The following is a 57,671-nucleotide window of genomic DNA, read 5'->3' as shown; positions in this document are numbered from 1 at the left end:
GTGGACCCCCGAGCGCCACTTCCACCAGTTCGGCGGGCTGTACCCGAACCCGTCGGTGACGGCGGCGGCCGTCGCCGCGGTCACCGAGCGGGTCCAGGTGCGCGCGGGCAGCGTGGTGCTGCCGTTGCACGACCCGCTGCGGGTGGCCGAGGAATGGTCCGTGGTGGACAACCTCTCGGCCGGCCGGACGGGCATTTCCCTCGCGTCGGGCTGGCACGCCAACGACTTCGCGCTGGCCCCGGACCGCTTCGCACAGCGCAAGCAGCTGATGATGGACGGTCTCGCGGAGGTCCGGCGGCTGTGGCGCGGCGAGAAGGTCCTGCGACGCAACGGTGCCGGTGCCGAGATCGAGGTCGGCGTGTTCCCCAAGCCGGTCCAGCCGGAGCTGCCGGTCTGGCTGACCAGTGCCCGCCACCCGGAGACCTTCCGGATGGCCGGCGAGGCCGGCACCGGGGTGCTCACCCACCTGCTCGGGCACAGCCTGGAAGAGCTGGCCGAGAAGATCGCCCTGTACCGCAAGGGCTGGCGCGAGGCGGGGCATCCCGGGGACGGCCACGTGGCGGTCATGGTCCACACCTTCGTCGGAACGGATCTCGACGAGGTGCGGGAGCTGGTCCGGGAGCCGATGAGCCGGTACCTGGAGACCTCCTTCGACCTGATCGCCTCGCTCGGCGCCACCACCGGGAGCGCCGAAGAGTTCAAGGCGTTGTCCGGCGGGGAACTGCGGGAGCTGGTGGACCGGGCGTTCGACCGGTTCTTCGCCACCGCCAGCCTGCTCGGTACCCCGCAGGTCTGCGCCGACATGATCGACCGGATGAAGGCCGCCGGCGTCGACGAGGTCGCCTGCCTGATCGACTTCGGCGTCGACGAAAACGCCGCTCTCGAGGCGCTGGCCCACCTGACAACCGTCCGGGAAATCACCGACGAGCGCCGGGAAGCCGCGCAGGCCAAGGCCGAAGAGCCGATCGCCGAACAGCTGCGGGAGCACGCGGTGACGCACCTGCAGTGCACGCCGTCGCTGGCCCGTGCCCTCCTGGCGGACCAGGACGCGCGGGCCGAACTGCCGCGGCTGGACCGGCTGCTGGTGGGCGGCGAGGCGCTGCCCACCGATCTGGCCCGCGAACTCTCCGGCGCCGTCGGCGGCACCGTGCACAACATGTACGGGCCGACCGAAGCCGCGGTCTGGGCGACGACGTCCCGGATCGGGCCCGGCGACGGCCCGGTGACCATCGGGCGGCCGCTGGCGAACGTCCGGGCCTACGTGGTCGACCGCGACACGCGGCCGTGCCCGGTGGGCGTGCCGGGAGAGCTGCTGCTCGGCGGGGACGGCGTGGTCCGGGGCTACCTCGGCCGCACCGACATCACGGCCGAACGGTTCCAGCCCGACCCGTTCACCGCGGAGCCGGGCGCGCGGGTCTACCGGACCGGTGACCTGGCCCGCTGGGCCCCCGGCGGCGAACTCGAGTTCCTCGGCCGGCTCGACGACCAGGTCAAGCTGCACGGCCACCGGATCGAGCTCGGCGAGATCGAGACCGCGCTCGCCGACCACGCCGGAGTGGACTCGGCGGTCGCCGTCATCCGGGGCGAAGGCGCCGAACAGCGGATCATCGGCTACTACGTCCCGGCGACCGGCCGGCCGACGACCGGTGCCGAGCTGCGGGCCTTCCTGGCCACGCGGTTGCCCGGCTACATGGTGCCCAGCGCGTTCCACGCCATCGACGCGGTGCCGTTGACCCCCAACAAGAAGGTCGACCGCCGGGCGCTGCCCGACCTGTCGGAGGCCCGCCCCGAAGGCACGACCGCGTACGCGCCGCCGACGAACGCGACCGAGCGGCTGGTCACCGAGGTGTGGCGCGAGGTGCTCGGCGTGGACCGGGTGGGCGTGGACGACAGCTTCTTCGAGCTCGGCGGGAACTCGCTGCTCGTGGTGGTGGCCCGGGCCCGGTTGCTCGAACACCGGGACAGCGCGCTGTCGCTGGTGGACATGTTCCGGTACCCGTCGGCGCGGGCACTGGCCGAGGCCATCGACCGCACGCCGGCCGACGGGTCCGACGAAGCGGTCGGGGCGGGTGCCGCGCGGGCCGCGGCCCGTCGTGCCGCCGGCCGGGCCGCCGCGCGGCGGACGGGCAGGGCGGGAGTGTGAGCGTGCCAGTGAACCGATCGACACGGCGTCGAGCCGTTGGGGGCCTGCGATGAGTACCGGAATGGAAGACGGGATGGAGCCCATCGCGGTCGTCGGGCTTGCCGGGCGGCTGCCCGGAGCGGCCACCATCGACGAGTTCTGGCGCAACCAGCGGGACGGCGTCGAGTCGGTCTCCCGGTTCAGCACCCGGCAGCTGGTCGACGCCGGCTGGCCGGCGGACATGGTGACGCACCCCGACTACGTGCCCGCCGCGGCGGTCGTCGAGGACGCCGACCAGTTCGACGCGGAGTTCTTCGGGTACACGGCGCAGCAGGCGGAGATCAGCGATCCGCAGCAGCGGCTCTTCGTCGAGTGCGTCTGGCACGCGCTCGAGGACACCGGGCACGACCCGGCCCGGTTCGACGGCGCCGTCGGCGTCTACGCCGGCTGCTTCGCCAACAAGTACCTGCCGCTGAACCTCCTGGCGAACGCGCGGTTCCGGCGGTCGCTGGCGGCGTTCTCCGCGCGTCCGTTCAACGACAAGGACTTCCTCGCGACCCGCGCGGCGTACCTGTGCAACCTGCGCGGTCCCGCGATGACCGTGCAGACGGCCTGCTCCACGTCGCTCGTGGCCATCCACCTCGCCTGCCAGGCGCTGCTCGGACACGAATGCGACATGGCGCTGGCGGGCGCGGTGGCGCTGCCGATCCCGCTGATCGGCGGCTATCCGCAGGTCGCCGGCGGGATCTTCGCCAGCGACGGCCACTGCCGTCCCTTCGACGCCGCCGCCGGCGGGACCATTCCCGGGTACGGCGTCACGGTCGTGGCGCTCCGCCGGCTGAGCGACGCGCTCGCGGACGGCGACCACATCCGCGCGGTCATCCGGGGCACGGCGGTCAACAACGACGGTTCGGCGAAGTTCGGGTTCAGCGCACCGAACATGCAGGCACAGGCCGAGGCGATCGCCACCGCGCAGGCGGTCGCCGGCGTGCCCTCGGAGACCATCGGCTACATCGAGGCGCACGGCACCGGCACCCCGCTCGGGGACCCGATCGAGGTCGCCGGGCTCACCAAGGCGTTCGGCACCCGCGAACGCGGGTTCTGCGCGCTCGGCTCGGCGAAGGCCAACGTCGGGCACCTCGACGCCGCCGCCGGGGCGGTGGGTTTCGCCCGGGCGGTGCTGGCGCTCGAACACGAGGAAATCCCGCCCAGCATCAACTTCACCACGCCCAACCCCGCACTGGCACTGGACCGCACGCCGTTCTACGTGCCGACCACCGCCCTTCCCTGGACGCGGGGCGCGACGCCGCGACGGGCCGGCGTCAGCGCCTTCGGGGTCGGCGGCACCAACGCGCACGTGGTGCTGGAAGAGGCACCGGTGCGGCGGGACACCGCGCCGCCGGCCCGCCCGGAGCAGGTGATCGTGCTGTCCGCGCGGACCGGGAAGGCGCTGGCGGACGCGGCCGCCAACCTCGCCGGCCACCTGGAGCGCCACGAGGACGCGGACCTCGCCGACGTCGCCTACACCCTGCAGGCCGGCCGGGCCGGGTTCCCGCACCGCCGGCACCTGGTGTGCCGCGACCGGACCGAGGCGGTCGCCGCCCTCCGGGCGCTGGCGCGGACGACGGACGCCGGTGCCGGGGTGAAGGCCCGGCAGGTGATCTTCATGTTCCCGGGCAGCGCCTCGTACCGGCCGGGTGCCGCGGCGGAGATCTACCGCGGTGAGCCGGTGTTCGCCGAGCAGGTGGACCGCTGCGCCGAACTGGTGCGGCCGCGGCTCGGGTTCGACGTTCGCCCGCTGCTCTTTTCGGCCGCGGAGGGCGGCGACGGGCGGGGTGTGCCGGCGGCGGTCTTCAGCCTGCAGTGGGCGCTCGCGCGGCTGTGGCGGTCGTGGGGTGTCGAACCCGCCGCGATGATCGGCGAGGGCGACGGCGAGTACGTGGCGGCCTGCCTGGCCGGCGTGATCGGCCTGGCGGACGCCCTCGACGTCACCACCGCCCGGGCGGACGCCGGCGCACGCACGGCCGGGTTCGCCGACCGGGTGGCGGGCTACGAGCTCAAACCGCCGGAGGTGCCCTACGTCTCCGGGGTGACCGGCACCTGGATCAGCCCGGAGGAGGCTGTGGAGCCGGCCCACTGGGCCCGCCACCTGAGCGAGCCGTCCCGGTTCGCCGACGGCCTGCGGGAGCTGGCCGGCGAGCCCGGCCGGATCCTGCTCGAAGTCGGCCCGGGCAGCACGCTGACCGAAGCCGTCGCGCGGCGGGAACCCGCGCTGACGGCGGTGTCCACGCTCCCGCCGCCGGACGCGGACCGAGCCGGTCCCGCCCACCTGCTCGGCACGGCGGGCAGGCTGTGGGAGTCCACTGTGGAGATTGATTGGGACGCCCTGCACGGCACGCCGCGACCGCGGCGAGTGTCACTGCCGGGCTATCCCTTCCAGCGGCGCCGGTACTGGATCGGGCCCGATTCCGGCAGCTACGAGCCCCTTGGCCTGGAGGAGGCGTCATGGACGAGCCGCTCGTTGCCATCGTAGGCGCGGGTGTCATGGGCACCGGCATCTCGACGCTCGTCGTCGGGCACGGCCTGCCGGTCGTGCTGGTGGACGTCGACGACGGCGTGCTGGAGCGCGCCCGCGCGGCGTCCGCCACCGGGCTGCGGCACGCCCAGCTGGCGGGCGCGCTGCCGGCCGGGCGCGCCCCGGGGAAGCTGCACACGACCGTTTCGCTGAGCGAGGTGGCGGACGCGACCGCGGTGATCGAGGCGGTCACCGAGCTGCCCGAGAAGAAGGCGGAAGTGCTCGCCGGCATCTCGGAACTGGTCCGGCCCGGCACTCCCCTGATCTCCAACACGTCCGGCATCCCCATCGACGAGATGGCGGCGTGGGTGCGCCACCCGGACGACCTGATCGGCACGCACTTCATGAACCCCGCGTACCTGATCGCGATGGTCGAGGTCATCCGCGGCCCGAAGACGGCCGACCAGACCGTCGACGCGGTGCTCTCGCTGCTGACCCGGCTCGGCCGGCGCGCGGTGGTGGTCAACGACGCACCCGGTTTCGTGACGAGCCGGCTCCTGCACCCGATGATCAACGACGCCGCGCGGGTCGTCGGGGACGGCACCGCGACCGTCGAGGAGGTGGACGCCCTGATGCAGGGCTGCCTCGGTCACCCGACGGGCCCGCTGCGCACCGCGGACCTGATCGGGATCGACAACCTCGTCGACGCCCTCGCGGCGCTGCACGCCCGGACCGGGGACGAGCGGTGCCGCCCCAGCGAGGTTCTCCTGGAGAAGGTCCGGCGAGGTGAACTCGGCCGGAAAAGCGGCCGTGGCTTCTACATCTACAAGTGAGGCGAAATCATGAACTCGGAACAGCAGACCGCCAAGGCGCCCCTCGACACCGACGTCGTCATCGACCAGATCAGCAGCTTCGTGGCCGAGCAGACCGGGACCAGGCCCGAGGTGGACCAGGACCTCTTCGCCACCGGGCTGGCCAACTCCATGTTCGCCATGCAGCTGGTCGTGTTCCTGGAACAGGCCTACTCCGTGACGGTCGCCGGCCCGGACCTGCAGCTGTCGAACTTCCTCACGGTCAAGAGCATGGCCGCGCTCGCCAGCCGGCTCCAGGCGGAGTCGGCCGCCGGCTGCGATGTCTGACGGGCTCCTCACCGGCCACGCCGACACCTGGCGCTTCGTCGGGGACAACGCCGGCGCCTGGGACGTCGCGGGCGAAATCCCGCGGACCGTCCTGAGCGAACTCGGTGCCGCCGGCGTCCTCTGCGCGGAAGTGGGGAAGGAACACGGCGGGCTCGGCCTGACCAGCTCGGCGAACGGGGAGCTCACCGCCCACGCCGGGAGCCTGTGCAGTTCCCTGCGGAGTGTGATGACGTCGCAGGGCATGGCGGCCTGGACGATCCAGCGCCTCGGCACCCGCGAACAGCGGGCCGCGTTCCTGCCGCAGCTGACCGGCGGCCGGCTCGCGGCCGTCGCCTTCAGCGAGCCCGAAGCCGGCAGCGACCTCGGGGCGATGACCACCCAGCTGCGGTTCGACGGGGACACGGTGGTCGTCGACGGCGGCAAGACGTGGATCACCGCGGCGGCCTACGCCGACTTCGTCGTCGTCATCGGCAAAGTCGGCGAGAACGCGGCGGCGGTCGTGGTGCCCGCGGACGCCGAGGGGGTGCGGATCGAGAAGATCCCGCACCCGCTCGGCTGCCGCGCGGCCGGGCACGCGCAGGTCCGGCTGGACGGCGTGCGGCTGCCGGCGGCGAACGTCCTCGGCGGCACGGGGCTCTCACTGCCGTTCCTGGTGACGACGTCGCTGTCCTACGGCCGGATGTCGGTGGCCTGGGGCTGTGCCGGCATCCTGCGCGGCTGTCTCGGCGCGGTGACCGCGCACGCCGGCTCGCGGCGGCAGTTCGGCAAGCCGATCGCCGAGCACCAGCTGGTTTCCCGCATGGTCGCCGACCTCTACGCCGCGGAGCAGGTCGCCACCGCGGTGTGCCGTCGCGCGAGCGAATGCTGGGAATCGGGATCGCCGGACCTGGTGATCGCCACCGTTCTCGCGAAACACGTGAGCGCGACCGAGGCCGTGCGCGGCAGCGCGTCGGCCGTGCAGATCATGGCCTCGGCGGGCGCGTCGGACGGCCACGTCGTCGCCCGCGCCTACCGGGACGCGAAGCTGATGGAAATCATCGAGGGCAGCAGCGAGATCTGCCGGCTCGAACTCGCCCGGCACGCCCTGGCGACCGGGCACGGCACCGTACGGCGGGAGACGCAGTGACCGAACCGATCACCACCGTCAAGTGTGTCGTCTGGGACCTGGACAACACGCTGTGGAACGGCACCCTGCTCGAGGGCGACGACGTGGCCATCGACGACCGGGTCCACGAGACCATCGTGGGTCTCGACTCCCGCGGCATCCTGCAGGCCGTCGCGAGCAAGAACGACCACGGGCCCGCCTGGCAGCGCCTCGAGGCCCTCGGCGTCGCCGAGTACTTCGTGCAGGCCAAGATCGGGTGGGGCCCGAAGTCGGCTTCGGTCCGCGAAATCGCCGACGAGCTGAAGTTCGCCCACCACACGATCGCCTTCGTCGACGACCAGCCCGCGGAACGGGCGGAGGTGGCCTACCACCTGCCGGAGGTGCGCTGCTACCCGGCCGAGTCGATCCCCGAGCTGCTCACCCTGCCCGAGTACACCCCGGCGGCGGTGACGGTCGACTCGCGCCGCCGCCGCCAGATGTACCAGGCCAACGTGCGGCGCCAGGCCGAGCAGGAGTCGTTCGACGGGCCGTCGGAGGAGTTCCTGCGCTCGCTGGAGCTCGTGATGGAGATCAGCAGGGCCACCCCGGGCGACCTGTCCCGGATGGAGGAGCTGACGCTGCGCACGAGCCAGATGAACGCGACCGGCGTCCACTACTCCGACGCCGACCTCCGCGCGCTCCTGGACGACCCCCGCCACGAGGTCCTCGCGGTGACGATGAGCGACCGCTTCGGCTCGCACGGCGCGGTCGGCGTGGCGCTGCTGGAGACCGGCCCGGCGGTGTGGCACCTGAAGCTGCTGGCCACCTCGTGCCGGGTGGTGTCGTTCGGCGCCGGCGCCACGGTGCTGAACTGGCTGATCACGGAGGCGGCCGCGGCGGGCGCCCACCTGGTCGCCGACTTCCGGCCGACCGCGCGGAACCGGATCATGGAAGTCGCCTACCGGTTCGCCGGGTTCGCGGACGAGCACTGCGCCTGCCTGGCCGGGCTGCCGGCACCGGAAAGCGCGGACACGCAACGGCTGCACATCACCCCGGCACCGCGGCCGGCACCGGCCACGCTGCGGCTGACCGCCGTCCGGCTGGCCACGGCCTGAGCCACCCGCGGTCCGGACCTGTCCCACCGAAACGGCCCTCCTGCTCGGCGTGCACCGAGCGGGAGGGCCGTTTCGTTGCGCTGTAAGGCGTCTCCTGGGTTGTCTGGTCACTGTGCGCGGTGGCTGGTCGCGGTGAACTGACGGACAAGGCGTGGGTGGTGATCGAGCCACTGCTGCCGCCGCGGCAAAGTGGTGGCCGGTGGTGACGGGATCACCGTCAGGTGATCAACGCGATCCTGTGGAAGTTGCGCACCGGTGCCCCGTGGCGTGACCTGCCCGAACGGTATGGGCCGTGGAAGACCGCGCATGAGCGGCTGCGGTTGGACCAAAGACGGCACCTGGAAGAAGGTCCTCGACCGGGCGATCGTCGAAGACGACGCCGTCGGCGACCTCGAATGGATCATCTCGGCCGACTCGAGCGTGGTCCGGGCACACCAGCACGCTGCAGGTGCCCGGAAAAAGGGGGATGCAGCGACGGAATCGAAGCCCTCGACGGAGAAGGACTCGGCCGGTCCCGCGGCGGGCTGAGCACTCAAATCCACCTCGCCGTCGAAGGTCGAGGCTGCCGGTCCGGATCCTGCTCACCCCAGGCCAAGCGGGAGATAACCCGCAACTGCTGCCGCTGCTGGACGGCATCAGCGTCGCCCGGATCGGACCAGGCCGGCCACGCTGCCGGCCGGAGACCGTGATCGCGGACGAGGCCTCCGAACGCTGCTTCAACCGGCTCGAACACTTCCGCGACCTGGCCACCCGCGACGCCGAACGCGCCGCCGACTACCAAGCCGAACTGACCATCGCCGCCATCATCCGCTGGCGCCGAAGACTTACAGGACGGCTCCCGGACCCGCGCACGACCGCGGCCGGCGCCCCGCGAGGGGCGCCGGCCGCGGCCACCGCACCAGCTATCGAGCGGGCTTCTTCCGGACCAGCGTGATCCCGTCCGCCATCGTGAGCATCGAGACGTCCACCCGCGGATCGTCGCGCAGGGACGCGTTGAGCGCCCGGACCGCGGTCGTGTCCGGGTCGCGGCTGGCCGGGTCGACCACGCGGCCGAAGAAGAGCGTGTTGTCGATGACGATCAGCCCTTCCGGCCGGACGAGACGGAGCGCGGCCTCGTAGTACGTTCCGTAGCCTGCCTTGTCCGCGTCGATGAACACGAGGCCGAAGCTCTCGGCGCCGCGCTCGTCGGTGACGTCGGCGAGCGTCTTCGCCGCGTCGCCGATGCGCACCTCGATGCGTTCGGCGACGCCCGCGCGCTGCCAGTAGCCGGCGCCGATCGCCGGCCAGCGGCCGTCCAGGTCGAGGGTGACGACCTCGCCGTCCGCGGGCAGCGCCCGGGCCATGCACAACGTGCTGTAGCCGGTGAACGTCCCGATCTCCAGCACCGTCCGGGCACCGGACAAGCCGACCAGCATGGCCAGCAGCTGGCCCTCCTCGGCCATCACCTGCATGGCCGTGCCGCCCGGCAACCCCGCGGTCACCGCCCGGAGTTCGGCCAGGATCGGGTCCTCGCGCAGGGACACCGCGCGGACGTACTCGTGGATTTCCGGCGTCGCCACGATCTGATCTGCCATGCCGCGGCTCACTTCCTCGCGACGCAGGCGAAGGACAGCGGGATCGGGTCGCCCGCGATCCGCCAGTTGTGGTCCCCGTCGGACTCCATCAGCGGGAGCCGCTGCCGCGCGTCGTAGGGCACCTCCCGCAGGCGCTCGATCGTCAGGCCGGCGGCGATCAGCGAGTTCACCACTTCCTCCACGGTCCACCGCCAGCCGTAGATCGAGTGCTTTTCCACCTCGACCTCGTCTTCGATCCGGTCCGCGTAGCTCTTGCTCATCTCGTGGTGCACCTGCCGGGACTGGAACAGCGAGCGGACCACGCGCAGTTCCCCGTCGACGGAGTCGAACAGGTTGAGGATCGGATGGATCTCCACGATGGTGAGGGTGCCGCCCGGCTTGACGAACTGCGCCGCCACCTCGGCCCAGCGGGGGATGTCGGGCAGGAACGAGAGGGTGCCGTACCCGGTGAACACCATGTCGAACTGGCCGTCGAGCACCTGGGGCAGGTCGTAGAGGTTGGCCTGGACGAACTTCGCGTCGAGGTCGAGCTCCCCGGCGAGGCCGCGGGCGATGTCGATCGCCTCGTCCGAGATGTCGGTGCCGGTCACCTGCGCGCCCATGCGGGCGAGCGAAAGCGAGTTGACGCCGATGTGGCACTGCAGTTCCAGCAGGGACCGGCCGCGGACGTCGCCCAGTTCCTCCCGTTCCAGCCGGCGCAGCATGTTGTGGCCCTGCTTGAACTTCTCGACGTCGTAGTACGACGATTGCAGGTGCGCCCGCGCTCGCAGGTTGAAGCCTTCTTGGTTGGCCGAGATCTTGTCGAGGTCGCTCATGGCGGTCATCGGTGGTTCCCTTCGGCGTGGATGGGTGGGTGGGGACGGTGGCCGGCGACCAGCGGGGCCAGTTCACGGCGGCTGGTCACCCCGAGCTTCTGGTAGGCCCGGCCCAGGTAGTTGTCGACGGTGCGGGCGGACAGGCCCAGCCGGTGCCCGATGGCGGGACTGGTGAATCCGCCGGCGGCCAGCAGCGCGACGTCCCGCTCGCGTCTGGTCAGCTCCGACAGCGGGGCGGTGAGCCGCAACAGCGGGGTGGCCGCGTCCGGCCGCGCGATCACCCTGGGGAGGGGGCCCGGGGGTCCCGGCGCGGCCGGGTGACTCGGTGGGGCCGGGTGACTCGGAGCGGCCGGGTGGCTCAGTGCGGCCGCGGCGGTGGCGGTCTCCGCGGCGAGCAGGTCCATCCCGAGTTCGGTGAACCGCGCCGTGGCGACGTCCAAGGCGCCGGGATCGGACCGGGCCATCGCGGCCGAGGCGCCGGCCATGGCCGGCACGACCGGCCCCTGCACCAGGTCCGCGAGTTCGGCGAGGCGATGCCGCACGGCGTTGGGGTTGCCGAACCGGGCGACGTCGTAGCGGGCCACGGCTTCGACGGCGTACTGCCCCGAAGCCATGGCGACGTCGGCCGCGGAGCGGGCCTGCCGGGCGGCGAGGGTGGTGTCCCCGCCGGCCGCCGTGGTCCACGCCTGGCTCAGCGTGAGCCACGGGAGGAACAGGCGGCTGCCGGGTGCCCGGCCGGCGAGCTGCCGGGCCTCGTGGGCGCCGGCCTGGTCACCGGACATGGCGCGGGCCACGGCGAGTTCGGCCAGGCACGGCGCCAGCAGGAGGCAAGTGTGGCCGCCGTCGAGCAGGTGCGACGCGGTTTCCAGGTCGGCGATGGCGGCGGCGAGGTCGCCCCGGGCCTTGGCGGCCTGGCCCCGCAGCGCCAGCCAGCCACCGGCCTCCGCGATGTTCCCGGTGCTCACGGCTCGCCGGTGCCCGTCCTCGGCCATCCGGAACGCGGGCCGCACCCGGCCGGCCATCAGCAACGCGAAGCAGTGCGCGTAGCCGATCTCGGCGAACCCGGTGCGGCCCGCGCCGGCCCGGTCGACGGCCGCCAGCGCCTGGTCGAACCGGCCGGCCAGGCCGGCCGCGACGACCACGGTGGGCACCGCGGGCCGGAGCGCCCCGTCGGGGACCGGCCGGTCGCGCAGCACCTCCTCGCCCGCGGCCAGCGCCGCGCGGGTCCGGCCGTCCAGCAGCAGCAAGCCGGCCCGGTGCGCCTCGGCCACCGGGCTGCCGACATCGCGCAGCACCCGCTGCGCGGCCTCGACGTCGCCCGCTCCCCAGTACTGGATGGCCGCCGCGGTCACGGCCCACCGGGTGCGGCGCGCCACCGGGGCGGTGCCCGGCGGCCGGTCGGGCAGGACCTCGCCCGCGTACTTGTACAGGCCCCGCCGCACCAGCACTTCGGCCGCGAGCAGGTCGGCCACGCCGGCTTCGCCGTGGCGGCTCTGCGCCGACGTCGCCACGGCCTCGGCCAGGTCGAGGTGCACATTGACCAGCACGCGCCGCGCCTCGGGGAGCAGCCTGCCCTGCCGCGGCACCGTGTCGAGGGCTCCGGCCGGGGAACCCGCGTCCGAGCCCGGCGACCGGACGTGGCCGAGCCCCGAACCGGCGATCACCGGACCCGTCCGGCCGGCGAGAGCGCGGTCGCCGTCATGCCCGGCGGCCCGGACAGCCACCGGGACGGGTTTCCACCGGCGTGCGTTTCCTTCGAATTGCGGAAAGCCAATCCGGAAATCCGCCATTCGGCCGATTCTTCAGCCGAGCACCCGCCGCCGACGCCGGCGCGAGTCGCTCGGGTTTTCGCTGAGAATTGACTGCACAACAAAGAACTCCCCCTGTGCGGTGAGGTGAGGAACGTTCGCACCGGACCGCCATTGCCCACCATGCGCAGCCAACCAGGCGCGCGCGAACAACGGGGTCCCGCATTGATCTTTCAGAGATTGATCAACGATCTGATCAACGAACCCCCCAAGGCTCCGTCAACTTCGAACCGTTTTCCATCGTAGACAGCAATTGTGTGCAATGTCAACCAATTGTGTCCACTTCTGTCATCCCTCCACGGCCGCCGACGAAATATTTCGGTCACCCGAGTGATTTTGGGGGCGGACGCCGGGCCGATCCGGCCGTTCGGCCGCAGGCCCGGCCACCGATTGCGCACAATAAAAGGCGATTCCACCCCGCACCTGTCGGCACGAGGCGGAATCGCCTTTTATCGGTTTGCGCGGCGCCGCGGGATCAGACGGCGGGATTCATGTCGACCTGCTTCTCGGGCTCGACGGCCGGAGCCGCCGGGGTCCGCCGGAAGTTCAGCGCGACCAGCACGATCAGCACGATGGCGGCCGCGGTGACCCACATGGTCGTGCGCAGGCCGTCGGCGGTGGCGACGCGCAGCGCCTCACCGCCCAGCCCCTCGTGACCGGAGTTGAAGACCGCCACCAGCACGGCGAGACCGACCGCGGCACCGACCTGCTGGCCGGTCGACGCGACACCCGAGGCGATCCCCTGGTCCTCGGCCGCGACCCCGGTGGTCGCCGCCGCGTACATCGCGGTGAACACGGTGCCCTGGCCGAGGCTGAGGACGAACACGCCCGGCACCAGCCCCAGGTACGAACCGGTCGCCGAGATGGTGACCGCGAAGGCCACGGTGCCGGCGGCACCGATGAGGAGCGCGACGATCAGCGTGGTGCGCACCCCGAACCGGGTGGCCAGCTTCCCCCCGGACAGGTTGCCGATGAGCACGCCCACACACGGCAGGAGGAACGCGATGCCGCTCTGCATCGCGGGGTAGCCGAGCACGGTCTGGAAGTAGACGGTGTAGAAGTAGGGCAGCGCGCCGAACGTCCCCATGAAGATGAAGACGACGACGGTACCCGTGCTCAGGTTGCGGTTGCGGAACAGGCGCAGCGGCAGCAGCGGGTCGCGGCCGCGGCTCTCGAGGGTGAAGAACGCGGCGAGCACCACCACGGCGATGGCCGCGGTGATCAGGATCGTCGGCGAAGTCCAGCCGGACACCGGGCCCTGAACGAGGGTGAACACCAGCAGTGTCGCGCCGACGGTCGCGGTCAGCGCGCCGAGCAGGTCGAACTTGCGCCCGGCGGTCCCGTGGTCGGTGTCCTTCGGGATGATCAGGAACGTCAGCAGCATGGCGCCACCGGCGAGCGGGACGTTGGCGAAGAAGATCGACGCCCAGCCGAAGGCGCCGGTCAGCACGCCACCGAGCAGCGAGCCGAGGATCATGCCGCTGCCGCCGGCGCCGCCCCAGATCGCCAGTGCGCGGTTGCGCTCACGGCCTTCGGCGAAGGTCGTGGTGACCAGGGAAAGCGTTGCGGGGGCGAGGAAAGCGCCGCCGATGCCCTGCACCGCCCGCGCGATGATCAGGACCACCGGGTCGTCCGCGAGCCCGCCGGCGAGCGAGGAAGCCGCGTACAGGAACAGGCCGAAGGCGAACATCCGCCGGCGGCCGAACAGGTCCGCCGCGCGGCCGCCGAGCAGCAGGAAGCCGCCGAAGGCGACGGCGTAGGCGCTGACGACCCACTGGAGGGTGTGCGCCGAGAAACCGACTCCGGTACCGATGTCGGGCAGGGCCACGAAAACGATGCTGTAGTCGATGGCGTAAATGCACTGGGCAAAAGCCAGCAGTGCCAGGATCAAGCCGAGGCGTCGGCGGGATGGCGTCTCGACGCCGGCGACTGCAGGAGGCATCTTCTGTGCCTATCCTTTCTGGGGTGAATTTTCCGGGTCCTGGCCGGTGATGCAGGGCGTAGGACAGGCAGGGCAGCACCGAACCGGCCCGGTGGTGCTCGTTCGGCAAGCCGAACCGGTCGGCGCACGTTCAGGCAGAGCGTTGTTTCAGCGATTCTGTCCCGAGTGGACAATGGTGCCGAGTGTAATCTTCTCACCTTCGACGGCGCTGGCGAAAGCTATTTTCCTCAATGCGTGATCCCCCTCCGTCGTTTCACTCTTTCGCGCGATGTTCACGCACCGCTCACCGGTGGCGCGAGGTGATCGCGGAACCACTGCACGACCGCGGCGTCGAGGTCGTCCCATTCCGCGCGGTCATCCGGGAGATGGCCGCGGGACAGCCGGATGAACCGCACGGTCTTGCCCAGCCCGGTCAGCGTCCGGACCAGCTGCTCGGTACCGCTGATGCCGACGGTGGTGTCGTTTTCCGCGTGCGCCAGCAACAAGGGCGCCTGGATGTCCGCCGCGTGGGTGAGCGGGCTCGCCGCCCGCAGCCTCGCCAGGTCCTCGGGATCGTCGACGTCCCCGATCCACTCCACGACCCGCCGTCGCCACGTCGGCGGCAGCGCCCGGACGTCCTCTTCGAGGTCGGCCGGCCCGCAGATCGCGACACCGGCCCGCCAGCAGGCCGGCAACCTCGTCAGGCAGCTGAGCGCCGCGAACCCGCCGTAGGACATCCCGTGGACACCGAGCCGATCGCCGTCGACCCAGTCCAGGCTCCGCAGGAAGCCGGCGGCCGCCGCGAAATCGGCCAGGTCGCCGCCACCCCAGTCGCGGTAGATCAGCCGCTGGTAGGCCAGCCCGCGCCCGGTCGACCCGCGCACGTTCGGCGCCAGCACGGCGATGCCGGCCCGCACCAGCCGCTGGATCAGCGGGTCGTGGACCGGCAGCGCGGCCCACTCCGGTCCACCGTGGACGGTCAGCACCGCGGGGACGGGACCGGCCGCCGCGCGCGGCCGGTACAGCAGCCCGGCGATCTCCAGCCCGTCGGCGCTGGTGAACCGGACCGTCTCCGGCACGACGAGGTCGTCCGGCAGCTCGTCGCCGAAGCGGGTGAGCCGGCGCAGTTCGCCGGAAGCCAGGTCCGCCAGGAAGAACTCGGTCGCCCGGTCGCTCGCGCCGACCTGGACGAGCAGCCGGTCCTCGGCGAACCGCGGCACGAAGCCGTCGTAGCCGAACGGTTGCGAGGCGAATCCCGGGAGTTCGAGGGAGGTCTCCGGCGTGCACAGCACCGTGCGCTGGTCCCGGGGCACGGCCCAGACGATCCGCGGCCCCACGATCACGTTCTCCACATCGGCGTCCGGCGTGGCGATCCACTCCAGCGGACGGCCCGGGACGAGCAGCGCGACACCGAGGAAGTCCCGGCCCTCGGTGGTGCACAGGTAGATCCCGTCCTCGGTCCAGCCGCCCGGCTGGTACTTCGCCGGACCCTCGTGCGGGGTGAGGTGCTCGACCCGGCCGGTGGTGAGATCGCAGGCGAACAGGTCCTGGTCGGTGTTCTGGTGGAACTTCAGGACGAGCAGGAACCTCGAGTCCGGCGAGAAGCACACCGGCACGTACCGGTCGTCGCCCTCCAGGACCATCCGGGACTCCCCGGTCGCGAGGTCCCGCACGTAGACGTCCAAACAGGTGATGTCACGCGCGCTGGTCGCGTACGCGAGCAGGCGGCCATCCGGGCTGTAGGGCCGGCTCGCGCTCGAGTACGGCACGCCGATCTCACGCCGGACACCCGGTTCGGCCGCCAGCCACTCCACCGCGCCCGTGGCCGGATCGAGTTCGGCCAGCCGGTAGTCCTGGCCGCCGGTCACATCCGCCACGACGAGCAGGCGGGTCTCGTCGGGCCGCCACGCCAGCCGGGTGACCGCGCCGTCGATCGGGAACATCCGCCGCTCCCCCGCCCAGGTCTGGAACCACGGCTGCGGCCGGCCGGATTCGTCGCTGACGTAGGCGAAACCTTCTTTCGCGGGCCACGCGCCCCAGACGGTCATGCGTGCGCCGCCAGTGCGAGCTGGATGGTCGCCGCGGCGACGATCCCCCGGTGGAACCAGTCGAGGTCGAGGTTCTCGTCGGGGGCGTGGTTGGCCTCGTCGACGTTGGCCAGCGGCACGCCGTAACAGGGACAGGCGAGCCCGTCGCTGAGCACGGCGATCGGCAGGCTTCCCCCGATCGACGGAACCAGCAGCGGCCGGTGCCCGAGCGCGTCCTCGACGGCCTGGAGAATCGTGGCGGTGTAGGGGGTTTCGGGCAGCGTGGTGGACGGCGCCACGGCCGCGTCCGGCACGAACTCGACGTCGGGAGCGTACTTCGCGACGTGCCGCCGGAGGGCCTCGGCGACCTGCGCCGGGGTCTGGCCGGCGACCAGCCGGGCCTCGCACCGGGCGATGGCGACGTCGGGGATCACCGCCCGGTGGTCGCCGGAATCCTCGCAGCTCAGCGAATTGACCGTGAGCGTCGGCACGACCAGGCGTTCGTGGAAGCCCAGCCCGGCCGGTGGTTCCATGCCGGTCGCCCCGATCGCGTCGAGTGTTCCCGCCACGTCCACCGGAAGATCGGCCAGCGCGGCGCGCTGGCCGTCGGTCAGCGGCGCGACGTCGTCGGCGAACCCGGGCACGGTCACGGTCCCGTCCGCCGTCCGCATCGTGGCCAGCAGCTGGACCAGCGCCCACGCCGGGTTCGGCGCGACGCCGCCCCAGTGTCCCGAGTGCAACGGCCGGTTCGCGCCCCGCGCCCGCAGTTCGAACATCAGGATCCCGCGCATGCCGAGGACCACGCACGCCCGGCCCGAGTCGTGCACCGGCCCGTCGCTCCAGACCACCAGGTCGGGCCGGCCGACCTCGCGGACGGCCGTGGCCAGGTTGGGGCTGCCGATCTCCTCCTCGCCGTCGAGCAACACCGTGACACGGCAGGGGAATCCGCCGGTCAGGTCCCGCAGGGCACGCAGCCCCAGCAGTTGCGCGAGGTTCTGCCCCTTGTTGTCGCCCGTGCCGCGCCCGTACATCCGGCCGTCGCGGATCGTCGGCTCGAACGGCGGCGTCGTCCACAGTTCCAGCGGACCGGCCGGTTGCACGTCGTAGTGGCCGTAGATGAGCACGTGCGGGCCGGGCCCGTCCGCCGTCCCGATCAGCGCGGGCCAGCCCCCGGTCTCGACGGCGCGCGCGTCCAGACCCGACGCGCGCAGCAGCCCGAGACCGTGGGCCGCGGCCTCGGTCATGCCCTCGCCGGTCCGGCTCACGCTCGGCAGGGAGATCCAGTCCGCGAGCTCACCGACCAGGTCCCGGCCGCGCACCCACTCCTGGAGCTGCTCGATCACGAGACCTCCAACCGATTGCACAGAATGATATCGATAGTAGTCAATCAAACCGGGCAGGGCTTGGCAAGGTACAGTGCCGTACGTGGAAGCGACTGTCGAAGAACTCAAGGCGCTCGGACACCCGGTCCGCTGGCGCATCCTGCGGCTGTGCCTGGACCGCGCGCTGACCAACAAGGAACTGTCGGTCGAGCTCGACCTCTCTCCCGCGACCACGCTGCGCCACGTCCGCGCCCTGGTGAAGACGAACTTCCTGGTCGCCGAGCCGGTGTGCACCGGGGAACACGGTGCCCTGCAACGGCCCTACCGCGCGACCGCCCGCACCTGGGGCCTGACGATCATGCCCGACGACTCCGGCCTGGCCCAGCAGGTCGACCTGGCGGTGCTCGGCGCCCACCGCGCCGAATTGATCGCCGCGGGCAAGGATTCCGGCCGCGGCGCCAAGCGGGGCGTGCTGCGGCTGCGGCCCGAATCCGTGGAATCACTCCACCGGCGGATCCAGGACCTGATCGCGGAGTACACCGACGAACCCGACGGCGAGCCGCTGAGCTACCTGTGGTCGCTCGGCGCGCGGGCCGAACCCGAGCACCGGGAGAACGGCAGCGGTTCCGATTGACCGATAAGCGCGGATGATGGTTGACTGATTTCGCCGCACCACCGGCCGAAGACGCATCCGGCCGTTTCCACAGCGCACGTCCGTCCGATTGACCGGCCGAGCCGCCACGACGGGCGGCGTGCCCAACAACGGTGCACAGCACCGGATCCGGCGTGGGGTTACCGATGATTTCCCTCGCGCCGGCATTCCGTGCTGGGCTCGGCAAATGTTTTTTGTCTCAAGATCGACGATATCGGGAGAATATCGAATGAAGATTGTCATCGCCGGCGGACACGGAAAGATCGCCTTGCGGTTGACGCGGCTGCTCGCCGGACGCGGTGACTCCGTCGTGGGTATCGTGCGCAACCCCCGCCACGTCGACGACGTCCGGCGCGCGGGCGGGGAGGCCGTCGTGCTCGACCTCGAGCGGGCCACGGTGGACGAAGTGGCCGCCGTTCTCGTCGGCGCGGACGCGGCCGTCTTTTCGGCGGGCTCGGGCAACGCCGCCACCGCCGAACGCCGGGACAGGATGGACCGGGCCGCGGTCGTGCTGGTCATGGACGCGGCGGAACAGGCCGGGGTGCGGCGGTTCGTGCACGTCAGCTCCATCAACGTCGGCTGCGCCGACGACCGCGGCATCGGCGCCGGCTACGGGGTCTACCTGCAGGCCAAGCGCGCCGCCGAACAGCACATCTTCGACCGCGACAAGCTCGACTGGACGATCCTGCGGCCCGGCGTCCTCACCGACGGCGACGGCGACGGCACCGTCGAACTGACCGCCGGGGAGCGGATCGGGCCGAAGCGCGCCCGCTTCGACCAGGTGGCCAGGCAGGACGTGGCCGCCGTGCTGGTGGCGCTCCTCGACCGGCCCGGCACCGCCGGGCGGATCTACGTGGTGGTGGGCGGCAACACCCCCATCGAAACGGCGATCGACGGCTGACCCGGCGCAGGTGCCGCCGGGAGTGTTGTGTGGCATCGGGAAAATCGGCCGGCCCTGGGGAGGCTACCGTGCTCATCGTCCAATCCATCGACGACCCGGCGACCGTTCTTCGTCAGGCCTTCGCGTGCTTTCCCAGTGGCGTGACGGCGCTGTGCGCGTTGTCCGGCGGCGAACCGGCCGGGATGGCCGTCAGCTCGTTCACCTCGGTGTCCCTGGATCCGGCGTTGCTGTCGGTGTGCGTGCGGAACGCCTCGGCGACCTGGTCACGGCTGCGCGCGTCCCCACGGCTGGGCCTCAGTGTCCTGGCCGAGCACCAGACCGCGGCGGGCCGCCGGCTGGCCGGGAAGGACGGCGACCGGTTCGCCGGGGTGGACTGGCAGCCGACCGAAGACGGCGCGGTCTTCGTTTCGGGGGCCTCCGCCTGGTTCGACTGTTCGATCCGGGCGGAGGTGCCGGCCGGTGATCACACCGTGGTGCTCCTCCAGGTCCACGGGCTGCACGCCGACCCCGACGTCCCGCCCCTGGTCTTCCACGGCAGCCGGTTCCGCCGGCTGGAGATCGACGAGCTCGCCGTGGGGGCGTCATGAGCCTGCGGCTCACGCCCGCCCCGGTGGCGAACCGGGCGCTCACCGCGCTGGCGGACGGCGATCCCGTCGTGCTCGTCGACGAGCAGGCGCGGGCCGGTTTCCTCGTGGCCGCCGCCGAAACGACCACCACCGCCGGGATCGCGTTCCTGGTCCGCCACTCGTCCGGGCTGCTGTGCGTGGCGCTGCCCGCCGCGGAGTGCGACCGCCTGCGCCTGCCGCCGATGTCCGCGGCCGGCCACCCGCCGGCGGAGTTCGCGGCGTGCGTCACGGTGGACGCGGCCACCGGCATCACCACGGGCATCTCGGCGCACGACCGCGCCCGCACGGTGGCGCTGCTCGCGGACCCGGCGGCGTCGGAAAGCGATTTCCACCGGCCCGGCCACGTGATCCCGGTCCGCCGCACGGCCGGCGGCGTGCTCCGGCACCGCGGCGCGGCGGAGGCGGCGGCCGACCTCACCGAGGCGGCCGGCCGGCGCCCGGCCGCGGTCTTCGCGGCGCTGGTCGGTCTCGGACGGCCCACCGACCTGGCCGGCCCGGCGGAGCTGGCCGCGTTCGCCGAGGCCCACAGCCTCGCGACGGTGTCGATCGGCGACGTGCTCGCCCACCGGCTGAGCCGCGACGCACTGGTCACCCGGCGCACGACGACCTGGTCGTCACCCCACGCGATCGAGTACGCCGGCGCGTTCGACGGGGCGGAACACCTGGCCCTGGTCACCGGCACCCCCGCCGGAGCCGACGACGTCCCGGTGTACGTCCACCACGAGTGCCGCACGGCGGACGTCTCCGGCCGGCTGCGGTGTGCGTGCCACCGGCGCCTGGACACGGCGCTGACGGCGATCACCGCCGAGGGGTGCGGCATCGTGGTGTACCTCAAGCGGGCTGCGCACCCGGCGGAGGACCAGCTGCTCTCCTCCATCGCGGCGAACATCGTCCAGGACCTGGGGGTGCGCTCGGTCCGCCTGCTGGCCGGCCAGGAACCCCACGGGACGGCGTTCCGGCTCCGGGGCGTGCCGACCCGCCCGGCGTGAGCCGGCGCCCGCCGGTCCGGTGCCACGGCGATTTCACGCCGGCGACCCGCTCACGAAAGCGGGCCGCCTCGGCGCGGTCATCGACTTCGGCGAGCCGGGTGGAACCTCACGCCCCGGCCGGGTACGGCCGGTTGAAGTGCGGCGGCACGTAGCTCAGGTAGCGTCCTTGCCCGCCGTCGGCGGCGGCCGCGAGCGCGTTCATCGTCCGGGGCGAGGTGTCCGGCCAGTGCCCGGTCCGCAGCCGCGTCAGCATGCGGTCGACGGCCGCCTGCTGTTCGCCGGTCGTGTACGTGCAGTGGCCCGCGGTCTGCACGTACGTCTGCCGGAGCAGGGCCCCGTTGCCCGCGCGACGGGCCAGCGAGCCGTAGGACTGCTGCTGGGCCACCGTGGAGATCTGGTCTCCGGTGCCGTTGACCGTGAGCACCGGGATGCGCAGGTCGCCGGTGAACACGATGCCGCGCTCCAGGTAGCGGACAGCGGCGGGATCGGCGGAGACGCGCGGCGCGGCGGCGAGCCGGCCGAGGTCGGCGCGCAGGTCGAGGCCCGCACGCTCGTACAGCTCGCGCACCGCGTTCCGCTGGCTCGGCGCCGCCGAAGCGAGCTGGCGCGCGTAGTCGACGCCGGTGTTCCACGACGGGTTGCCGCCGGCCAGCTGCTCGATCGTCCGCCGGCTGCTCATCGCCTGACCGAGGTACGGCAGCGGGCCGCCCGCGAGGGCGAGGTACATGCCCTGTTCGACGGCGTCGACGTCACGCTCGTCCGGGACCGGGGTCGCCGAGCCGTCCGGGGCCAGGCCCCAGGACGGCAGCTGCCCGATCGCCGCCGCGAGGGCGATGCGGGCCCGGCCCGCCGGCGTCGGCTGAGCCGACGCCGCTGCCGAGAGCCACTGCTGCTGGGCCGCCGGGACGTCGGCCGGGATACCGGTGACCGGCAGAGCGGTGTCGTGGAACAGCAGCGTCTTGAGCGTGAAGACGGTGTCGAGCTTCTGGTTCCACTGCCCCACCGCGCCGCCGAGGCCGCCGCACATCGGGATCGCCGCGGCGAACCGGCCGGGGTGCACCTGCGCCACGCCGGCGGCGACCATCCCGCCCATCGACCGGCCTTCGGCGATCGCGTACCGCGCCCGCCCGAACGCGGCTTCGAACCGGCCGAGCGCCTCGGCCTGGTTGTCGATCGCCCGCGCGATGTTCCAGCTGCTGATCGCGCGCGTGGTGCCGCCCACCGCGTAGCCCCGCTCCAGCAGGGACGCGGTGAGCGCGCTCGCCAGTCCGCCCGCGGCGAAGTCGAGGTCCACGAGCACGGTCCCGTTCCACCGGGACGGTTTGGCGAAGGTGTACGGCGTGCCGTCGGCCAGCTGCCCGCCGGTGCACCGGGCGGCCGCGACCGGGTCCGGACACGGCTGCCCGGGCTCCGCCGCGTGGGCGGTGGCGGGCAGCCCGGCGACGAGCACCGCGGCCGCGACCAGAGAGGCGATTCTCCGCATGATCTGCTCCTGTCAGAAGTTCTTGCCGGTGACGGTCCAGCCCGGCGTGGCGCACAACCCGCAGCCGGCGCCGAGGAAGAAGGCACGCGCCGCGCGGTTGCCGTTGAGGGTGAAGTCGAACCAGGAGACGAGCACCCGGACGGCTTCCTCGCGGACGCTCGGGTCGGGGTTGCCGTCGCGCTGGCCGTAGACGAACCCGGTGTGTCCCGCGGCCGGGTTGGTCGCCCGGACGGCGGGGACGGTGACGAGGTCGTAGTTGGCGCCGCTGTTGGCGTAGGCGACGTCGCTCGGGCCGCCGTCGACGAACAGGACCGGCGTGTGCAGCTTCGCCAGGTTCTCGCGCCCGTAGCCGAGGGTGCCGTCGGCGAAGAACCCGCTGTCCAGCGACAGCACCGACTTCACCCGCGGGTCCGCGCCCGCCACGAGTGCTTCGATGCCGCCGCACGAGTGGCCGGTGACGCCGACGCGCCGGGTGTCGAGCCGGTCCCGCAGCTCGCTCCCCCGGCGGCCGTTCTCCCGTTCGGCCCAGGTGATCGCGTCCGTGATCACCCGCGGTTGCGGGCTGCCGTTTTCGGTCAGCGCGGGCTCGTCGAACCCGCCGACCGCCACCACGACGAACCCGTGCGCGGCGAGCAGCGTTTCGAGGGTCAGCAGCTCGTCGTTGCTGGTGTGCCGGCACGCACCGTTGCCGAAGACCACCACGGGCAGGCGGCCCCGCACCCGGTCGAGGTCGGCGGGCCGGTAGACGGTGTACTCGGCGGCGTAGTCCCCCGTCCCGGCCGCGGCTTCGCGGACCACCGGGTGGAACACGGTGGACGCGGGCGGGGCGGGCGGGGCCGCGACCTCCGCGTCGGAGGAACCGGGCACGACCGCCGCCGTGAGCGCGACGAGCGCCGTCGCGGCGGCCACGAGCGCGGGCTTCAGCCAGGCGTTTCCCATCGAGAGTCCTTTCTGGACAGTTGGTTGCTACGACGAGCTGGTTCGCGCGGTCTGGGTGACGTACTTGTTGCCGCCCTGCCGCTGCGTGACCTCGATCGCCGCCGCCTCGGTCATCCCGGCGGCGTCCGCCCGGCCCGAGCGGGTGGCCAGCAGGGTGGCGACGGTCCGCGTTGCCTTCCGCTTGGTGTCCGCGCGGAACCAGGACAGCTTGTTCAGCTGCCCGCGACGACGATGGTCCGCGTCTTGACGCCGAGCACCTGCCCGGGCGCGGCCTGGAAAGTCGGCGTCGATCCCGGTGACCGTCCCGTCCGGCGCGACCGTGCGGTAGCGCGAGTGGGAGTCCCGCCGGCGAAGTGGAGACCGCACAAAAGGTCCTTTCCGGACGGTCGGGTCCCATCAGGTCAGCTCGTCGAGCCACTCGGTCATCCGGGCGGTCAGCCCGTCGCCCGTGCGGGCGTCGACGTTGTCCGCGTGCAGCTCCAGCACCGGGATGCCGGCGGCACGCAGGGCGCGGGTGGTGAAGTAGCTGCCGCGCGCGTCGTCGGAGACGAGGTGCACGACGCCGTCGACGCCGTGGTGGCGGGCTTCCTTGACGTACCACTCCGCCGACCACGGCGGGGTGTAGAGCTGGTCGCCGAACGCGGCGAAGCGGGCGGCCAGGGTGCGCAGCGGGTCGGTTCCGTAGCGCAGGTAGCCGTCGGCGGCGATGGCCAGGTACATCGACCAGACGAACACCGCGCCGTGCGACTCCTGGAACCGCTGGTAGAAGCCGAGGTCGAACCACAGGCCGCGGCCGATCCACATCAGCCGCAGCCGCTCGTCCCGGCACACCGCGACGCGCGCGTCGATCCGGTCGCGCACCTCGTCGTGGAAGGCCCGCGCGGCGTCGCGGGCCCACTCGGTGCCGCGGTGCCACTGGGGCACCATGACGCTCGGGATGCCGTCGGTGACGGCGATCGGGCACGGCCGCGCGGCCGCGATCAGGTCCCGGGTGCGGCGGTTCCACTCCTGCTGCTCGTTGACCAGGTCCAGGACCTCGCGGAACCGCGTCTCGGAGAACACCCGGCCGGTGGTCTGCTCCAGGAACCGGATGAGCCCGGTCAGCTCGCCGGTGAGCAGGTCGAGCCGGTCGCGGCCGATCGCCTCCTCCCAGCGGTGCGGCATCAGCTCCCACCACCGCTCCGGGACTTCGTTCTCCGCCGCGCTTTCCAACGGGTAATAGGTGACGCCGGGCCGGGCGCCCCAGACGTCGAAGATCTTCCGGGCCGCGTCGCCGGTCGTCTCGCCGAGCACGATCGACGGCGTCGGCAGGCCACCCCACGGCGCCTGTCCGGGATCGTCTTCGAACGCCGACGCCAGGGAAGTCGCGCTGTACTGCTCGACGTAGTCCGGGTAGCCGCGGTCGCGCAGCAGGCCGAGGTACCGCTGGGTCTGGCGTTTCGCCGCGACGATCGACGCCCACCACTGGTTGACGACGTACGGGATGCCCATCGCGCGGAAGATCTCCTGGGGCGCGTCCGCGTTCACCAGCGCCAGCGGGACCCCGCCGCCGACTTCCTCGCGCATCCGGGCGAACCAGTCGCGCTGGTAGGCGGTCGCCGTCGTCGCGGACGCCAGCCGCGCGGTCACGCCGCCGCTCCCGCCGGGACCAGCGCCGCCAGCGCCTCGGGCGTCAGCTCGCCGTAGGGCTGCCGTTCCGCCAGCACCGCCGGCAGCCCGGTCGCGGCCCGCTGCTCCGGGAAGTCCCACGGCGGGGCGTCGTCGTGGATGCGCGCGTAGGAGAACAGCACCTCGGCACCGCAGGCGCGGGCGGCCGCGGCCGTGTGCCCCGCGCGCTGCCGGATCGACGCGCGCGGTGCGGCCGGGCCGTTGTGCTGGTACCGCTCGGCCAGCGCGAGCTGCGTCGGCGCGGCGCAGGTGCGGGCGAAGAGCAGCTCACCCCAGTCGTGGTCCTCCCCCACGACGAGGAAGCCGTGGCGCTCCAGCGTCTCGTACACCGCCGGGTGGTCGTGGGAGCTCCCGGTGAGGAACAGCCGGACCCCGTCGGCCACGGGCGGGCCGGCCGCCACGCCTTCGACGAGCGCGGTGGCGTCGGTGACCGGCAGCCGGGTGGTCGCGGCGACGACCTCGAGGAACCGGGTGCCGCTCAGCCGGTTCGCCCGCCGCAGGGCGGCGACGCGGGCGAGGGACCGCCGCAGGGTGTCGTGGGCGGTGATGGCCGCGGCGAGGTCGTCGTCGCCGATGGGCCGCCACTGCCCCAGCCACGCGCGCAGCTGGGCGATCTTCGCGTGGACGTACCGGGTGGTCGTGTGGTGCGGCAGGTGCAGGACGTCCACCAGCCGCACCGGCGGCAGCCCCAGCTCCGGCTCGACGCGGCGCAGCTCGCGCAGTGCGTAGAACAGCCGCAGGGACGCTTCGCAGTCGCGGGAGACGATGACGGCTTCCAGCGGCCCGTAGTCGCCGGCGAGCAGCCGCGTCAGGATCGACCGGGCGACCGGGTCCACGCCGCGGCCGAGGTAGCGGTCGCCCGGGGTGCTGTCCTCGCCCGGCTTCCCGGTCAGCCGCAGCGGCCGCAGCCCGGCCGCGGTGATCAGCTCGACCGGGACGTCCGCGCCGACGTACCCGACGGTGTTCAAATCACCGCCTCCGCGGCGAGGTCCGCGAGCTGCTGTTCGGTGTAGCCGAGCAGTTCGCGGTAGACGTGCTCGTTGTGCTCCCCCAGCGCGGGCGCCGGCCGGTCGAGGGCGACGCGGGCGGCGGAGAAGCGGATCGGCACGCCGGTCCCGGCCAGGTCGGCGACCGCGCCGTGCCGCGGGTGCCGCAGCGGCACGACCTCCTCGCGCGCGAGGACCAGCGGGTCGCGGACGGCTTCCCGCGGCTCGCGGACCTCGGCCGCGGGCACCCCCTCGGCGGTGAACGCGGCGAGGATCTCGGCCAGTGGCCGCACCCGGCACCACTCGCGGATGAGGGCGTGCAGCTCGTCGGCCGCACGGACCCGCTGGTCGCGGGTCCGGTAGCGGTCGTCCTCGGCCAGTTCCGGGCGGCCGATGGCCCGCAGCACGCCGTGGGCGAAGGCGTCGGTCGGCGCGCAGAGGGCGAGGTGGCCGTCGGCGGCGGGCAGGATGCCGAACGGCGCCAGCCGCGGCACCATCGACCCGGTGCGCTGCGGCAGGCCGACCGCGTCGAAGGCGTCGAACGGCTCGCACGCGACCAGCGACGTCAGCGCGCCGAGCATCGAGACGTCGACGTGCTGGCCCTCGCCGGTGTGCTCGGCCTGCAACAGCGCCGACACCGTGCCGACCACGGCGAACAGCGGCGCGAGGAGGTCGCCGATCGGCAGGCCGAACCGGACCGGGCCCTCGTCGGGCTCGCCCGCGGTCATCATCACCCCGCTCAGCGCCTGGATGATCGAGTCCATGGCCTTGCCCGAGCCCGGCCCGCCCTGGGCGCCGAAGCCGCTGATCGAGGTGTAGACGAGCCGCGGGTTGATCTCCCGGACCCGTTCGTAGGAGATGCCGAGCCGGTCGGTGACGCCCGGGCTGTAGTTCTCGACCAGCACGTCGGCGTCGCGGACGAGGTCGGTGAACACCGCGCGGGACCGCGGGTTCTTGAGGTCGAGGGTGACGCTGAGCTTGTTGCGGCCGCGCAGCAGCATCGACACCGAGAGGTCGTCGTCGTGCCGGCGGGCGAGGTTCAGCCCGTCACGGCCGACGTAGGGCGCGTTGTTGCGGGACGAGTCCCCGCCGGTGGCGGGGTTTTCGACCTTGATCACGGTCGCGCCGAGCCCGGCGAGCAGCAGGGTCGCGTACGGCCCGGCGAGCGCGGTGGTCAGGTCGATGACGGTGCGGCCGGCCAGTGGCTGGTCGGTCATGCGGGAACCCCCTCTTCGGCGTCGACGAGCACTTCGGCGCCGCGGGTGGTGAACCGGCCGTTGAGCCGGGCCCCGCGGGTGATGTCCTCGACGTACTTCGTGACTGCTTGGCCTTCCGGCGTGCCGCCGACCGGGACCGGACGGCCGTGGTCGTCGATCCGGCAGGGGACGAAGCCCGCTTCGCGCAGGCCGGTCCCGTCGAAGCGGCAGAAGGCGATGGCGGTGTTGCGGCTTTCGGGGTGGAACGGGAAGAACGGCATGTCCGGGTCCGGCGCGAAGCCGTAGAGCTGCGTGCGCCGCTCGGCCCACGCGCGCAGTTCGTCCGCGCCCACCCCGGCGCCGGGTGTCAAGGCGTGGGTGACGGTGGCGAAGTTGCCGAGGCCGTGGAAGATCGGCCGTCCCCGGTGGACTTCGATGCCGCGCATGATGTGCGGGTGGTGGGCGAACACCGCGTCGGCGCCCGCGTCGACCGCCGCGCGGGCGACCGGGCTCTCGTACATCGCGACGGTCACCGGCGTGTGCCCGACGCCCTTGTGCAGGGACACCACCACGACGTCGACCTCGGCCCGCAGGCGGCGCACGTCGTCGGCCATCGCGTCCAGGCTGTCGGGATCGGCGAAGGTGTAGATCTTCGGCGGACCGCCCGGGCTCGCGTGGTCCAGCTCGTAGTGGGTGAGGACATGGACGTACGCGCAGCCGGGCTTGCGGGAGGTGGCCCAGGACTCGCGCGGGCCGACGCAGTTGTAGGACAGCACGCCGATCCGCAGGCCACCGCGCTCGACGATCGCCGGGCGCCGGGCCTCGGCGAGGTTCACCCCGGCGCCGGCCGTCACCATGCCGGCCTCGCGCGAGTAGGCGATGGTGTCGGCCAGCCCGCCGGCACCGGCGTCGAGGACGTGGTTGCCCGCCAGGGTGACCACCGCGAACCCGGCCTCGGCCACCGCCTTCAGCGCCGCGGGATCCGCGGGCGGCGCCGGGACGTCGGTGCTCTGCTGCACCGCCGTGGTCGAGTGCGGCACCTCGACGTGGCCGATCGCCAGGTCCATCCCGCGCAGCACCGGCGCAGCCGGGGCGAGGAAGAACCCGGGGTCCGGCTCGTCCAGGATGAGGTCGCCGACAGCGCCGACAGTGATCACGACGCACCCTCCGTTTCGGACAGATGGCGGGACAGGAAGGCGCGCAGCCGGTCGGTCCGCGGGCGGGCGAACAGCTCGGCCGGCGGGCCTTCCTCGACGATCCGGCCCGCTTCCATGAACACGCACCGGTCGGCCACCTCGCGCGCGAAGGCCATCTCGTGGGTGACGACGACCATCGTGGTGCCCGCCTCGGCGAGGCCGCGCAGCACGGCCAGTACCTCGTCGACCAGCTCCGGGTCCAGTGCGCTGGTGGGCTCGTCGAACAGCATCACCCGCGGCCGGACCAGCACGGCCCGCGCGATGGCGACGCGCTGCTGCTGCCCGCCCGAGAGCTGGCGCGGGTAGTGGTCCTCGCGCCCGGCCAGGCCGATCCGCGCCAGCAGCTCCCGGGCCTCCTGTTCCACTGTGGACCGGTCACGCCCGTGGACGCGGATCGCCGCGTCGGTCACGTTGCGCAGCACGGTGAACTGCGGGAACAGGTTGAACTGCTGGAAGACCATGCTCATCCGGCGGCGCTGGACGGCGATCCGCCGCTCGCTCAGCGGCCGCAGGCCGCCGGGTGCGCGCCGGTGGCCCAGCAGCTCGCCGTCGAGGTACATCGCCCCGCCGTCGATGGGCTCCAGCTGGTGGGCGCACCGGACGAGGGTCGACTTGCCCGAGCCCGACGGCCCGATGACGACGACCGTCTCCCCTTCGCGCACGTCGAGGCTGACGCCCGCCAACGCGGTCACCGTGCCGAATTCCTTGCGGATGGCGCTGATCCGCAGCACCGGCGCGCTCACCGGGCACTCCGGTGGCCGCGGGAGAACCGGCGCTCCAGCCGGCGTTGCCCGGCGGTCAGCAGGGTGACGACGACCAGGTACCAGAAGCAGGCGACCAGCAGCATCGGCACGATTTCGTAGGTGCGGTTGTAGATGACCTGCACCGAGTGCAGCAGGTCCGACATCGCGATGACCGACACGAGCGCGGTGCCCTTGAGCACGTTGATGAACTGGCTGCCCGCGGGCGGGATGATCACGCGCATCGCCTGCGGCAGCACGATCCGCAGCAGCGTCTGGCCCGGCGGGTAGCCCATCGCGCGGGCGGCGTCGCGCTGCCCGGGGTCGACCGACGACACGCCGGCGCGGAAGATCTCCGCCAGGTAGGCCGATTCGACCAGCGACAGGCCGATCACCGCGGCCGTCAGCGGCGTGATGACCGTGTTGGCGTCCCAGGTGCCGAAGACCGGGCCGAACGGGATGCCGATCGACAACGCGGGGAGCAGGTAGGCGAGGTTGAACCAGAAGATCAGCTGCACCAGCGGCGGGATGCCGCGGAACAGCCCGACCCACAGCGTCGCCACCCACCGGGCGGGCGCGAACCCGCTCAGCTGCATCGCCGCGACGACGCCGCCGGCCACCGAGCCGAGCACCATGGCGGCGACCGCGAGCAGCACGGTGGTGCCCAGTCCCGCCATGACGCTCTTCTCGAAGAGGTACTTCGCCACGACGTCCCACTGGAAGCGGTCGTTGCCGGCCAGGAAGACCACCAGCTGCGCGGCCAGCACCGCCAGCACGAGGACGAACAGCCAGCGCAGCGGCCGGAACCGGCCGCGGGCGCCGGCGACGTCGTCGCGGGCCGTCGACTCCTCCACTGTGGACACGGCGGTCATTTCGCGGAGGCCGCGTCGAACAGGGGTTGCGGGACCTTGACGTCGTCCAGGCCCCACTGACGCATGATCCGCGTGTACGTGCCGTTGCGGAACAGTTCTTCGAAGGCCTTCTGCAGCACCGGCCCGAGCTTCGCGGCCTTCGGCGTGTACAGCGCGAGGTTGTCCTTGGTGGCGCCCTGCTCCTCGGTCTGCGTCACGTACTCGTACTGCCCCTTCTGCTGGGTGGTCACGTCGATCGCGGCGGCCTGGGTCATCCCGGCGGCCTCGGCCCGGCCGGACTTCGCGGCCAGCAGCGTCGCGTTCGTGTCGTCGAGCCCGACCACATGCACGGCCGCCTTCTGTGAGCGCTCACAGTAGGCCGACAGCTTGGCGAGCTGGTCTTCCACGACGCTCGCGGTGACCACCGCGACGCGCTTGCCGCAGAGGTCGGCGGCCTGCTTGACGCCCGCGGCGGAACCGGTGGGGACCACATAGGACGTCCGCGTGGTCATCCACGTGACGGTGTCGAACTGCTTCTCGCGCTCGGCGGTCGCCTTGACCGGCCCGTTGAACGCGTCGTACCGGCCGCTGAGCATGCCCTGCAGCGCGGCCGGCAGCCCGCTGACGATGGTGGTTTCGGTGCGCACGCCCAGGAGCTGGCCGAGCGCCTGCTGGAAGTCGTGGTCGATGCCGGTGACGGTCCTGCCGTCCGGGCCGACGGTGCGGTACGGCGGGTGGGAGTCGCCGGCGAACCGGAGGACGCCCGCGTCCTTGACCGCCTGCGGCAGCTGGTCGTGCAGCGCCGCGTCGGTGGTGAGGGCGGCCGCGGTGGGCGCGGAGGCGGCCCCGTCGTCGACCGTGCACCCGGCCAGCGCGAGTCCCGCGGCGACCGCGGCGAGCGTGCTTCGACGCCATTGACGAAGTGAGGAACCCATGTCGAATTCTTCCTGCGGAAGGCCGTCCGGACGGGGCGGCGCGGGGACCTGGGGAATGATTGGTTGCTATCTGGGCGCCGATCGTCGCATGATGTGTCGCGTGTTTCAACCCCTGGATCCACCGGCCCGGCCGGAGCTGCCACCATGGACCCCCGCGGCGGACCGGCCGCCGGGAGAGGCAGGAGCGCGATGACGACGGGCCCGCTGCCCCGCGCCCAGCAGGGAGCCGAGCCACAGCTGCTCCTGACGTCCCTGCTCGGCGATTTCTGGTACTGGCGCGACGAACACATCCCGTCGGCCGCGCTGGTGGAGCTGCTCGGCGAGTTCGACATCAGCCCGGCGAGCGCGCGGGCGGCGATCCGCCGCCTCGCCGCCCGCGGCCTGCTCACGGTGTCCCGCAGCGGCCGGACGACGGCGTACGGCATCCCGGCCCGCACGTCCGAGGTGATCATCGAGCGCACGCACCGGATGCTGACCTTCGGGACGACCCCGCCGGAGTGGGACGGCCAGTGGACGGTGGTCACCTTTTCGGTGCCGGAGCAGGACCGCGGGCTGCGCACGGCCCTGCGGTCACGGCTGCGGGTGCTGCGGTTCGCCGCCCTCTACGACGGGGTCTGGGTCAGCCCCCACGACCTGGCCGGACCGGCGCTGACCGCCCTGCGCGAGCTGGGCCTCCGCAGCGCGACGGTGTTCCGCGCGACCGAGGTCCCGGGTTCGGCCGCGGCGGCCGCGGCCTTCGACCTCGAACCGCTGGCTCGCGAGTACGAGCAGTTCGCCGACCGGTACGAAGAGGTGCTCACCGGCCTGGAGGCGGGCCTGATCAGCCCGGCGCAGGCGTTGCGCACCCGCACCGAGCTGCGCGTGGACTGGCGCCGCTTCCCGGAGACCGACCCCGACCTGCCGGCCGAGCTGCTGCCCGCGAACTGGGCCCGCGACCGGGCGGGCAAGGTCTTCCTGCAGATCTACGACCGGCTCGGCCCGCTCGCCGAGCGCCGGTTCCGCGAGGTACTGGCGGCCACGGACCCGGCACTGGCGGACCTGGCCACGCACCACGACTCGCTGAAGGTCGCCGCCCTGTTCACCGCACTGGGCGACCGCCACCCGGCCGGCGACACCCCGTTCGAGCAGGCCGCGGAGGCCCGGCGCCTGGACGAAGCCCGCCGGCGGTAGAGCGGCGCTCAGCCCGCGGGCCGGCCGCACGCCCGCGACCGGCCCACAGGCGACACGCGGCCACACACCGGTCACCGGCGCGCGCGGCCGCCCGCCTGCTCGCCGCGGCCGGCCCGGCCGCATCAGCTCTGCGGCACCCGCTGCTCGCCCACCGCCGCGGCGATCGCCCGCAGGTCCCCGATCGGGTCCGCGCCCATCGCGTGCAGGCCGACCTGGCTGGCCCCCGCCGCCAGCTCCGCGCGGATGCCCGCCGCGACCGCCGCTTCGTCGCCGTGGAACACCAAGCCGTCGATCAGCCGGTCGCTGAACGGCTCCGTCAGGTCCTCCTCGGTGTACCCGATCCGCCGGAGGTTGGCGGCGTAGCTGCTGATGCCCAGCATCGGGCGCACCCCGGCCCGGGCGGTCTCGCGCGCCCGCCCGGCGTCGCCGTCCAGGAGGACGCCGTGGCCGGGTACCACCAGCTTGTCCGGGCCGAGCGCCTCGCGGGCACGCCGGGTGTGCTCGGGCGTCACCTGCAGCGTCAGCGTGCCCGCGGCGCGCTCGGCCGCCAGCCGGAGCATCCGCGGCCCGAGGGCGGCCAGCAGCACCCGGTCCGCGGGCACCCCCGCCGCGGTCAGGGCGTCCAGGTAGCTCTCGACCTTCGCCACCGGCGACGCGTACCCCGCGTCGAGCTCCCGGTGGCCGGCGCCGATGCCGAGGAAGAACCGGCCGGCGTGCTTCGCCGCGATCCGGTGGTAAGACTCCGCGACCTCTTCCGCGTCGGCGTGCCACACGTTGAGCACGCTGGTGCCCACCACGATCCGGCCGGTCGCGTCGAGCAGCCGCTCCACCGGCCGCAGGTCAGCGGGCGGTGACGCGGCCAGCCACACCGTGCCGTAGCCGGCCTCCTCCAGGGCGACGGCGTCCGACGCGGTCGCGTCGGCCGCGGTCAGGTACGCGGCGAGGGATTCCCGTTCGATGGTCATGATCACGACCTCAGCACCCGCCGCCCACCCGAACCAGCCCCAGTCGGCACGTGCTGCGATAAGCTGGCCTTATCGTCCAGCCAGGCGGGAACCATGGAACTACGGGCCCTGCGTTACTTCGTCGCCGTCGCCGAAGAACTGCACTTCGGCCGCGCCGCCGAGCGGCTGCACATCGCCCAGCCCGCCGTCAGCCAGCAGATCGCCCGGCTGGAGCGGGAACTCGGCGTCCGGCTCCTCGACCGGTCGCCCCGGCGGGTCCGGCTCACCGCGGCCGGGCACCGCGTGCTCGACGCGGCCCGCACCACGCTCGCCGCGGCCGGCCAGGTCGAGATTGCGGCGAAGCAGGTCATGACGACCGTGCGCATCGGCACCGCCGCCGGCCTGACCGCCCGATTGGAGCGCGGGATCGACGCCCTCCGCGAGCGGGCGCCGGAGTTCGACGTGGTGCTGGTCGACCTGCCGGTCGAGGCCCGCCTCAACGCCCTGCGGCAGGGCGAACTCGACCTGGCGCTGACGCGGGGCGTGCGGTCCGTGCCCGGCCTCACCGTGCTGCCGACCTGGACCGAGCGCCTGTACGCGGTGGTGTCCCGGCACCACCCGGCCGCGGACCGCCGGGCCGCGGGCCTCGCCGAGCTGGCCGCCGGCACGCTGCGCGTGCCCGCCCGCGAGCACGACCCGCCCCTGCACGACGCCGTGGTCCGGGCACTGTGCGACACCGGGTTGCCCGCACGGGCGGGCCGCCCGACCGGCACGCTCCAGGACACGATCGTCGAAGTCGGCTCGGAGCCCTCCAGCTGGACCGTGCTCCCCGCCGACCAGGTCGCCGAGATCCGGTCGGCCCGGGTCCGGGCGATCCCCCTGGAACCGGCCATCACGATCACCGGCAGCATCGTCGTCGCCGCGGAAAACGCGAGCAGCGCCGCCGAGTGCGCGGTGGCGGCCTTCCGCGACGAGGCGCCCGCACACCGTCCATAGTGGAGGATGCGGTCCGGTGCCCGGCCGGTCCGGCCGGGCACCGGCGGTTCACACCAGCGACGCGGTCAGCCCGCCATCGAGCACGTAGTGGCTGCCGGTGATCCAGCTCGCCCGGTCGGACGCCAGGAACGCCGCCACCTCGGCGATGTCCTGCGGGGTGCCCAGCCGGCCCTGCTTGGCCGCGACGAGGTCGCCGAACGGGACCTGGGTCGCCGCCTCGAAGTCCGGGACCAGGCGCTCCACCATGGCCGTGTCCGCGAAACCCGGGCAGACCGCGTTGACCCGGACGCCCGCCGGGCGCATCTCGACCGCCGCCACGCGGGTCAGCTGGATGACCGCGGCCTTCGTCGCGCAGTACGACCCGAGCAGCGGGCTGCCGCCGAGGCCCGCGATCGACGCGATGTTGACGATGTTGCCCTTCGACTCCACCAGGTGCGGGGTCGCCGCCTTCATCGTCACGAACGTGCCGCGCACGTTCACCGCGAAGATCTTGTCGAAACTCTCCGTCGACTGCTGCAGCAGCGGTGACGACACCTCGATCCCGGCGTTGTTGACCAGGACGTCGAGGCCGCCGAGGAGGTCGACCGCCTGCTGGATCGCCGACTGCACCTGGATTTCGTCGGTGACGTCGCAGTTGGCGACGCCGGCCGCCCCGATCTCGTTTGCCGCCTGCTTGGCCGCGAGGGAGTCGAGGTCGCTGACGACGACCCGGGCGCCGCGTTCGGTGAACAGCGCCGCGATCGCCTTGCCGATGCCGGCGCCGGATCCGGTGACGAAGACGCGCTTTCCTTCGAGTTCGGACATGCTGGTCCCTTTCACATCGCTTCGATCTTGGGGAGGATTTCTTCTTTGAGCCGCTTCATGTCGTCGAGCGTCTTCGCCACCGGGACGTCCTGGAAGGGCGGCCACAGGAACGGCATGGTCAGCCCGGCTTCCCGGTACCGCTTGAGCTGGTCGGTGATCTGCGCCTGGGAACCCACAAGCAGGTTGGTGCCCTTGCCCAGCGGGCTCTGGTCGGAGTCCTGGTCGGTGATGACGAACCAGATCATGCTGGAGATCTCGAGGTCGTCGACCGACCGCGGGGTGTCGAGGGCCTCGAGCTCGCGCTGGATCTCGGTGCGCCAGCGCCGGATGTCCTCGGGTGAGTCCTGGATGCCGATCCAGCCGGACAGCCCGTACTTCGCGATGCGGGCGGCCGAGCGCTTCGCGTCCTTCAGGCCGCTGAAGAAGATCGGCGGGTGCGGTTTCTGCACCGGCTTGGCGCCGAACCCGCTGCGCTGGAAGTCGGCGAACTCGCCGTGGTACTCGAACACGTCGTTGGTCCAGATGCCCTGCATGATCTCCAGGGTTTCGCGGACGTGCTTGTGCCGCTTGGGAAAGATGTGCGACGCGCTCGCGGCGGCGAACTCCTCCGGCATCCAGCCCGAGCCGACGGCGACGTTGAGCCGGCCACCCGAGAGGTGGTCGATGGTGGCGAGCTCGGCGGCGAGGACGCCGGGCGCGCGGTAGGGCGTGTCGATGATGCTCATCCCGATCCGCACCTTCGACGTCTTCGCCGCGAGCCACGGGATGAGCGGCATGCCCTGCAGGAACTCGCCTCGCGAGCTGACCGGCAGGCCCTTCGGGAACCCTTCGATCATGCCGAAGGAGTACTGCATCTCCTCGGTGTCCGAGGTCTCCGGGACGATGACGCGGTCGAGCGTCCAGACGGAGTCGAAGTCGAGTTCCTCGGCGAGGGCGGCGAGGTCCCCGAGTTCCCGCACGGTGACCTTGTCCCGGAAGTTCGGCAGGTACAGCGCGAGTTTCATGTGTTTCCTCTCAGCGGGCGGTGAGGGTCGTGCGGATTTCGGCCTTGAGCACCTTGCCGACGGTCGAGCGGGGCAGGTCCGGCCAGACTTCGACCTGCTTGGGGGCCTTGACGCTGCCGATGCGGTCCTTGACGAACGCGATCAGCTCGCCGGGGTCCAGCCGCGCCCCGGGCCGGAGCTGGACGACGGCGGTGACGCGCTCGCCCCACTTGTCGTCGGGCAGGCCGATCACGGCGCAGTCGCGGACCGCGTCGTGGGCCAGCACGGCCTGCTCGACCTCGGCGGAGTAGACGTTGAACCCGCCGGTGATGACCATGTCCTTGGCGCGGTCGACGATGTGGAGGAAGCCTTCGTCGTCGAGGAACCCGATGTCGCCGGTGTGGTGCCAGCCGTGGGCCGACGCCGCCGCGGTGGCTTCGGGGTCGCGGTAGTAGCCGGCCATCACCAGGGAGCCGCGCACGCAGATCTCGCCGCGCTCCCCGCGCGGCAGCGGCCGCCCGGTCTCGTCGAGGATCGCCACCGTGACCAGCGGCGAAGGCCGTCCGGCGGCGGACAACCGTCCGGTGTGGACACTGCCGTCGGGCCGGCGGTGGTCGGCGGGCGCCATCGTCGAAATCATCATCGGGGCTTCGGACTGGCCGAACAGCTGCGCCATCGGCCCGATCCGGTCGAGGGCTTCGGCCAGCCGCGCGGTCGACATCGGGGCGGCGCCGTACCAGAAGCACTGCAGCGACGACAGATCCGTGCCGTCCAGGGCTTCGTGGCCGAGGACCAGGTAGATCAGCGTCGGCGGCAGGAACGTGTGGGTGACCCGGTGCCGTTCGACGAGCTCCAGGAACCGGCCGACGTCGGGCTTGGCCATGATGACGACCTCGCCGCCGCGGGCCAGGACCGGGAAGCACAGCACCCCGGCCGCGTGGGTCAGCGGCGCGAGGGCCAGGTAGACCGGGCGGCCGTCGAAGGGGTAGCTCATCAGCGTGATCGCCGACATCACCTCGAGGTTGCGGCCGGTGAGCATGACACCTTTGGGCCGCCCGGTGGTCCCGCCCGTCCCGACCAGGGCGACGACGTCGTCCGGCGGGGCGGCCGCGGCGGCGGGGTCGTCCCGGGCGGCGTCGAGCCAGGCGTCGAAGCCGGGCGCGAAATCGTCACCGTCGCCGAGCCGGACGAGCGTGGTCAGCTTGGGCAGCCGCGGGGCGATCCGGCGGACCAGGTCCTCGAAGGCGGACTGGAAAACCAGGGTGGTGCAGTCGAAGAGGTCCAGGAGCTCGGCGTTCTCGCCGGCGGCGTTGCGCGGGTTGATCGGGCACCACACCGCACCGGCGCGGGAGATGCCGAAGACGCAGGTGAACGCGGTCGGGTCGTTGGCCGAGAGGATGCCGACCTTGTCCCCGGGTGCGACGCCCGAGCGGCGCAAGGCCCGGGCGACCGCCTCGGCGAGCTCGACGACCTCGCCGTAGGAACGCGACACCCCGTCGAGGGTCAAGCAGGGCGCCCCGGGGTCCAGGGACGCGCCTTTCTCCAGGTAGAAGAACAGAGACATCGTCGTCCCTCCGGCTTCGGCGGCGGCTGGTGAAGACCATGACCGCCGTTTGGACGAATGTCAAGATTTTCTTGGACGATTGGTCAGAAAGCTGCCGGATGGTATCTTCGGCCTCGTGACCAGCGCAGCCGCCGTGAGGCGCCGGACCCCAGCCGACAAGTTCGAGGACCGCCGCCGGGAACTGGCCGACGCGGCGCTCCTGGCGCTGGCCGACCTCGGCTACGCCCGCACCAGCCTGCGCACCATCGCGGAGCACACGAAGTTCTCCCACGGGCTGCTGCACTACTACTTCGCCGACAAGGTCGAGCTGATCACCTACTGCGTGCGCCGCTACAAGGCGGCGTGCGTGCAGCGCTACGAGGGCGGCGTCGGCGAGGCGGCCACCGCCGGCGAGCTGGCGGCGGCCTGCGCGGACGGCCTCGCGGCGGCGCTCGGCGAAGCACCCCTCATGCACCGCATGTGGTACGACCTGCGCACGCAGTCCTTGTTCGAGCCCGCCTTCCGCGAGGACGTGGCGGAAATCGACGAGAGCCTGCGGGACATGATCTGGCGCAACGTGAGTGCCTACGCGAGCCTCGCGGGCACCGAGCCGACCTGTTCCCCGTCCGACGCGTACGCGTTGTTCGACGGGCTGTTCCAGCAGGCGCTGCTGCGGCACCTCGCGGGCGAGGAGACGGCCCTCGACGATCTCCGGCGCGGCGTCCGGGAGCTGTTCCCCCGCCTGGCCGGCTGAGGGCTGTCCTCGATTCCCGGCCAGGCCGGATTCACCGTCCTTGACCCCGTCGCACCGCCGGGCAATCCTGGGACTCTTGCCTGTTTTCCGGAGGGGACCCATGCGACGACTTCCCGTGCTGCTCTGCGCCCTTTTCCTGGTCGCCACCGCGACTCCCGCGTCCGCCGATCCGCCTCCCGATCCGGTGCCGGGCGAAAGACCTCCGCTGGGGATCACCTGGGCGACCGGGGATCACTACTGCCTCTACAACTCCGGCGAAGACGTCGTGAAGGCCGCCGCGGACCAGCTCGTCAGCTCCGGGCTGCGGGACGCCGGGTACGAGTACGTCATGCTCGGCGACTGCTGGCAGGCGGCCCAGCGCGACGCCGAGGGCAGGCTGGCCGCCCGGACCGCGTTCTCGCCGAGCATCCCGGCGCTGGTGGACTACGTGCACTCGCGCGGGCTGAAGATCGGGTTCTTCAGCGGCACCGGCGCGAAGACCTGCAGCGGCCAGGCGGCGGGCTCGCTCGACCACGAGGACCTCGACGCGCAGACCTTCGCGGGCTGGGGCGCGGACTACCTGCGTTACGACACCTGCTACAGCGTCAACGGCGACGCGCCCGCGCGCGTCAAGAAGATGGCGGACGCGCTGAAGCGCACCGGCCGGCCGATCACCCTCGAGGTCGACGACTACGACCGCGACCAGAGCCCGTGGCTGTGGGCCCGGGCGGCCGGCGCCCACGTCTGGCGCACGTACCGGAACGCGACCTTCGACTTCGGGTACTCGACCGGCAGTCTCGACCAGCAGTACGGCCTCGGCGGCTACCAGGGCCCGGGCGGCTGGAACATGCCGGGCTCGTTCACCTTCAGCTACCTCGACACCGCCGAGCGCCAGGCCAAGCTCGGGTTGTGGGCGGTGCTCAACGCCCCGCTGGTGGCCGACATGGCCCTCGCGGCCGACACCACCCTCCCGGCCGCCGAGCTGACCAACCCCGACATCATCGCCGTCGACCAGGACTGGGCGGGCGTCGCCGGGCACAAGGTCCGCGACACCGGCTGGACCGAGGTGTGGACGAAACCGATGTCCGACGGCTCGGCCGTGCTGGTGCTGTTCAACCGCGGCGAGCTGGCCGCGCCGATCACCACCTCCGTGGCCGACGCCGGGCTCCCGGCGGCGTCCGGGTACCGCGTGCGCGACCTGTGGACCGGCGCGGAGACCGAAACGACCGGCGCGCTCGGCGGGACCGTCGGCCGGCACGCCGCCACCGTGCTGCGGGTGTGGCCGGGGGGCGCGACCGCCGCGCCGCGCACGTCGCTGACCGTCGAACTGCCCGACTCGGTGCCGCCGTCCCAGCCGGTGACCGCCACGGTCCGGTTCACCAACGCCGGTTCGACGCCGGTCACGGGGGCGCACCTGCAGCTGACCGCGCCCGCGCCATGGCAGTTCGACACCCCGGCCCAGGCGGACGCGGCGATCGTCGAACCCGGTGCCACCTGGGAGACGGCGGTGACGCTGCACCCGGTCCCGACCGCGACCCAGGCGGTCAAGATGCCGGCCACCGTCACGTACACGACCACGCAGGGCGCGCGAACGGCGACCGCGTCGGCCGAAGCGCCGCTGATGCTCGCGCCGAACCCGCCTTACACCAACGGGTTGCTCAGCACGCAGCCGTGGATCTCCAGCGAGAACGGCCTCGGCCCGGTGGAGCGCGACAGCACCGACAACGGCCACCCGCTGACGATCAACGGCAAGACCGACGCGCACGGCGGCCTGGGTGCGCACGCGCCCTCGGTCGTGCGCTACTACCTGGGCGGCAGGTGCAGGCAGTTCACCGCGACGGTCGGCATCGACGACCGCGGGCCGAACGGAACGGCCGGGTTCCGCGTCCTCGGCGACGGCGTCGAACTGGAGGCGACCGGGGACATGCGGCACGGGGACGCCGCGCAGCACCTGGCCGTCCCGGTGACCGGCGTGCAGGTGCTCGCGCTCGCCGTCGACGACGCGAGTGACGGCCCGGCCGGGGACTGGGGAGGCTGGCTGGCCCCGTACCTCAGCTGCTGAGCGCCGTCCCGGCCCCGCCGCCCGCCGGCGGTGGGGCCGGTCACGGCTGTTCGCTTCGGGCTCTGCCGGCCGGGGTACCGGCCACCCTATCGGCCGGATCGGCCTCACCGAGAGTGACCCGATTCCGCGTTCAGCGGTCCGTCCGTGCCGATGCACGCCCATTCGCAGAGCCGTCGGGATGGCCACAACCGTTGAGGGGCAACAAAAGTTCGTTCATCCGTCAGGTGACGGATGTCTGCGGTGCGCGTTCCGCGAAGCATTGCTCTACGGAGTATGACGCTCCGGCCTCGACGCCGAGGAGGAGCGATGTCGCGTGCCACCACCACCGTCTCCACTCTGGTCATCTTCGTTCTCGCCCTGAACCTGCGGCCGGCCGTGACGAGCCTGGGCGCGGCGCTGCCGGACATCTCCATCGCCGGCGGCCTGGTCGCCGCGGTGCTCGTCGCCCTGCCGCTGTGGGCGATCGGGCTCGGCGGCTGGGCGACGCCGTGGCTGTGCAGCCGGGTGGGGACCCACCGGACGGTCACCGTGGCCCTCATCGGGCTGGGGCTGTCGCTGGCCGGCCGGGTCCTCGGCGGCCCGGTGGAACTGCTGATCGGGACCGCGCTGGCGTGCCTGTCCATCGCCGTGCTCGGCACGATGCTGCCGTTGCTGGCCCAGGGGTCCGCCGCCTTCACGTTCGGGCTCGGGGTGGGCAGCACGGCCGGTGCGCTGGTCACGCCCACGGCGGTGATGTCGTCGTCGTGGCGGGTCGCCCTCGGCGTGTGGGCGACCACGGCGCTGCTGGCCCAGCAGGTCTGGCAGCGCACGCCGGGCGAGTTCGTCTCACCACAGGCGGCGCCCGGAACGGTACGGGCCTCGGCGCTGACCATCCACTTCGGACTCATTTCCACGGTGACGTTCCTGGTCATGGGGTGGCTGCCCGGCATCCTCCGCAGTGCGGGCGTCCCTTCGACGACGGCGGGCGCGTGCCTGGCGGTGTCGATGGCCATGGGACTGCCGATGATGTGGCTGGTGCCGGGCTGGACCCGCCGCTGGCGCAACCAGACGCTGCTCGTCGTCGTCCTGGCCACGCCGAACGTGATCGGGGTGACGGGCCTGCTCTTCGCCCCCGCCGCGGCCCCCTGGCTGTGGGCGGCGGCGACCGGCATGGGCATGGGCGCGCTGGCGTTCGTCCTGACGACCATTTCGCTGCGCAGCAAGGACAGTTCGGTGGCGTTGTCGGCGGTGGTCCAGGGGGTGGGGTACGTGATAGCCGGGTTCGGCGTACTGCTGTGCGGCTGGCTGCACACGGGCACGGGGACCTGGCGGACACCCCTGCTGCTGGTGCTGGCGGTGCTGGCCGGCCAAATCTTCAGCGGGCACGTGGCGGTGTCACGCCGGCCGTCGACGTCGACGGCCACGCGGCCGCTGGCCATACGTCCGCGGGGAGACGCGCCGGAACTCGGGGTGTGATCCGGCGGGCTCGCTCCGGGGGGGGGGCGGGTGGCGTGCCGGGAGGGTCGTTCAGCCCGACGCGGACTGGTGGCGGGCCGCCTCCCGGGCGATGTCGATGCGGGAGTGCACGCCCAGCTTGGTCAGGATGTGCGAGACGTGCGTGCCCACCGTGCGCGGTGACAGGTAGAGGCGGGCCGCGATCTGCGGGTTCGACAGGCCTTCGACCACCAGCGCGGCGATCCGGCCCTCGGTCGGGGTGAGGCTGTCCCAGCCGTGCGTGGCCTGGCGGTGCTTCACCTTCGGGCCGCGGCGGATGCCCAGGGCCCGGAACAACGCGCGCAGCCTGGCCACGTCCCACTGGGCGTCCAGCTCCGCGTAGAGGTCGATGGCGTGGGTGAAGGCCGCCCGCGCCGAACCGCGGTCTTCGGTGCGGGCTTCGGCGAAGGCGAGCGCGGCCGCCTCCAGGGCCTTGGCCTGCGACAGCGGGCGGCCCGCGTCGGCGTAGCCGTCGGCGGCTCGCAGCAGCATCGTCCCGTCGCGCTCCAGCAGGCCGCGGCAGTACAGAGCCAGCGCGCGGCGGTGCGGGACCGCGGACTCGGCGGCGATCGCCCGCGCCCGGGCCTCGATCTCCGCCGCCGTGCGGACGTCGCCGATCGTCATCGCCAGCCGGACCGCGTCGCCCAGGCGCTCCTCCCCCGCGTCTTCACCCGCCGGCACCGCCGTCAGCACCGCGAGCGCCCGCTCCGGCGCGCCCGCGTGCTCGAACGCCAGGCTGCGGGCCCGGACCAGGGATTCCACCACCTCGTCGCCGGCCCGCTCGGAATGCAGGGCGGCGACGTCGAGGTGGCGGCGGGCCGCGGCCGTTTCGTCGCGGTGGAAGTGGATGATCGCCGCGACGCCGTGGTCGCAGCACACCACGCCCGGGTCCTTGTGGTCGTCCGGGACGACGTCCACCTCCGCCAGTGCGTCGTCCCACCGGCCGGCGCCCAGCAGCAGCTGCCCGATCGCGCTCTGGACCTGGGTCAGCCGCGCGACGCTGCCGGTGCGGTCGGCCAGTTCGCGGGCCTGGCCGGCGGCGGTCAGCGCGTCGGCGTAACGGTCGAGCGCGCCGAAGGTGACCGACTGGTTGATGCGCAGTAGCAACGTGAGCTCGATCAGCGTGGGGTCGCCCCGCACGACGGCCATCGCGCGCTCGAACAGCGGCAGCGCGGCGGCCCACTCGCCCCGCGTCATCGCGCACTGGCTCAGCACGTGCAGCGCCCAGCCCGTCGCCCAGCGGTCTTCGGCCGCGCCGAGCTCCGCCAGCGCCGCGGAAGCGGCCCGGCCCGCGGAGTCGACCTCGCCGAGGACGCGCCGGATCCGCGCGATGAGCACCAGGAGCCGGGCCCGGTGCCGGGCCTGCAGCCCCGGCTGGTTCAGCGCCTCGTTGAGGGCGGGGAGCGACTCGGCGGCCCGGCCGGCCGTCCCGCGGCTCTGGACGACGGTCGTGTGCAGGTCGACGCGCACGTCGGGGTCGCGGACGCGATCCAAAGCGCGGCAGGCGATCCGCTCGGCCTGGGCCACGTTGCCCACCCGGTAGTACGCGTCGGCCAGCCGGCAGGCCAGCGCCCCGGTCACCGCGTCGTCGAGCGGCGCGTCCCGCACCGCCCGTCTCAGCAGCGCGACGGCGACCACCGGCGCCTGACCGATCAACGGCATGGCCACCTTCAGCAGCCACTTCACCGCCCAGTCCGGGACCGGCACCCGGGTGTCCGTTGTGGACACCATGGGCAGCAGCTGCCGCGCCACCCGCTCGACCGGGGCGCTCGCTTCGGCCAGCGCCCACGCGGCCGACTGGTGCCAGGCGACCCGGACCGCCGTCGGCATCTCGTCGTACAACGCCGTGCGGATCAGGGGATGCCGGAACTGCAGGTCGTCGCCGGCCGCCACCAGCACGCCGGCCGCGCGGGCCTCGTCGAGGGCGGGCAGCAGCTCGGCGAGCGAAGAGTTCGTCACCGTCACCAGGTCCGCGACCGAGAAGCCGACGCCGAGCAGCGCCGCCGTCCGCAGCACGGCCCGCGCCGGCTCGGTGAGGAAGCCCAGCCGGTCCGCGATCGCCTCGGGCAGGGAGTCCGGCGTGGCCGCGCCGGTCAGCTCCGCGATGCCCGCGGGATCGACCTCCAGGCACGAGCTGCGGGTCAGCGCGTCGACCAGTTCGGTGAGGTACAGGGGATTTCCGGCGGCCCCGGCGGCCAGCTCCTCCAGCCGGGCGCCCGGTTTGCCGCCGGCCAGGGCGGCCACCAGCTCGAGCACCGCCGGTTCCGCGAGCCGGCCCAGCCGCAGCCGCTCGGCCGGCCGGACGATCCGGAAGAGCGAGCGCAGGTCGTCGCGGCGCGGCACCGGCCGCAGCACGCCGATCAGCAGCAGCGGGAGCTGCCGGACCAGGCGGGCGAGCCGGCTCCACACCGCGACCGTGGTGCTGTCGGCCCACTGCAGCTCGTCGACGACCAGCACGGCCGGGCCGTCCTGGCAGAGCTGGTCCACCAACGCGATCAGCTGTTCGGCGGCCGCGGCGGCGAGGTCGGCGCCCTTGCCCGCGACGGCACCGCCGCCCAGCAGCTGGTAAACGGCGTCACGACGGGGATCCCGCGTGGCGGGCGTGATCTCCAGGGCGTCCAGGAGCGGCAGCAGGGGCAGCGCCTGCCCGAGCTCGTCGCCCGCTCCCCAGAACACCTGGCAACCCGCGTCGGTGGCGGCCGCGCAGGCCGACCGGACCAGCGCCGACTTGCCGATCCCTGGCTCGCCGTCCACCAGCACGGCACGGCCCCGGCCCGCGGCGACCTCACGGATCCACCCGACCAGCCGGGACAGCTCGCTGTCCCGGCCGACCAGCAGCTCGGTACCGTCCGTAAGCGGTCGCACACGGAGGATTTTAGAAGTAAAACCGGTTCCCCAACAAGAGGGCCACCCGGTCACCGCGTAACACCGGCTGCCAGTCCGGTGTTCCCGGATGGGAAACCTCCCATTCGGGAAATGCGCCGATTCGTGATCAGGATGTGATTCACCAGGCCACCGCGGGTGGATCACCGCCCGCCCGACCGGCGGCCGCCGCCGGTCCGGCCGCCCCGGACAAGGAACGACCCGGACGCCCGAGTTCCCCGAAACTCGTTGCTCCTCACGGGCCCTCGGCGTCACATCCACGGACAGGCGGCCCTCCTCGCTCACGACTACCGTCCGTGATCATCGACGATTTCCCCTTTGCCTGCCTGCGCAGATAATCGCACGCACCCCCTGACCGGACCGATTTTCCGGGGGACGGCCACGCCGGGTCGCCGGCTGCCGAATACGCCTGGCGATCCGTTGTTTTCCGCTTTGCGGGTTGGTGCGGGGCCACGTTTTCCGCACTCGACCCCCACCTCCGGCGACCCGCGCGCCGCGCCGCTCGGTGACCGCCGGCCGCGCAAGATCGTCGATCTAGTATTCGTGCCGCCATTGTGGTGAATTCCCGCATCCGGTGCCATCACGCATTGTCAAGGACAGCCGGGGGTCCCTACAGTGACCCGCCTGACACCGGGGAGTGAATCACCCACCTTCCTTGGAGCCGGTACATCAACTGTCATCTCCTTCGAGGAGCAGACCTTGTTCGGAATAGTCAGGAACCGTGGCCGTGTTCGTGCTGCGCTCGCCCTCGCGGTCGTCACGGTCGTAACCGGTTGCGGTGCGCTCGGCGCGACCGGCCCGGGCGCCTCGCCGGGCGGCAACGGGCTCGAAAAGACGACGCTGAAGGTGTCGATCCTGCCCACCACGGACCTCGCCCCGTTCTGGTTGGCCCAGGACGAAGGCTACTTCCAGGCCGAAGGCCTCACCGTGGAGTCCGTCATCGCCGCCAGCGGCCAGGCCTCGTTGACGAAGTCGATCTCCGGTGACGCCGACATCGCCTTCTCGACCTACCCGCCGTTCTTCACCGCCCGCAGCACCGGTGCCGCCGACATGCAGCTGGTCGCCGACGCGACGTCGGTCAACGCGAAGTCCAATGCGATCGTCACGGTCCCGAATTCGCCGGTGAAAACAATCGCCGACCTGGCGGGCGCGAAGATCGCCATCACGGCCAAAAACACCGCTTCGGATCTTCTCACCCGGTCGGTCATGCAAGATCACAACGTCGATTTCGGCAAAGTGAAATGGGTGCTGATCCCGCTGCCCGGCATCGCCGCGGCGCTGCAGCAGGGCCAGGCCGACGCGGCGTACCTGCCGGAGCCGTACATCACGCAGGCCGCCCAGACGGCCGGCGCGATCCCGGTGATCGACATCAACACCGGCGCCACCCAGGACTTCCCGCTCACCGGCTACGGCGCGACGCGCAAGTGGGTGCAGGAGAACCCGAAGACCCTGGCCGCGTTCCAGCGGGCCATGCAGAAGGCCACCCACGACGCCCTGTTCGACCGCGCCAAGGTCGAGCCGCTGCTGGTGCGCTTCGCCAAGATCGACGAGGACACGGCCAAGCTGCTCACCCTGCCGGGCTACGGCTCGATCCTCGATTCCCGGCGCCTGCAACGGGTCCCGGACCTGCTGCTGCAGCTCGGCGCCATCCCATCGCCGATCGACGTGAACTCGATGATCGGCCCGCAGGCGGGGAGGTAGCCGACGGAGGGGGTGCCGCTAGCCGAGACTCTCGTAGGGATCGGCCGGCGGCGCCACGGGCCGGGCCAGGCCGACGTCGATGAACGGGATCGTGCCGCCGTTGACCGGGTCCTCGGTCTTCTCCGCGGAGTACGCGCCGGTGATCTCGAGCCACGAATCGGGTTGCAGGACCGGCGGGACCCGGCCGGTGAGGCCGACCTTCACCGGCTGGGCGTCCGCCGCGCAGCAGTTGAGGAGCATGCGGACCAGGTACGGCGTGCCGCCGGGGTCGAAGGCCACGAAACCGGTGATCGTGACCGTGCGGCCGGCCAGCGAGCGGCCGTGGTCGTAGGCCGCTCGGTCCGCGTAGTCGATCGTCGTCAGGCGGACGGGGTTGCCCTCCGGGAGCGGGGTGAGGATGCGTGGTGCCGTCACCGCCGTGCCGGCCCGCATCGCGCTGTAGGAACCCAGCGCCGGTGGCGCGGCGAGGATCAGCGCGAACACCGGCAGCACCAGCAGCCACGAGACCCGGGGCGCCGCGTGCCCGCCCGGGCGGCGGCGCGCGTACCAGACCGTCGCCAGGGCCGCGAGCACCAGGACCACGCCGGCCGCCAGCACCAGCGGGCGCAGGCCGGCCTTGACGTACCGCAGGTACAGCCCGGTCACGCCGGCGTGGAGCAGGACGCCGCCGACGAGGAACAGCAGGATCGCCTGCACGGTCCGGTTCACAGCAGCACCGCCCCGGTCAGCGCCGCGGCCACCACGGCCACGGCGAAGGTCACCGGCGCGAACCGCAGCGCGAACCCGCGGCCGAACGTGGCGGCCTGCATGCCGAACAGCTTCAGGTCGACCATCGGGCCGACGACCAGGAACGCCAGCCGCGCCGTCGGCGAGAACTGCGTCAGCGACGAGGCGACGAACGCGTCGGCCTCCGAGCAGATCGACAGCAGCACCGCGAGGGCCGCCAGGGCCAGCACCGCCACGACGGGGTGCGCGGCCGCGGCGTGCAGCCGGCTCGCGGGCACCACGGCCTTGAGGGTCGCGGCGGCCATCGCGCCGCCGACGAGGAACCCGGCCGCGTGCAGGACGTCGTGGCGCACCGATCCCCAGAACGCCTCTCCCCTGGTGCCGCTCTCGCCGTGGCCGTGCGGGCGGGGACGCAGCCAGTCCGGACGGCCGAGCCGCTGCCACAGCCAGCCCATCACGCACGACGCCGCCAGGCTCGCGACGAACCGGGCCACGACCATCCGCGGCTGGCCCGGGAACGCGACCGCCGTCGCCGTCAGCACCACCGGGTTGATCGCGGGCGCCGACAGCAGGAACGCCACCGCGGCGGACGGGGTCACCCCGCCGCGCACCAGCGCGCCGGCCACGGGCACCGACGCGCATTCGCACCCGGGCAGGACCGCCCCGGCCAGCCCGGCGACCGGCACGGCCAGCGCCGGCCGGTTCGGCAGCACGCGCGTGAAGAACGCCGGCGGCACGAAGACCGCCAGCCCGGCCGAAAGCAGCACCCCGAGGACGAGGAACGGCAGCGCCTGCACGACGACCGCCACGAACACCGTCATCCAGCCCTGCATGACCGGAGCGGACAACAGCCGCCGGAGCGGGCCCTGGGCCAGGAACCCGGCCAGCAGGACCAAGGTCAGGACGAGCACGGGATCGACGTTCCAGCCCGGCTTCTCGTCCGGATCCCGGCGGCACCGGCTTTCCTCGGTGACAGTCAACGGCGATCTCCCGTCCTTCCGCTCCACACCCGACCGCATACACGGGCCGGAGGCCGGTCCGGTTCACGACGGAGGCCGGACCGGGGCGTCCCGAGCTGCTCCGGGACGGCCCGCTCACGCGGCCGGTGTGCCGTCAAGTCGTTCCGGGGATCGGGCGGAGTTCTCCTCGCGCCCGCCGGCCACCACAATCGCCGCCATGACGAGCCAGCCGAACCGATATCCGGCCGCCGAGGCGCTCCGGCTGACCATCCGGATCGACCTCACCGGCCGGGCCGCGGATCCGGGTCTCGTCGCCACCCGGCTGGCCGCCGCGCTCGACGGGCTCGCCGGGGTCGAAGTCGTCACCGGTACGCGGGCCGCGGAGCCCGCGCCGCGGCTGAGGCTCGTCCCGGATCCGCTCGTGCGCATCGAAACGCGGTCCCGGCGCGTCCTGCTGCTGGGCCGTCCGCTCACCCTCACCCGGCTCGAATTCGACCTGCTGCACTTCCTCCGCACGCACCCGGACCGCGTCTTCACCCGCACCGCGCTGAAGAACGCCCTCTGGCCGCGGCGGGACGGCAGCGACCGCACCGTCGACGTCCACGTCCGGAAGCTCCGCGCCAAGCTCGAGCCCCACCTGGACCCGATCACCACCGTCCGCGGCGTCGGGTACCGCTTCGAGGGCTCGGCGCCGGTCGCGCTGACCTGAACCGCGGGACCGGCGTTGTCCCGTCACCGCGCTACGGGTGGGCTCCCTCGGCGAGGATGACGTCGGCGAGGTTGTCCATCGCGTGCTTCATGTCGGACCGCAGCCCGGCGGCGACCACGCGGTGCACCAGCGGACCGAGCGGGCCGAGGCCCAGCCGGTACTGGACCGCGTACGTCATGAGCGTGCTTTCCGTCCCGTCGCCGCGGGTGATCGGCTCGAACTCGAACACGTTGGTCAGGTCCCGCAGGGGCGCGAACCCGACGCCCGTGTCGACGCGGCGGGCGAGCGGCACGATTTCGCGGACGGTCCAGGTGGACCGGGTGGTCAGCGGGCCGAGGGATCTGTTGCGCTCGCGGTAGGTCCGGCCGATCTCGGCGGTGCCGTGGTGGTCGGTCACCTCCAGGACGGTCGGGACCCACTCGGCGTAGCGGTGGGTCGCGGAGATCACCTCCCACACCCGCCGCACGGGGTGCGGGATGATCGCCTGCTCGGAAACGGTGTAGTCGCGCATCATCGTCGCCTTCAGTCGTGGCCCAGAACGGCGCGGGCGGCGGTTTCGCCGGAGCGGACCGCGCCGTCCATGTATCCGTTCCAGTGGTCCGAGTGCTCGGCGCCGGCCCAGTGCACCCGGCCGAAGGGCCGGTCGCGCCACGAGCCGAGCTCGGTCAGCACGCCGGTGCCGGGCACCGACGTCGGGCCGCCGCGGGTCCATTCCTCGCCGACCCAGTCCTGCTCGAAGTACTCCACCGGGCTCAGCGCGGGCTTCCCGACGGCCGCGGCGAAGGCGCGCAGGACGGCGGCACGTCGTTCGCGGGGCGGGCGCGCCGCCCAGGTGTGCCACTGCGGGCCGCCGAGGAAGCCCATGAGGACACCGGGTCTGCCGTCGGGCGGGGAGTTGTCCCACATGGAGCAGATCGGGGAACCGTTCCGGAACACGGCTTGCCCGTTGAGCCCGTCGGCGCGCCAGAACGGCTCGGGGTACACCGCTTCGCACTTCATCAGCGCGCCGAAGGTCATCCGGGAGAACAGCGCGTCCTGCTGCGGGGGCAGCAGCGGGCGCCAGGAGATCCGCGTGGCCAGCGCGGGCGGGACGGCCACCACGACGTGCCGCGCGCTCCAGGTGTCCACATCGGACTTGACCGCGACCCGGTCGCCGTCCTGCTCGATCGCCCGCACCGGGGCGCCCAGCACCACACGTCCGTCGAGTTCCTCGCTGAGGCGTTGCGAAATCAGCTGGGACCCGCCGGCGAAGCGGAATTCCTGCGCTCCGCCGGTGACGCCGATGCCGCGTTCGACGGTGCCGGGGGTGGTTTCGTTGCCGAAGCCGGCGATGTACCAGAGGCTGTAGAGCAGCGACGCGCCGGCGGCGCTGCCGCCGTAGGCCGAGCCGAGCAGCACGTTGACCAGGTCCAGGGCGCCGGAGCCGGCGGTGGTGTGCCGGAGCCAGCTTTCGAACGTCACGCTGTCCCAGGCCCGGGCCTTCGGGGCGCGCCACGGTGCTTCCAGGGGGATCTTCCGCGCGAGCTGGTTGATCCGCCGCATGGCGATGCCGAGGTCGGGCAGCGCCAGCGGGTCGGGTGGGATGTCGCCGCGGTACCGGCGCGCGCGGCCGCCGTGGACGTAGACCGACGCGCCGTGCGTGTACGCCGGGAACGTGTCGACGCCGACCTGCTTGGCCAGCGCGAGGATGTGGTCCTGGGTCGGGCCGGCGAACTGCCCGCCCGCCTCCACGACCTTGCCGTCGCCGAGGTCGTGGTTCACGGTGCGGCCGCCGACCCGGTCGCGGGCTTCCAGGACGACGACGTCCCGGCCGGCCGCGGTCAGCTCGCGGGCGGCGGTGAGCCCGGCCAGGCCCGCGCCGACCACGACGACGTCAGTGCGGCGCATCGGCGGCCTCCAGCGTCGGCGTGGCCGCGGCGAAGGCGTCGGCGGCGGCCAGGTCGAATTCGCCGTGGTCGCTGCCCAGTCCCTGGGCGACCAGGGCCGCGGCGGCGGAGCCGAGCACGGCGGCGTCCCGCACGGAACGGCCGAGACCGATGCCGCGGAGGAAGCCGGCGGAGAACGCGTCACCGCAGCCGGTGGTGTCGACGACGTCGACCGCGAACGCGGGGACGGCGAACACCTCGTCGGCCGTGATCACCAGGGCCCCGCGGGCGTCCCGGGTGACGGCGACACAGCCGACGCCCTGGTCGATCAACGCGCGAGCGCCGTCTTCGAGGGTCTCGGCGCCGGTGAGCCCGAGGACCTGCTGTTCGTTGGGCAGCAGGTAGTCGAGGTGGGGCAGCGCGGGCGCGATCCAGGCGAGGATGCCGGGGCCGCCGGGGGCGAGCAGGTCGGCGGAGGTGACCACCCCGGCCGCGCGGGCGGGCGAGAGGATCTTCGCCGCGTTCTCCCCGCCCATCAGCTCGGGCGCGCCGAGGTGCAGGTGGGTCGCCCGGGCGACCTCGGCTTCCGCGACGTCGTCCGGCCCGTAGGTGAGGTTCGCGCCGGGGACGTGGAAGGCGGGCCGGCTGCCGTCGGGGCGGATGGGCAGCACCGACGCCGAGGTCTGCACGTCCGCGCGGCGGACCACCAGCGAGGTGTCGATGCCGAACCGGGTCAGCATGGCCAGCAGCAGGTCGCCGATCGGGTCGTCGCCGATCGCGCCGGCGGTGCGGACGGTCGCGCCGAGCTTGGCCAGCGTCAGCGCGGTGCCGGCCGCGGTCCCGGCCGGGCCGAACCGGATCTGCTCGACCAGGGCCGCGCCCTGCCCGTCCGGGATGGCCTCGACCGGCCGGACCTGCACGTCGAACACGTGCGCGCCGAGCGTGATCACCGTTTGCGTCACAGATCCTCCTCGATTCGTCGGGTGCTGCCGTAGCCGCGCCGCAGGGCGGCTTCGACCACCGCGGTCTGCTGGGCGGTGTCCAGGACTCGGGGGGTGCCGATCGCGGCGGCGTTCCGGTAGAGCTCGCAGGCCCACTCGAGCAGCAGGGCGTTGTCCACCGCCGCTCGGAGCCGCGGGCCGTGCACGACGGCGCCGTGGTTGGCCATCAGCGCCGCCGACTTGCCTTCCAGCGCGGCCCACACGTGCTCGGCGAGCTCGTCGCTGCCGAAGACGGCGAACGGCGCGACCCGCACGGCCCCGCCGAGCAGCAGCTGCTGGTAGTGCACGCACGGGAGTTCGTCGAGCACGAGGGAGACGGCGGTCGCCTGCGGCGAGTGCGTGTGCACGACCGCCCCGGCTCCGGAGCGGCGGTAGATCCCGAGGTGCAGCTCCAGTTCCGACGTCGGCGCGAGTTCGCCGCCGACCACGGTCCCGTCCAGGTCGACCACGGTGATCTGCTCCGGCGTGGCCTTCGCGAGGACGACGCCGGTCGCGGTCACCGCCACGTGGTCGCCGGCGCGCACGCTCACGTTGCCGGCGGTGCCGATCAGCAGTCCGGCGGCGGCCAGTTCGTGGCAGGCCTCGACCACGGCCTGCCGCTCGGCCCGCAGGAGCACGGTGCCCTGAGTCATCGGCTCAGCGTAGGACAAACGTGAAACAAAGTCACGTTCAGGTTTTCCGGAAGTGCGCCCCCCCGGATGTCGAGTCCTTCAGCGGGACGGCACCCGATGGGTCAGCACCTCGTGGACCGGCCGCCGGGCGGTCAGCCGCGCCGGGTAGCCGTAGCCGATGCGCAGCAGGGTGTGCGGCTGCCCGGCTCCGGCGAAGAGCCGGTCGAGCGACTCCCGGGTCCGCGGGGTTTCGAACGGCTGGGACAGGAACGACGTCGCCAGCCCTTCGGCCGTCGCGGCGAGCAGCACGCGCTGCATCGCCATCCCGGCGCGGACCTCCGCGTGCGGGCCCTTGTCCCGCGTCAGCAGCAGCCCGAGCAGCGGCTCCTGCTCATACTCGCGGGCGGGGAGTTCCTCGTTTTCGTGCGACGCGCGCAGCGAAACGACGCCGGAGCCCTGCGGGGGCGGGCCGGACGCGATCTTCGCCACGCCGTCGGGGCTGTCGGGATCGCGGTGGGTCCAGAACGCGGCTTCCGCGCGGAACGCGTGGTCGGCCGACTGGAGGGATTCCGCCTGCCGGACCAGCGAGGCGACCGGGGTGTAGCGGCCCGAGGCGTCGAGGTACTCGAGCTGGCCGCCTTCGTGCAGCGCCGCCGACTTCAGCGCCGCCCGCACGACCGGCGGCACCTGCCTGTCCAGCAGCGGCCGCCGGTTGGTGTGCCGCCGGAACACGGCCTCGGCGAGCTTGCGCTCGGCGGCGGTGGCCTTCTGGTTGCCGTCGAGCCGGATCACCGCGACCAGATCGGGCTCGGCCGGGTCGGGCACCAGCCGCACCACCGTGGCGAACCCGTTGGTGCGCAGGCAGATCTGCAGGTTGAAGGCGGCGGCCCCGCAGGCGAGCCGGGCTTCCCGGCCGTGCGGGTCCGCGACGGACAGGACGCGCTCGCGGTCCAGCCACACCTCGATCGCCTCGTGCTCGGCGACGAACCGCCAGGGCTGGGTGTTGTGCGGCGAGGGCGCGCGCACGGCCGAGGCGAGGGCCTGGTCGAACACGCTGGGCAGTGGTCGGCTCATCATCGGCTCCGGGTCGCTGGGGAACGAGGCTCCAGCTTCACCGGCCGTCGCCCGCCGCCGCGACGGCCGCCCGTCACGACCAGCGGGGACCAAAGACCCTCCGGGCGGCCGGTGTCGTGCGGGAACCGCTCGCCGAGCGGAAGCCGCGCGACGCGGGGCGGTCACTCCTCATCGCGGACCCGACTGCCGGGACCGCGGTCATCGCCACGCGGTCCGGGCGCGGCCGCGCGAGGTCCCCGGTCAGCAGGTCTCCCGCGGCGACACCCGTCCGGCGCCGCGGGCGAAGACGCGGACCGGACGGCGGCGGGACGGCACGCCCGCTCCTTCGCCGCCGCGCGACGAGCGACCGGCGGACACGGCCGGCGGGACTCCGACAAGCGCGCCCGTCCCGTCGGCGACGCCGGCAAGCACGCCCGCCCCGACGGAACTCCGACAAGCACGCCCGCCCCGACGGAACTCCGACAAGCGCGCCCGCCCCGACGGAACTCCGGCGAGCGCGCCCGCCCCGCCGGCGACGCCGGCAAGCGCGCCCGCCCCGGCAGGACTCCGGCGAGCGCGCCCGCTCCGCCGGCGACGCCGGCCGCACTGAGGTCAGCTGTCCCGTTCCCTGCGGACGACCAGCACCGGGCAGGCCGCGTGGTGCAGCAGCGCCTGGCTCGTCGAGCCGAGGACCAGCCCGCCGAACCCGCCCCGGCCGCGGCTGCCGACGACCACCAGCTGCGCCCCGTGGCTCGCGGCGAGCAGGCGGTGGCGCGGCTTGTCGTGCTCGACGCGGCGCTCGACCGGCACGTCCGGGTACTTCTCCCGCCACCCGGCCAGCCGCTGGGCGAGCAGCCGATGTCCGGACTCCGCCGGGGCGTCGCCGTCGCCGGACAGCCCGGCGGCGTCACCGTCGTGCCAGGCGTGCAGGGCGACGAGCGGGGCGTTGCGGAGCGAGGCTTCCTCGAACGCCCACGCGATCGCGGCTTCGCTCAGCGGGCTGCCGTCGACGCCCACGACCACCGGGCCGTCGACGCTTTCGTTCCCCCGCACCACGACCACCGGGCAGTGCCCCTCGGCGGCGAGGTCCACGTCGGGCGACCCGCTGAACAGCCCGGCGATCGCCCCGACCGGCTCACCGGTGACCAGCAGCCGGGCCCGTTCCGACACCGCCAGCAGCGCCGGGATCGGCCCGCGGTCACTGGCCTCGGTGGCGACTTCGAGCCCCGGGACGGCGGCTTCGAGGACCGTCCGAGTCCGGCGCAACAGCTCCGCGGCCTCGGCCGCCAGATCGGCCAGCCAGGCCGGTGGCGGGTACAGGAGGCCGCCGAAAGCCGGGTCTTCGTAGCCGTAGGCGGTGAAGACCACCAGCGCGGCGTGCCGCCGGGCCGCCTCCCCCGCCGCCCACAGCGCGGCCGCGGCGGCCGTCTCCGAGCCGTCCACGGCGACCACGATCGGCGCGTTCCCGGTTGCGCTCATGACCTGTCCCTCCGGGGGTTCGAGTGCGTCGAACCGAACCTAGGCCGCACGCCGGCCCGGACGCTGCGGCCGTTCGTCCCCGCGCCCGGTGACCTTCGGCCGCTTCGCGTGCAACCGGACCACCCCGGGCTTCCGTCCTCGCATCGACCGAACGAGGAGGCGCATCCATGCGAAGGCTGTCCGCTGTGCCAGGTGTGGTCCTGGTCGTCCTGAGCGCCGTGGCCTGCGGGGCCGACGCCCGGCCCGCGTCGGCGTCGCCGCTGTGTTCCGGCTCCTACGAACCCCGCGAACTCGTCGAGAGCGGCCCGCTGTACCCACCCTTGCCGACCGCCACCGGAACCACCGCCGGAACCACCGCCGCAGACGTTCCCGCCGGGAGCCGCACCACCGACGTGGCCGCCATCCGGAAGATCGCCGACGTGGCGTGCGGCCTGCCGGAACCGCCGTCGGACGTGGCCTGCACCGCCGACATGGGGCCCAGCTTCGAGCTGGTGTTCGTCGACGCCCAGGGCCGGACGACGACCCTCACCGCCCACGACTACGGCTGCCGGTTCGTCGAAGGCCTGGGAACCCCGCGCTTCGACGGGACGCCGCTTTGGGACGCCCTCGCCGCGGCCGGGCTCCCGGCACCGCGGCGCCGCTGATCCGATCGTCCACAATAGACACCCAGCGGACCACCGGGCGGATTGGTCCGGACAACGAAAGGGCAGCTTCGAGGGCCGTCCGTACCCGAGCGCGGTCGCCGGATATTGACCCGGCGGAAACGCTTACCTACCGTCCGGTCACCGTTTCCGGTGGACGCGGGCCGCCCGGCCCCGCGGAAGCCGCCCGCTTTCGAGGAGGTGCCATGCTGTCGAGGCGAACCTTTGTCACCGCCGGCCTGGTCGCCGCCGCGGCGAGCACGCCGCTGTGGTCCGCCGTCACCACTCCGCGAGCGCGCGCCGCCGCGGCCCTTCCGTTGACGCTGAAGAACAATTCGGGCAGCGGCACCGTTTACGCCTACATCAGCGGCGCGGACACCGCGGGCCGTCCCGGCTTCGTCACCGCCGACGGCCGGTTCCAGCCGCTGCCGAACCCCTCGGCGCCGGTGACGCCGGTCCCGGACTACGCGATCCCGCTGGGCGGCCCGGGTGCCCAGCTCACCGTGACGCTGACCGACTACCTCATCGGCGGCCGGGTGTGGTTCTCGGTCGGCAAGAAGATCCAGTTCTTCGTCAACCCCGGCCCCGGCCTGGTGCAGCCCGGCTTCGCCAGTGCGGACCCGAACTGGCAGACGAACTGGACGTTCTGCGAGTTCACCTACAACAGCGCCAACCTCTACGCGAACATCAGCTACGTCGACATGGTGGCGCTGCCGGTGTCGATGGCCACCACGGGCGCGGCGGGCGCGCAGTCGGTCAGCCCGCTGCCGGACGGCGCCCTCGGCGGCATCGCGGACGGGCTGCGCGCGCAGCACAACGCCGACGGGGCGCCGTGGGACCGGCTGGTCGTCACCGACTCCGCCGGCCAGGTGGTGCGGGTGCTCGCGCCCGGCCACTCCCCGGTCGACTTCGGCGGCTACTGGACGAAGTACCTCGACGCCGTGTGGGACCACTACCGCACGACGCCGCTGACGATCAACGGGCAGGGCGGCATCGGCTCGTACACGGGCACGGTCAGCGGGGACGCGATCGTGTTCGCCGGTCTGAACACCAACGGCGTGCCGTTCACCAAGCCGAGCGCGGCGGACATCTTCGGCTGCGCGAGCGGGCCGCTGTACAACTCCGGCAGCGACGCCCGCGGCGCGGTCGCCGCCCGGCTGGCCGCGGCGCTGAACCGCAGCAGCCTGCTGGTGGCCGGCGGGAACAACCAGCCCGACGGCGTCGCGCCCGCGCAGTACTACCGGGACGCCACCACGAACCACTACGCCCGGTTGGTGCACCAGTACGCCTCGATCGGCTACGCCTTCCCGTACGACGACGTGGGCCCGACCGGCGCCCAGCCGGTCGACGGCCACCTCCAGGACCCGGCCCCGACGTCCTGGACGGTCGCGCTCGGCCCGGGCGCGGGCGGCGGCACGACTCCGCCGGGGTCCGGTGGCACGAGCGCGTACTCGACCATCCAGGCGGAGGCGTACAACGCCCAGAGCGGCACCCAGACCGAGCCGTGCGGCGACACGGGCGGCGGAATGGACGTCGGCTGGATCGCCGCGGGCGACTGGCTGAAGTACGCCCGCGTCGACTTCGGGTCGAGCTCGCCCCGCCAGTTCCTCGCCCGCCTCGCCTCGGGCGCGGCCGCGGGGGTGAGCGGCGCCGTCCTGGCCCGCTTGGACAGCGTGTCGGGCCCGGTGGTCGCCGAGATCGACTTCGCGAACAACGGCGGCTGGCAGCAGTGGCAGACCGTGCCGGCCAACATCGTCACCCCGGCGACCGGCGTGCACGACCTCTACCTGACGTTCGCCGGGAGCTCGGCGGACTTCGTGAACGTCAACTGGTTCACCTTCACGCGTTAGCCGGGCCGACGCGTTTCAGGCCGCCGACGGGACGACGATGACCTTGCCGTACACCGACCCGTCGGCGGCCCGGGCATGCAACGCCGGCAACTCCGCCAACGCCACCCGCTCAGCCACGTCGATACGCAGCTCACCACGGTCGACCAGCCCCACCAACCGCGCCAGCTGCCCGGCATCACTCCGCACGAACAGATCGATCCCCCGCACCCCACGCCCCTCATCCGACGGCGCGGGCATCCACACCGTCGTGTTCACTACCACCCCGCCCGGACGGACCACACCAGCCAGCGCGGCCAGCTGCTCCGGAGCGACCGGGGCCAGATTGAGGGCCAGATCGACCGGCTCGGTCACCGCGTCGGTCACCGCGGTGGCGGTGTGGTCGACGACCTCATCAGCGGTCTTGACCGCCTCGGCACTACGCGGACTGGCCGTCGCGATCACATAAGCACCAGCGTTCTTCGCCAGCTGCACCGCATAACCCCCGACCGCACCCCCCGCACCGTTGATCAGCACCCGCTGCCCGGCCGCCAGCTTCCCGTGATCGAACAACGCCTGATACGCCGTCAATCCCACCACCGGCAACGCCGCGGCCTCGGCCAACGGGATGCTCCTCGGCGCCGACGTCAGCACCTCCACCGGCGCCAGAACGTACTCCGCCGCCGCACCGGTCCCGTCCATCGGCAGAAAACCGACGACCGGATCACCCACCTCGAACCCGGTCACACCTTGACCCAGCGCGTCGACCGTCCCGGCGACGTCCAGACCCGGCGTGTGCGGCAGCACCACCGGAATCGGCCCCTGCATGAATCCACCCCGGATGTTGCCGTCGACGGAATTGAACGACGTCGCCGCCACCCGGACCCGCACCTGCCCGGGCCCCG

Annotated in this window: 49 protein-coding genes and 1 pseudogene (1 of these 50 running past the window's edge); 20 read left to right on the top strand and 30 right to left on the bottom strand. The window is 72.9% G+C overall.

The features are described 5' to 3' along the window. The 7 genes and pseudogenes from DV20_RS42355 to DV20_RS45355 form a co-directional block, all read left to right on the top strand. Positions 1-2,143: part of a MupA/Atu3671 family FMN-dependent luciferase-like monooxygenase coding region (locus tag DV20_RS42355; protein WP_043789613.1), annotated on the top strand (this coding region is incomplete at its 5' end). 695 nt of the annotated region lie to the left of the window's left edge; the window shows 2,143 of its 2,838 annotated nt. Between the two features lie 73 nt (positions 2,144-2,216). Next, complete coding sequence (locus tag DV20_RS42350) at positions 2,217-4,655, top strand: type I polyketide synthase (protein ID WP_051736367.1); 2,439 nt, start codon at positions 2,217-2,219, stop codon at positions 4,653-4,655. Continuing rightward, a complete protein-coding gene (locus DV20_RS42345; protein ID WP_043789578.1) occupies positions 4,628-5,470 on the top strand; it encodes a 3-hydroxyacyl-CoA dehydrogenase family protein in 843 nt (280 codons plus the stop codon). Before DV20_RS42350 ends, DV20_RS42345 begins: the two co-directional genes overlap by 28 nt. Positions 5,471-5,479: 9 nt before the next feature. Beyond that, positions 5,480-5,776, top strand: a complete 297-nt coding sequence (locus DV20_RS42340) for an acyl carrier protein (protein ID WP_043789575.1) — start codon at positions 5,480-5,482, stop codon at positions 5,774-5,776. Next, on the top strand, positions 5,769-6,902 hold the full coding sequence (locus DV20_RS42335; RefSeq protein ID WP_043789573.1) for an acyl-CoA dehydrogenase family protein: 1,134 nt from the start codon (positions 5,769-5,771) through the stop codon (positions 6,900-6,902). Before DV20_RS42340 ends, DV20_RS42335 begins: the two co-directional genes overlap by 8 nt. Beyond that, on the top strand, positions 6,899-7,975 hold the full coding sequence (locus tag DV20_RS42330) for an HAD-IIIC family phosphatase (protein WP_043789571.1): 1,077 nt from the start codon (positions 6,899-6,901) through the stop codon (positions 7,973-7,975). Before DV20_RS42335 ends, DV20_RS42330 begins: the two co-directional genes overlap by 4 nt. Positions 7,976-8,085: 110 nt before the next feature. Beyond that, a pseudogene (locus DV20_RS45355) lies at positions 8,086-8,789 on the top strand (IS5 family transposase); the annotation flags it as partial. A gap of 88 nt (positions 8,790-8,877) precedes the next feature. On the opposite strand, the gene DV20_RS42320 reads toward DV20_RS45355, so the two are convergent. The 6 genes from DV20_RS42320 to DV20_RS42295 all read right to left on the bottom strand — a co-directional run bounded on the left by DV20_RS42320 (position 8,878) and on the right by DV20_RS42295 (position 17,463). After that, entirely contained in the window at positions 8,878-9,549 is a 672-nt protein-coding gene (locus tag DV20_RS42320) for an O-methyltransferase (RefSeq protein WP_043789568.1), read from the bottom strand. An 8-nt stretch (positions 9,550-9,557) separates the two neighbouring features. Then, on the bottom strand, positions 9,558-10,373 hold the full coding sequence (locus DV20_RS42315; protein WP_200876621.1) for a class I SAM-dependent methyltransferase: 816 nt from the start codon (positions 10,371-10,373) through the stop codon (positions 9,558-9,560). After that, positions 10,370-12,088: a helix-turn-helix transcriptional regulator gene (locus tag DV20_RS42310; protein ID WP_043789566.1), complete on the bottom strand. Its 1,719-nt coding sequence runs from the start codon at positions 12,086-12,088 to the stop codon at positions 10,370-10,372. Before DV20_RS42310 ends, DV20_RS42315 begins: the two co-directional genes overlap by 4 nt. Positions 12,089-12,647: 559 nt before the next feature. Further along, entirely contained in the window at positions 12,648-14,114 is a 1,467-nt protein-coding gene (locus tag DV20_RS42305; RefSeq protein WP_051736366.1) for an MFS transporter, read from the bottom strand. A 272-nt stretch (positions 14,115-14,386) separates the two neighbouring features. Continuing rightward, positions 14,387-16,141: a S9 family peptidase gene (locus tag DV20_RS42300; RefSeq protein WP_043789564.1), complete on the bottom strand. Its 1,755-nt coding sequence runs from the start codon at positions 16,139-16,141 to the stop codon at positions 14,387-14,389. Further along, the gene (locus DV20_RS42295) at positions 16,138-17,463 is read right to left on the bottom strand and encodes a M20/M25/M40 family metallo-hydrolase (RefSeq protein WP_235191166.1); all 1,326 of its coding nucleotides are present in this window, start codon (positions 17,461-17,463) and stop codon (positions 16,138-16,140) included. The genes DV20_RS42300 and DV20_RS42295 overlap by 4 nt, the downstream gene beginning before the upstream one ends. A gap of 82 nt (positions 17,464-17,545) precedes the next feature. Here DV20_RS42295 and DV20_RS42290 point away from each other — a divergent pair, with 82 nt between their 5' ends. The 4 genes from DV20_RS42290 (at position 17,546) to DV20_RS42275 (ending at position 20,610) form a co-directional block, all read left to right on the top strand. Next, a complete protein-coding gene (locus DV20_RS42290; RefSeq protein ID WP_235191165.1) occupies positions 17,546-18,076 on the top strand; it encodes an ArsR/SmtB family transcription factor in 531 nt (176 codons plus the stop codon). A 247-nt stretch (positions 18,077-18,323) separates the two neighbouring features. Then, entirely contained in the window at positions 18,324-18,995 is a 672-nt protein-coding gene (locus DV20_RS42285) for an SDR family oxidoreductase (RefSeq protein ID WP_043789558.1), read from the top strand. Between the two features lie 68 nt (positions 18,996-19,063). Then, positions 19,064-19,582: a flavin reductase family protein gene (locus tag DV20_RS42280; protein WP_051736364.1), complete on the top strand. Its 519-nt coding sequence runs from the start codon at positions 19,064-19,066 to the stop codon at positions 19,580-19,582. After that, positions 19,579-20,610 (top strand): 3,4-dihydroxy-2-butanone-4-phosphate synthase, encoded by a 1,032-nt coding sequence (locus DV20_RS42275; RefSeq protein ID WP_051736363.1) that lies wholly within the window; start codon positions 19,579-19,581, stop codon positions 20,608-20,610. Before DV20_RS42280 ends, DV20_RS42275 begins: the two co-directional genes overlap by 4 nt. 106 nt (positions 20,611-20,716) lie before the next feature. Here the strand turns inward: DV20_RS42275 and DV20_RS42270 are convergent, their stop codons facing one another. Genes DV20_RS42270 through DV20_RS42225 form a run of 10 tightly spaced genes read right to left on the bottom strand, consistent with a single transcriptional unit; the run spans position 20,717 to position 30,604 of the window. Next, positions 20,717-22,093, bottom strand: coding sequence for a hypothetical protein (locus tag DV20_RS42270; protein WP_043789555.1), 1,377 nt, complete (start codon positions 22,091-22,093; stop codon positions 20,717-20,719). A 12-nt stretch (positions 22,094-22,105) separates the two neighbouring features. After that, positions 22,106-23,032, bottom strand: a complete 927-nt coding sequence (locus tag DV20_RS45710) for a poly(ethylene terephthalate) hydrolase family protein (protein WP_051736362.1) — start codon at positions 23,030-23,032, stop codon at positions 22,106-22,108. A gap of 27 nt (positions 23,033-23,059) precedes the next feature. Continuing rightward, on the bottom strand, positions 23,060-23,398 hold the full coding sequence (locus DV20_RS46910; RefSeq protein ID WP_043789552.1) for a hypothetical protein: 339 nt from the start codon (positions 23,396-23,398) through the stop codon (positions 23,060-23,062). 30 nt (positions 23,399-23,428) lie between these two features. Continuing rightward, entirely contained in the window at positions 23,429-24,661 is a 1,233-nt protein-coding gene (locus DV20_RS42255; protein ID WP_043789551.1) for a 2-hydroxyacyl-CoA dehydratase family protein, read from the bottom strand. Then, positions 24,658-25,668, bottom strand: coding sequence for a 2-hydroxyacyl-CoA dehydratase family protein (locus tag DV20_RS42250; RefSeq protein WP_043789550.1), 1,011 nt, complete (start codon positions 25,666-25,668; stop codon positions 24,658-24,660). Before DV20_RS42250 ends, DV20_RS42255 begins: the two co-directional genes overlap by 4 nt. Further along, positions 25,665-26,903, bottom strand: coding sequence for a CaiB/BaiF CoA transferase family protein (locus DV20_RS42245; RefSeq protein ID WP_043789549.1), 1,239 nt, complete (start codon positions 26,901-26,903; stop codon positions 25,665-25,667). The genes DV20_RS42250 and DV20_RS42245 overlap by 4 nt, the downstream gene beginning before the upstream one ends. After that, positions 26,900-28,039, bottom strand: a complete 1,140-nt coding sequence (locus tag DV20_RS42240; RefSeq protein WP_043789548.1) for a CapA family protein — start codon at positions 28,037-28,039, stop codon at positions 26,900-26,902. Before DV20_RS42240 ends, DV20_RS42245 begins: the two co-directional genes overlap by 4 nt. Continuing rightward, positions 28,036-28,821 (bottom strand): amino acid ABC transporter ATP-binding protein, encoded by a 786-nt coding sequence (locus DV20_RS42235; protein WP_043789547.1) that lies wholly within the window; start codon positions 28,819-28,821, stop codon positions 28,036-28,038. Before DV20_RS42235 ends, DV20_RS42240 begins: the two co-directional genes overlap by 4 nt. After that, complete coding sequence (locus DV20_RS42230; RefSeq protein ID WP_051736361.1) at positions 28,818-29,690, bottom strand: amino acid ABC transporter permease; 873 nt, start codon at positions 29,688-29,690, stop codon at positions 28,818-28,820. Before DV20_RS42230 ends, DV20_RS42235 begins: the two co-directional genes overlap by 4 nt. Further along, positions 29,687-30,604, bottom strand: a complete 918-nt coding sequence (locus DV20_RS42225; RefSeq protein WP_043789546.1) for a transporter substrate-binding domain-containing protein — start codon at positions 30,602-30,604, stop codon at positions 29,687-29,689. Before DV20_RS42225 ends, DV20_RS42230 begins: the two co-directional genes overlap by 4 nt. A 189-nt stretch (positions 30,605-30,793) precedes the next feature. On the opposite strand from DV20_RS42225, the gene DV20_RS42220 reads away from it, so the two are divergent. Continuing rightward, positions 30,794-31,774 (top strand): PaaX family transcriptional regulator, encoded by a 981-nt coding sequence (locus DV20_RS42220; RefSeq protein WP_043789545.1) that lies wholly within the window; start codon positions 30,794-30,796, stop codon positions 31,772-31,774. 122 nt (positions 31,775-31,896) lie between these two features. On the opposite strand, the gene DV20_RS42215 is transcribed toward DV20_RS42220, so the two are convergent. After that, positions 31,897-32,739 (bottom strand): TIGR03620 family F420-dependent LLM class oxidoreductase, encoded by an 843-nt coding sequence (locus tag DV20_RS42215; protein ID WP_043789591.1) that lies wholly within the window; start codon positions 32,737-32,739, stop codon positions 31,897-31,899. 93 nt (positions 32,740-32,832) lie between these two features. Between DV20_RS42215 and DV20_RS42210 the strand changes: the two genes are divergently transcribed. Continuing rightward, positions 32,833-33,714 (top strand): LysR family transcriptional regulator, encoded by an 882-nt coding sequence (locus DV20_RS42210; protein WP_043789544.1) that lies wholly within the window; start codon positions 32,833-32,835, stop codon positions 33,712-33,714. 48 nt (positions 33,715-33,762) lie between these two features. Here the strand turns inward: DV20_RS42210 and DV20_RS42205 are convergent, their stop codons facing one another. Genes DV20_RS42205 through DV20_RS42195 form a run of 3 tightly spaced genes read right to left on the bottom strand, consistent with a single transcriptional unit; the run spans position 33,763 to position 37,065 of the window. Continuing rightward, positions 33,763-34,518 carry an SDR family NAD(P)-dependent oxidoreductase gene (locus DV20_RS42205; protein WP_043789589.1) on the bottom strand — a complete coding sequence of 252 codons (756 nt, stop codon included), beginning with the start codon at positions 34,516-34,518 and terminating at the stop codon, positions 33,763-33,765. Positions 34,519-34,529: 11 nt separating this feature from the next. Continuing rightward, positions 34,530-35,522: an LLM class flavin-dependent oxidoreductase gene (locus DV20_RS42200; protein ID WP_043789542.1), complete on the bottom strand. Its 993-nt coding sequence runs from the start codon at positions 35,520-35,522 to the stop codon at positions 34,530-34,532. A gap of 10 nt (positions 35,523-35,532) precedes the next feature. After that, positions 35,533-37,065 (bottom strand): acyl-CoA synthetase, encoded by a 1,533-nt coding sequence (locus tag DV20_RS42195; RefSeq protein WP_043789539.1) that lies wholly within the window; start codon positions 37,063-37,065, stop codon positions 35,533-35,535. 115 nt (positions 37,066-37,180) lie between these two features. Between DV20_RS42195 and DV20_RS42190 the strand changes: the two genes are divergently transcribed. The 3 genes from DV20_RS42190 (at position 37,181) to DV20_RS42180 (ending at position 41,294) form a co-directional block, all read left to right on the top strand. Beyond that, positions 37,181-37,798: a TetR/AcrR family transcriptional regulator gene (locus tag DV20_RS42190; RefSeq protein ID WP_043789538.1), complete on the top strand. Its 618-nt coding sequence runs from the start codon at positions 37,181-37,183 to the stop codon at positions 37,796-37,798. A 100-nt stretch (positions 37,799-37,898) separates the two neighbouring features. Beyond that, complete coding sequence (locus tag DV20_RS42185; protein ID WP_043789537.1) at positions 37,899-39,839, top strand: NPCBM/NEW2 domain-containing protein; 1,941 nt, start codon at positions 37,899-37,901, stop codon at positions 39,837-39,839. Between the two features lie 306 nt (positions 39,840-40,145). Then, a complete protein-coding gene (locus DV20_RS42180) occupies positions 40,146-41,294 on the top strand; it encodes an MFS transporter (protein ID WP_043789534.1) in 1,149 nt (382 codons plus the stop codon). A 51-nt stretch (positions 41,295-41,345) separates the two neighbouring features. Here the strand turns inward: DV20_RS42180 and DV20_RS42175 are convergent, their stop codons facing one another. Next, on the bottom strand, positions 41,346-44,177 hold the full coding sequence (locus DV20_RS42175) for a helix-turn-helix transcriptional regulator (protein ID WP_043789532.1): 2,832 nt from the start codon (positions 44,175-44,177) through the stop codon (positions 41,346-41,348). A gap of 717 nt (positions 44,178-44,894) precedes the next feature. Here DV20_RS42175 and DV20_RS42170 point away from each other — a divergent pair. Continuing rightward, a complete protein-coding gene (locus DV20_RS42170; RefSeq protein WP_043789530.1) occupies positions 44,895-45,896 on the top strand; it encodes an ABC transporter substrate-binding protein in 1,002 nt (333 codons plus the stop codon). Between the two features lie 18 nt (positions 45,897-45,914). On the opposite strand, the gene DV20_RS42165 is transcribed toward DV20_RS42170, so the two are convergent. After that, entirely contained in the window at positions 45,915-46,604 is a 690-nt protein-coding gene (locus DV20_RS42165; protein ID WP_043789528.1) for a TIGR03943 family putative permease subunit, read from the bottom strand. Continuing rightward, positions 46,601-47,602, bottom strand: a complete 1,002-nt coding sequence (locus DV20_RS42160; RefSeq protein WP_043789525.1) for a permease — start codon at positions 47,600-47,602, stop codon at positions 46,601-46,603. The genes DV20_RS42165 and DV20_RS42160 overlap by 4 nt, the downstream gene beginning before the upstream one ends. Positions 47,603-47,798: 196 nt before the next feature. Here DV20_RS42160 and DV20_RS42155 point away from each other — a divergent pair, with 196 nt between their 5' ends. Continuing rightward, positions 47,799-48,290 carry a winged helix-turn-helix domain-containing protein gene (locus DV20_RS42155; RefSeq protein WP_051736360.1) on the top strand — a complete coding sequence of 164 codons (492 nt, stop codon included), beginning with the start codon at positions 47,799-47,801 and terminating at the stop codon, positions 48,288-48,290. 31 nt (positions 48,291-48,321) lie between these two features. On the opposite strand, the gene DV20_RS42150 is transcribed toward DV20_RS42155, so the two are convergent. The 6 genes from DV20_RS42150 to DV20_RS42125 all read right to left on the bottom strand — a co-directional run bounded on the left by DV20_RS42150 (position 48,322) and on the right by DV20_RS42125 (position 54,299). After that, on the bottom strand, positions 48,322-48,801 hold the full coding sequence (locus DV20_RS42150; RefSeq protein ID WP_043789584.1) for an SRPBCC family protein: 480 nt from the start codon (positions 48,799-48,801) through the stop codon (positions 48,322-48,324). Between the two features lie 11 nt (positions 48,802-48,812). After that, complete coding sequence (locus DV20_RS42145) at positions 48,813-50,177, bottom strand: flavin monoamine oxidase family protein (protein WP_043789523.1); 1,365 nt, start codon at positions 50,175-50,177, stop codon at positions 48,813-48,815. Further along, positions 50,164-51,117, bottom strand: coding sequence for a carbohydrate kinase family protein (locus DV20_RS42140; RefSeq protein WP_043789520.1), 954 nt, complete (start codon positions 51,115-51,117; stop codon positions 50,164-50,166). The genes DV20_RS42145 and DV20_RS42140 overlap by 14 nt, the downstream gene beginning before the upstream one ends. Further along, positions 51,114-51,788, bottom strand: a complete 675-nt coding sequence (locus DV20_RS42135) for a class II aldolase/adducin family protein (RefSeq protein WP_200876620.1) — start codon at positions 51,786-51,788, stop codon at positions 51,114-51,116. Before DV20_RS42135 ends, DV20_RS42140 begins: the two co-directional genes overlap by 4 nt. 78 nt (positions 51,789-51,866) lie before the next feature. After that, on the bottom strand, positions 51,867-52,841 hold the full coding sequence (locus DV20_RS42130; RefSeq protein ID WP_043789580.1) for an Acg family FMN-binding oxidoreductase: 975 nt from the start codon (positions 52,839-52,841) through the stop codon (positions 51,867-51,869). A 591-nt stretch (positions 52,842-53,432) separates the two neighbouring features. Next, positions 53,433-54,299, bottom strand: a complete 867-nt coding sequence (locus DV20_RS42125) for a universal stress protein (protein WP_043789518.1) — start codon at positions 54,297-54,299, stop codon at positions 53,433-53,435. A gap of 185 nt (positions 54,300-54,484) precedes the next feature. Here DV20_RS42125 and DV20_RS42120 point away from each other — a divergent pair, with 185 nt between their 5' ends. Both DV20_RS42120 and DV20_RS42115 read left to right on the top strand, forming a co-directional pair. Beyond that, positions 54,485-54,943 (top strand): hypothetical protein, encoded by a 459-nt coding sequence (locus tag DV20_RS42120; RefSeq protein ID WP_235191164.1) that lies wholly within the window; start codon positions 54,485-54,487, stop codon positions 54,941-54,943. A gap of 203 nt (positions 54,944-55,146) precedes the next feature. Next, complete coding sequence (locus DV20_RS42115; RefSeq protein WP_043789513.1) at positions 55,147-56,790, top strand: beta-1,3-glucanase family protein; 1,644 nt, start codon at positions 55,147-55,149, stop codon at positions 56,788-56,790. A 15-nt stretch (positions 56,791-56,805) separates the two neighbouring features. Here DV20_RS42115 and DV20_RS42110 read toward each other — a convergent pair. Continuing rightward, positions 56,806-57,671 (bottom strand): NADP-dependent oxidoreductase (locus DV20_RS42110; RefSeq protein WP_043789510.1); only part of this gene is annotated, 866 nt, incomplete at its 5' end.

The organism is Amycolatopsis rifamycinica (assembly GCF_000695625.1).
Lineage (GTDB): Bacteria > Actinomycetota > Actinomycetes > Mycobacteriales > Pseudonocardiaceae > Amycolatopsis > Amycolatopsis rifamycinica.
The sequence above is the reverse complement of the archived record's forward strand: the minus strand, read 5'-3'. Positions and strand labels throughout refer to the sequence as shown.

Coding starts and splice junctions, on each gene's coding strand:
- DV20_RS42350 (WP_051736367.1), top strand. CDS start 2,217: ATGGAGCCCATCGCGGTCGTCGGGCTTGCCGGGCGGCTGCCCGGAGCG.
- DV20_RS42345 (WP_043789578.1), top strand. CDS start 4,628: ATGGACGAGCCGCTCGTTGCCATCGTAGGCGCGGGTGTCATGGGCACC.
- DV20_RS42340 (WP_043789575.1), top strand. CDS start 5,480: ATGAACTCGGAACAGCAGACCGCCAAGGCGCCCCTCGACACCGACGTC.
- DV20_RS42335 (WP_043789573.1), top strand. CDS start 5,769: ATGTCTGACGGGCTCCTCACCGGCCACGCCGACACCTGGCGCTTCGTC.
- DV20_RS42320 (WP_043789568.1), bottom strand. CDS start 9,549: ATGGCAGATCAGATCGTGGCGACGCCGGAAATCCACGAGTACGTCCGC.
- DV20_RS42315 (WP_200876621.1), bottom strand. CDS start 10,373: ATGACCGCCATGAGCGACCTCGACAAGATCTCGGCCAACCAAGAAGGC.
- DV20_RS42305 (WP_051736366.1), bottom strand. CDS start 14,114: ATGCCTCCTGCAGTCGCCGGCGTCGAGACGCCATCCCGCCGACGCCTC.
- DV20_RS42300 (WP_043789564.1), bottom strand. CDS start 16,141: ATGACCGTCTGGGGCGCGTGGCCCGCGAAAGAAGGTTTCGCCTACGTC.
- DV20_RS42285 (WP_043789558.1), top strand. CDS start 18,324: ATGAAGATTGTCATCGCCGGCGGACACGGAAAGATCGCCTTGCGGTTG.
- DV20_RS42275 (WP_051736363.1), top strand. CDS start 19,579: ATGAGCCTGCGGCTCACGCCCGCCCCGGTGGCGAACCGGGCGCTCACC.
- DV20_RS42270 (WP_043789555.1), bottom strand. CDS start 22,093: ATGCGGAGAATCGCCTCTCTGGTCGCGGCCGCGGTGCTCGTCGCCGGG.
- DV20_RS45710 (WP_051736362.1), bottom strand. CDS start 23,032: ATGGGAAACGCCTGGCTGAAGCCCGCGCTCGTGGCCGCCGCGACGGCG.
- DV20_RS42245 (WP_043789549.1), bottom strand. CDS start 26,903: ATGACCGACCAGCCACTGGCCGGCCGCACCGTCATCGACCTGACCACC.
- DV20_RS42230 (WP_051736361.1), bottom strand. CDS start 29,690: ATGACCGCCGTGTCCACAGTGGAGGAGTCGACGGCCCGCGACGACGTC.
- DV20_RS42225 (WP_043789546.1), bottom strand. CDS start 30,604: ATGGGTTCCTCACTTCGTCAATGGCGTCGAAGCACGCTCGCCGCGGTC.
- DV20_RS42220 (WP_043789545.1), top strand. CDS start 30,794: ATGACGACGGGCCCGCTGCCCCGCGCCCAGCAGGGAGCCGAGCCACAG.
- DV20_RS42215 (WP_043789591.1), bottom strand. CDS start 32,739: ATGACCATCGAACGGGAATCCCTCGCCGCGTACCTGACCGCGGCCGAC.
- DV20_RS42210 (WP_043789544.1), top strand. CDS start 32,833: ATGGAACTACGGGCCCTGCGTTACTTCGTCGCCGTCGCCGAAGAACTG.
- DV20_RS42205 (WP_043789589.1), bottom strand. CDS start 34,518: ATGTCCGAACTCGAAGGAAAGCGCGTCTTCGTCACCGGATCCGGCGCC.
- DV20_RS42200 (WP_043789542.1), bottom strand. CDS start 35,522: ATGAAACTCGCGCTGTACCTGCCGAACTTCCGGGACAAGGTCACCGTG.
- DV20_RS42195 (WP_043789539.1), bottom strand. CDS start 37,065: ATGTCTCTGTTCTTCTACCTGGAGAAAGGCGCGTCCCTGGACCCCGGG.
- DV20_RS42185 (WP_043789537.1), top strand. CDS start 37,899: ATGCGACGACTTCCCGTGCTGCTCTGCGCCCTTTTCCTGGTCGCCACC.
- DV20_RS42180 (WP_043789534.1), top strand. CDS start 40,146: ATGTCGCGTGCCACCACCACCGTCTCCACTCTGGTCATCTTCGTTCTC.
- DV20_RS42155 (WP_051736360.1), top strand. CDS start 47,799: ATGACGAGCCAGCCGAACCGATATCCGGCCGCCGAGGCGCTCCGGCTG.
- DV20_RS42150 (WP_043789584.1), bottom strand. CDS start 48,801: ATGCGCGACTACACCGTTTCCGAGCAGGCGATCATCCCGCACCCCGTG.
- DV20_RS42145 (WP_043789523.1), bottom strand. CDS start 50,177: ATGCGCCGCACTGACGTCGTCGTGGTCGGCGCGGGCCTGGCCGGGCTC.
- DV20_RS42135 (WP_200876620.1), bottom strand. CDS start 51,788: ATGACTCAGGGCACCGTGCTCCTGCGGGCCGAGCGGCAGGCCGTGGTC.
- DV20_RS42130 (WP_043789580.1), bottom strand. CDS start 52,841: ATGAGCCGACCACTGCCCAGCGTGTTCGACCAGGCCCTCGCCTCGGCC.
- DV20_RS42125 (WP_043789518.1), bottom strand. CDS start 54,299: ATGAGCGCAACCGGGAACGCGCCGATCGTGGTCGCCGTGGACGGCTCG.
- DV20_RS42115 (WP_043789513.1), top strand. CDS start 55,147: ATGCTGTCGAGGCGAACCTTTGTCACCGCCGGCCTGGTCGCCGCCGCG.